Origin of the sequence: Arthrobacter sp. NPDC080073 (genome assembly GCF_040686575.1) — a bacterium.
Classification (GTDB): domain Bacteria; phylum Actinomycetota; class Actinomycetes; order Actinomycetales; family Micrococcaceae; genus Arthrobacter.
On record NZ_JBFBKR010000009.1, the window covers coordinates 114,136 to 171,471 of the forward strand.

53 protein-coding genes, 2 tRNA genes and 1 riboswitch (2 of these 56 cut by a window edge) are annotated in these 57,336 nt (G+C 64.4%); of the genes, 10 read left to right on the forward strand and 45 right to left on the reverse strand.

Translation table 11 applies throughout. From position 1 onward, the window contains the following. From lepB (AB0O52_RS12455) to AB0O52_RS12500, 10 genes are all read right to left on the reverse strand, one after another. Window positions 1-287, reverse strand: partial view of a signal peptidase I gene (gene lepB, locus AB0O52_RS12455; protein WP_364537960.1) — the beginning only. 661 nt of this gene lie to the left of the window's left edge; only the first 287 of its 948 coding nucleotides appear in the window; it begins with the start codon at window positions 285-287; its stop codon lies off the left edge, out of view. After that, window positions 288-965, reverse strand: coding sequence for a signal peptidase I (gene lepB / locus AB0O52_RS12460; RefSeq protein WP_364537962.1), 678 nt, complete (start codon window positions 963-965; stop codon window positions 288-290). A gap of 78 nt (window positions 966-1,043) precedes the next feature. Next, window positions 1,044-1,403, reverse strand: coding sequence for a 50S ribosomal protein L19 (gene rplS / locus AB0O52_RS12465; RefSeq protein ID WP_284984571.1), 360 nt, complete (start codon window positions 1,401-1,403; stop codon window positions 1,044-1,046). A gap of 287 nt (window positions 1,404-1,690) precedes the next feature. After that, entirely contained in the window at window positions 1,691-2,521 is an 831-nt protein-coding gene (gene trmD, locus AB0O52_RS12470; protein ID WP_364537964.1) for a tRNA (guanosine(37)-N1)-methyltransferase TrmD, read from the reverse strand. Between the two features lies 1 nt (window position 2,522). Further along, window positions 2,523-3,086 (reverse strand): ribosome maturation factor RimM, encoded by a 564-nt coding sequence (gene rimM / locus AB0O52_RS12475; RefSeq protein WP_364537966.1) that lies wholly within the window; start codon window positions 3,084-3,086, stop codon window positions 2,523-2,525. 127 nt (window positions 3,087-3,213) lie between these two features. Then, window positions 3,214-3,456 (reverse strand): RNA-binding protein, encoded by a 243-nt coding sequence (locus AB0O52_RS12480; protein ID WP_028267532.1) that lies wholly within the window; start codon window positions 3,454-3,456, stop codon window positions 3,214-3,216. Window position 3,457: 1 nt separating this feature from the next. Then, complete coding sequence (rpsP, locus tag AB0O52_RS12485) at window positions 3,458-3,880, reverse strand: 30S ribosomal protein S16 (RefSeq protein ID WP_234752296.1); 423 nt, start codon at window positions 3,878-3,880, stop codon at window positions 3,458-3,460. A 195-nt stretch (window positions 3,881-4,075) separates the two neighbouring features. Continuing rightward, window positions 4,076-4,519: a hypothetical protein gene (locus tag AB0O52_RS12490; RefSeq protein ID WP_364537969.1), complete on the reverse strand. Its 444-nt coding sequence runs from the start codon at window positions 4,517-4,519 to the stop codon at window positions 4,076-4,078. A 70-nt stretch (window positions 4,520-4,589) separates the two neighbouring features. After that, window positions 4,590-5,468: a VOC family protein gene (locus AB0O52_RS12495; RefSeq protein WP_364537971.1), complete on the reverse strand. Its 879-nt coding sequence runs from the start codon at window positions 5,466-5,468 to the stop codon at window positions 4,590-4,592. A 50-nt stretch (window positions 5,469-5,518) separates the two neighbouring features. Next, complete coding sequence (locus AB0O52_RS12500; protein WP_364537973.1) at window positions 5,519-6,640, reverse strand: amidohydrolase family protein; 1,122 nt, start codon at window positions 6,638-6,640, stop codon at window positions 5,519-5,521. A gap of 93 nt (window positions 6,641-6,733) precedes the next feature. Then, window positions 6,734-6,841, forward strand: a riboswitch (TPP riboswitch). Between AB0O52_RS12500 and thiC the strand changes: the two genes are divergently transcribed. After that, window positions 6,837-8,666, forward strand: a complete 1,830-nt coding sequence (gene thiC, locus AB0O52_RS12505) for a phosphomethylpyrimidine synthase ThiC (protein ID WP_364537975.1) — start codon at window positions 6,837-6,839, stop codon at window positions 8,664-8,666. It overlaps the preceding riboswitch by 5 nt. Here the strand turns inward: thiC and AB0O52_RS12510 are convergent, their stop codons facing one another. Next, window positions 8,667-9,416, reverse strand: coding sequence for an alpha/beta hydrolase (locus AB0O52_RS12510; protein WP_364537977.1), 750 nt, complete (start codon window positions 9,414-9,416; stop codon window positions 8,667-8,669). 103 nt (window positions 9,417-9,519) lie between these two features. Further along, window positions 9,520-11,091, reverse strand: coding sequence for a signal recognition particle protein (ffh, locus tag AB0O52_RS12515; protein ID WP_364537978.1), 1,572 nt, complete (start codon window positions 11,089-11,091; stop codon window positions 9,520-9,522). Window positions 11,092-11,242: 151 nt separating this feature from the next. Here ffh and AB0O52_RS12520 point away from each other — a divergent pair, with 151 nt between their 5' ends. Next, window positions 11,243-12,643, forward strand: coding sequence for a glucose-6-phosphate dehydrogenase (locus AB0O52_RS12520; RefSeq protein ID WP_364537980.1), 1,401 nt, complete (start codon window positions 11,243-11,245; stop codon window positions 12,641-12,643). A gap of 85 nt (window positions 12,644-12,728) precedes the next feature. On the opposite strand, the gene AB0O52_RS12525 is transcribed toward AB0O52_RS12520, so the two are convergent. Together AB0O52_RS12525 and AB0O52_RS12530 are read right to left on the reverse strand one after the other, a co-directional pair. Then, a complete protein-coding gene (locus tag AB0O52_RS12525; RefSeq protein WP_028264639.1) occupies window positions 12,729-13,067 on the reverse strand; it encodes a P-II family nitrogen regulator in 339 nt (112 codons plus the stop codon). Next, the gene (locus AB0O52_RS12530) at window positions 13,064-14,398 is read right to left on the reverse strand and encodes an ammonium transporter (protein WP_364537982.1); all 1,335 of its coding nucleotides are present in this window, start codon (window positions 14,396-14,398) and stop codon (window positions 13,064-13,066) included. Before AB0O52_RS12530 ends, AB0O52_RS12525 begins: the two co-directional genes overlap by 4 nt. A 226-nt stretch (window positions 14,399-14,624) precedes the next feature. On the opposite strand from AB0O52_RS12530, the gene AB0O52_RS12535 reads away from it, so the two are divergent. Then, on the forward strand, window positions 14,625-15,869 hold the full coding sequence (locus AB0O52_RS12535; RefSeq protein ID WP_364537984.1) for an MFS transporter: 1,245 nt from the start codon (window positions 14,625-14,627) through the stop codon (window positions 15,867-15,869). Window positions 15,870-15,935: 66 nt separating this feature from the next. Here AB0O52_RS12535 and ftsY read toward each other — a convergent pair whose 3' ends face one another. The 9 genes from ftsY to coaD all read right to left on the reverse strand — a co-directional run bounded on the left by ftsY (window position 15,936) and on the right by coaD (window position 26,564). Further along, a complete protein-coding gene (ftsY, locus tag AB0O52_RS12540; RefSeq protein WP_364537986.1) occupies window positions 15,936-17,159 on the reverse strand; it encodes a signal recognition particle-docking protein FtsY in 1,224 nt (407 codons plus the stop codon). Window positions 17,160-17,179: 20 nt separating this feature from the next. Beyond that, a complete protein-coding gene (gene smc, locus AB0O52_RS12545) occupies window positions 17,180-20,773 on the reverse strand; it encodes a chromosome segregation protein SMC (RefSeq protein ID WP_364537988.1) in 3,594 nt (1,197 codons plus the stop codon). 98 nt (window positions 20,774-20,871) lie between these two features. Next, on the reverse strand, window positions 20,872-21,888 hold the full coding sequence (locus AB0O52_RS12550; protein ID WP_364537989.1) for a hypothetical protein: 1,017 nt from the start codon (window positions 21,886-21,888) through the stop codon (window positions 20,872-20,874). Between the two features lie 92 nt (window positions 21,889-21,980). Then, entirely contained in the window at window positions 21,981-23,261 is a 1,281-nt protein-coding gene (locus AB0O52_RS12555; RefSeq protein ID WP_364537991.1) for an MFS transporter, read from the reverse strand. A gap of 147 nt (window positions 23,262-23,408) precedes the next feature. Continuing rightward, entirely contained in the window at window positions 23,409-24,389 is a 981-nt protein-coding gene (gene mutM / locus AB0O52_RS12560) for a bifunctional DNA-formamidopyrimidine glycosylase/DNA-(apurinic or apyrimidinic site) lyase (protein WP_364537992.1), read from the reverse strand. A gap of 6 nt (window positions 24,390-24,395) precedes the next feature. Beyond that, a complete protein-coding gene (gene rnc, locus AB0O52_RS12565) occupies window positions 24,396-25,145 on the reverse strand; it encodes a ribonuclease III (RefSeq protein WP_364537994.1) in 750 nt (249 codons plus the stop codon). Window positions 25,146-25,168: 23 nt separating this feature from the next. Next, a complete protein-coding gene (gene rpmF, locus AB0O52_RS12570; protein ID WP_028264646.1) occupies window positions 25,169-25,372 on the reverse strand; it encodes a 50S ribosomal protein L32 in 204 nt (67 codons plus the stop codon). A gap of 32 nt (window positions 25,373-25,404) precedes the next feature. Continuing rightward, window positions 25,405-25,932, reverse strand: coding sequence for a DUF177 domain-containing protein (locus AB0O52_RS12575; protein ID WP_364537996.1), 528 nt, complete (start codon window positions 25,930-25,932; stop codon window positions 25,405-25,407). 131 nt (window positions 25,933-26,063) lie between these two features. Further along, window positions 26,064-26,564 carry a pantetheine-phosphate adenylyltransferase gene (coaD, locus tag AB0O52_RS12580; RefSeq protein WP_364537998.1) on the reverse strand — a complete coding sequence of 167 codons (501 nt, stop codon included), beginning with the start codon at window positions 26,562-26,564 and terminating at the stop codon, window positions 26,064-26,066. A 46-nt stretch (window positions 26,565-26,610) separates the two neighbouring features. Here coaD and AB0O52_RS12585 point away from each other — a divergent pair, with 46 nt between their 5' ends. After that, window positions 26,611-27,900, forward strand: coding sequence for an aminotransferase class I/II-fold pyridoxal phosphate-dependent enzyme (locus AB0O52_RS12585; protein WP_364538000.1), 1,290 nt, complete (start codon window positions 26,611-26,613; stop codon window positions 27,898-27,900). A 2-nt stretch (window positions 27,901-27,902) separates the two neighbouring features. Then, the gene (locus AB0O52_RS12590; RefSeq protein ID WP_364538002.1) at window positions 27,903-28,691 is read left to right on the forward strand and encodes a fused MFS/spermidine synthase; all 789 of its coding nucleotides are present in this window, start codon (window positions 27,903-27,905) and stop codon (window positions 28,689-28,691) included. Window positions 28,692-28,733: 42 nt separating this feature from the next. Here AB0O52_RS12590 and rsmD read toward each other — a convergent pair whose 3' ends face one another. The 4 genes from rsmD to thiL are packed head-to-tail and all read right to left on the reverse strand — an operon-like array spanning window position 28,734 to window position 33,736. Then, window positions 28,734-29,300: a 16S rRNA (guanine(966)-N(2))-methyltransferase RsmD gene (gene rsmD / locus AB0O52_RS12595; protein WP_364538004.1), complete on the reverse strand. Its 567-nt coding sequence runs from the start codon at window positions 29,298-29,300 to the stop codon at window positions 28,734-28,736. Window positions 29,301-29,351: 51 nt separating this feature from the next. Beyond that, on the reverse strand, window positions 29,352-31,631 hold the full coding sequence (locus AB0O52_RS12600; protein ID WP_364538006.1) for an ATP-dependent DNA helicase RecG: 2,280 nt from the start codon (window positions 31,629-31,631) through the stop codon (window positions 29,352-29,354). Further along, window positions 31,621-32,700 carry a DAK2 domain-containing protein gene (locus AB0O52_RS12605; protein ID WP_364538056.1) on the reverse strand — a complete coding sequence of 360 codons (1,080 nt, stop codon included), beginning with the start codon at window positions 32,698-32,700 and terminating at the stop codon, window positions 31,621-31,623. Before AB0O52_RS12605 ends, AB0O52_RS12600 begins: the two co-directional genes overlap by 11 nt. 22 nt (window positions 32,701-32,722) lie before the next feature. Further along, window positions 32,723-33,736: a thiamine-phosphate kinase gene (thiL, locus tag AB0O52_RS12610; protein WP_364538008.1), complete on the reverse strand. Its 1,014-nt coding sequence runs from the start codon at window positions 33,734-33,736 to the stop codon at window positions 32,723-32,725. 84 nt (window positions 33,737-33,820) lie between these two features. Between thiL and AB0O52_RS12615 the strand changes: the two genes are divergently transcribed. Further along, a complete protein-coding gene (locus AB0O52_RS12615) occupies window positions 33,821-34,339 on the forward strand; it encodes a DUF3515 family protein (RefSeq protein WP_364538010.1) in 519 nt (172 codons plus the stop codon). Window positions 34,340-34,401: 62 nt separating this feature from the next. On the opposite strand, the gene AB0O52_RS12620 is transcribed toward AB0O52_RS12615, so the two are convergent. The 6 genes from AB0O52_RS12620 to leuC all read right to left on the reverse strand — a co-directional run bounded on the left by AB0O52_RS12620 (window position 34,402) and on the right by leuC (window position 41,144). Further along, window positions 34,402-35,592, reverse strand: coding sequence for a D-alanine--D-alanine ligase family protein (locus AB0O52_RS12620; RefSeq protein ID WP_364538012.1), 1,191 nt, complete (start codon window positions 35,590-35,592; stop codon window positions 34,402-34,404). A 2-nt stretch (window positions 35,593-35,594) separates the two neighbouring features. Further along, window positions 35,595-36,647, reverse strand: a complete 1,053-nt coding sequence (locus tag AB0O52_RS12625; RefSeq protein ID WP_364538014.1) for an NAD(P)H-dependent glycerol-3-phosphate dehydrogenase — start codon at window positions 36,645-36,647, stop codon at window positions 35,595-35,597. After that, window positions 36,644-37,420: a lysophospholipid acyltransferase family protein gene (locus AB0O52_RS12630; RefSeq protein WP_364538015.1), complete on the reverse strand. Its 777-nt coding sequence runs from the start codon at window positions 37,418-37,420 to the stop codon at window positions 36,644-36,646. Before AB0O52_RS12630 ends, AB0O52_RS12625 begins: the two co-directional genes overlap by 4 nt. Window positions 37,421-37,431: 11 nt before the next feature. Continuing rightward, entirely contained in the window at window positions 37,432-38,757 is a 1,326-nt protein-coding gene (gene murA, locus AB0O52_RS12635) for a UDP-N-acetylglucosamine 1-carboxyvinyltransferase (RefSeq protein ID WP_364538016.1), read from the reverse strand. Between the two features lie 319 nt (window positions 38,758-39,076). Further along, window positions 39,077-39,679 carry a 3-isopropylmalate dehydratase small subunit gene (gene leuD / locus AB0O52_RS12640; protein WP_364538017.1) on the reverse strand — a complete coding sequence of 201 codons (603 nt, stop codon included), beginning with the start codon at window positions 39,677-39,679 and terminating at the stop codon, window positions 39,077-39,079. Window positions 39,680-39,689: 10 nt separating this feature from the next. Further along, complete coding sequence (gene leuC / locus AB0O52_RS12645) at window positions 39,690-41,144, reverse strand: 3-isopropylmalate dehydratase large subunit (RefSeq protein WP_364538018.1); 1,455 nt, start codon at window positions 41,142-41,144, stop codon at window positions 39,690-39,692. A gap of 112 nt (window positions 41,145-41,256) precedes the next feature. On the opposite strand from leuC, the gene AB0O52_RS12650 reads away from it, so the two are divergent. Both AB0O52_RS12650 and AB0O52_RS12655 read left to right on the forward strand, forming a co-directional pair. Then, window positions 41,257-41,976: an IclR family transcriptional regulator gene (locus AB0O52_RS12650; RefSeq protein ID WP_028264661.1), complete on the forward strand. Its 720-nt coding sequence runs from the start codon at window positions 41,257-41,259 to the stop codon at window positions 41,974-41,976. 62 nt (window positions 41,977-42,038) lie between these two features. After that, on the forward strand, window positions 42,039-42,605 hold the full coding sequence (locus AB0O52_RS12655) for a DUF1697 domain-containing protein (RefSeq protein ID WP_364538019.1): 567 nt from the start codon (window positions 42,039-42,041) through the stop codon (window positions 42,603-42,605). A 531-nt stretch (window positions 42,606-43,136) separates the two neighbouring features. Here the strand turns inward: AB0O52_RS12655 and AB0O52_RS12660 are convergent. Continuing rightward, window positions 43,137-43,209: transfer RNA gene (locus tag AB0O52_RS12660), tRNA-Glu, on the reverse strand. Window positions 43,210-43,369: 160 nt separating this feature from the next. Further along, window positions 43,370-43,441: transfer RNA gene (locus tag AB0O52_RS12665), tRNA-Gln, on the reverse strand. Window positions 43,442-43,781: 340 nt separating this feature from the next. Here AB0O52_RS12665 and AB0O52_RS12670 point away from each other — a divergent pair. Next, window positions 43,782-45,245, forward strand: a complete 1,464-nt coding sequence (locus AB0O52_RS12670) for a hypothetical protein (RefSeq protein ID WP_364538020.1) — start codon at window positions 43,782-43,784, stop codon at window positions 45,243-45,245. An 11-nt stretch (window positions 45,246-45,256) separates the two neighbouring features. Here AB0O52_RS12670 and AB0O52_RS12675 read toward each other — a convergent pair whose 3' ends face one another. From AB0O52_RS12675 to AB0O52_RS12690, 4 genes are all read right to left on the reverse strand, one after another. Beyond that, window positions 45,257-45,970 carry an HAD family hydrolase gene (locus AB0O52_RS12675; protein WP_364538021.1) on the reverse strand — a complete coding sequence of 238 codons (714 nt, stop codon included), beginning with the start codon at window positions 45,968-45,970 and terminating at the stop codon, window positions 45,257-45,259. Window positions 45,971-45,982: 12 nt separating this feature from the next. Continuing rightward, entirely contained in the window at window positions 45,983-47,497 is a 1,515-nt protein-coding gene (gene gltX / locus AB0O52_RS12680; RefSeq protein WP_364538022.1) for a glutamate--tRNA ligase, read from the reverse strand. A gap of 86 nt (window positions 47,498-47,583) precedes the next feature. Next, on the reverse strand, window positions 47,584-48,360 hold the full coding sequence (locus AB0O52_RS12685) for a fumarylacetoacetate hydrolase family protein (protein WP_241707477.1): 777 nt from the start codon (window positions 48,358-48,360) through the stop codon (window positions 47,584-47,586). A 55-nt stretch (window positions 48,361-48,415) separates the two neighbouring features. Then, window positions 48,416-49,198, reverse strand: coding sequence for an MBL fold metallo-hydrolase (locus tag AB0O52_RS12690; protein ID WP_364538023.1), 783 nt, complete (start codon window positions 49,196-49,198; stop codon window positions 48,416-48,418). 151 nt (window positions 49,199-49,349) lie between these two features. Here AB0O52_RS12690 and AB0O52_RS12695 point away from each other — a divergent pair, with 151 nt between their 5' ends. Continuing rightward, a complete protein-coding gene (locus AB0O52_RS12695; RefSeq protein WP_364538024.1) occupies window positions 49,350-50,081 on the forward strand; it encodes an SGNH/GDSL hydrolase family protein in 732 nt (243 codons plus the stop codon). Window positions 50,082-50,140: 59 nt separating this feature from the next. On the opposite strand, the gene AB0O52_RS12700 is transcribed toward AB0O52_RS12695, so the two are convergent. The 6 genes from AB0O52_RS12700 to AB0O52_RS12725 all read right to left on the reverse strand — a co-directional run. After that, on the reverse strand, window positions 50,141-51,253 hold the full coding sequence (locus AB0O52_RS12700; protein WP_364538026.1) for a branched-chain amino acid aminotransferase: 1,113 nt from the start codon (window positions 51,251-51,253) through the stop codon (window positions 50,141-50,143). A 135-nt stretch (window positions 51,254-51,388) separates the two neighbouring features. Then, the gene (locus AB0O52_RS12705) at window positions 51,389-52,480 is read right to left on the reverse strand and encodes a 3-isopropylmalate dehydrogenase (RefSeq protein ID WP_364538058.1); all 1,092 of its coding nucleotides are present in this window, start codon (window positions 52,478-52,480) and stop codon (window positions 51,389-51,391) included. Between the two features lie 71 nt (window positions 52,481-52,551). Beyond that, the gene (locus AB0O52_RS12710) at window positions 52,552-52,977 is read right to left on the reverse strand and encodes a class F sortase (RefSeq protein WP_364538028.1); all 426 of its coding nucleotides are present in this window, start codon (window positions 52,975-52,977) and stop codon (window positions 52,552-52,554) included. A gap of 351 nt (window positions 52,978-53,328) precedes the next feature. After that, a complete protein-coding gene (locus AB0O52_RS12715) occupies window positions 53,329-54,072 on the reverse strand; it encodes a hypothetical protein (RefSeq protein ID WP_364538030.1) in 744 nt (247 codons plus the stop codon). Window positions 54,073-54,951: 879 nt separating this feature from the next. Then, entirely contained in the window at window positions 54,952-56,511 is a 1,560-nt protein-coding gene (gene metG, locus AB0O52_RS12720; protein WP_364538032.1) for a methionine--tRNA ligase, read from the reverse strand. Between the two features lie 77 nt (window positions 56,512-56,588). After that, window positions 56,589-57,336: the 3' portion of an ATP-binding cassette domain-containing protein gene (locus AB0O52_RS12725; RefSeq protein WP_364538034.1), read on the reverse strand. It continues 8 nt past the right edge of the window; the window shows 748 of its 756 coding nt (coding positions 9-756); its start codon lies beyond the right edge, outside the window; it ends in the stop codon at window positions 56,589-56,591.

Here is a 57,336-nt window from a genome sequence, read left to right on the forward strand (position 1 = left end):
ACCACCACGGTGCCGATTTCCCGGAGCCAGCCGAGGAACGGACTGCCGTGGGTTTTGCCGGCAGTTCCGGAGCGGTCGCTTTCGCCCGGTTCCGGCCCCGAACCCCGCCGTGCGGCGCGGCGCGGAGACCCATGCTCCCCGGGCTGGGGTGTTGTCGAACCTGCCTCGCTCTCCGGAGCCCGATCGGCGTCGTCCGCCGCAAGATCCATGGCGGGAGCGGACGGTGCGTCCAGGAGCCGGGCGTCGTCGTCGTGCCGTTCCGGCTTCCCGGGAGTTGTCTCGGGCATCTATTGTCCGTTCTTCGAGGTTGTACCGGCCTGCGCAGGGCGAGGTAGTTCTGCAAATCTATCAAGCGGCCAGATAATCCGGACCGGACGCCCGATGACACGCTCGAGCGGCACCATTCCTCCGCCGGGCGCGCCGAGAAGGCTGCGCGAATCGGCCGATCGTGAACGGTGGTCCCCCATGAGCCACAATCGGTCACCGGGAACGACGACGTCGAACTTCTGTTCGCTCGGCCTGTCGCCCGGATACAGATAGGGTTCCTCAAGCGGCTGACCGTTCACTGTGAGTTTGCCATCGGTGCCACAACAAACGACGTGGTCTCCGGGAAGCCCGATGACACGTTTGACGTATGTGGTGTCGCTTCCCGTCAGCCCCAGCCAATGGCCTGTGGCAGCCACGGCGTCGGCAAACGGTCCTTTGCCGCTGTTCAGCGGAGCAAAGGTTCCCCTGCCGTCGAAGACGACGATGTCTCCACGGCGAATAGGCTCTGCGGCGAAATCAGTCCGGGACACGAGGATGCGGTCTCCGGTGCCCAGGATCGGCTCCATTGATTCGGAGGGGATGAAGTAGACATCGAGCCACAAGGACCGAACGAGCCCGCTGATAGCGACGGCGAGGACAAACGCGAGCAAAACAAAACGCCAGCCCTGTTTCCGGGGCTGGCGTTTTGCGTGGTCCATGATTCGTTTCTTGTTGCGTTGCGGATTTCTCCGGCGCAGGCCGGACACGAATCCAGGAACCGCTGCTGGTCGAAAGACCTACTTGCCGGTGGCGAAGTCGCGCTTTTCCTTGATCTTCGCAGCCTTGCCGCGCAGTGCGCGCATGTAGTAGAGCTTGGCGCGGCGGACGTCACCCTTGGTGACGACCTCGATCTTGTCGATGATCGGGGAGTGCACCGGGAAGGTACGCTCTACGCCGACACCGAAGGAGACCTTGCGGACCGTGAAGGTTTCACGAACGCCGTCGCCCTGGCGGCCCAGGACGAAGCCCTGGAAGACCTGGACACGGGAGTTCTTGCCTTCGATGATGTTCACGTGAACCTTGATGGTGTCACCCGCGCGGAACTCGGGAACATCGTTACGCAGCGAAGCTGCATCTACGCTATCGAGGATATGCATTAATCCACTCCTGGTGAACGCCACAGGTCATCCACTTTGGGTCACGGCGGGCAAGCCCGGGGCGCAAGGCCGTCCGGAAATTACCGCCGAAGATTTTCTTCTCCAGTACCGCCACTGATTGGTGGTTCCGGATTGTCAGGCTGTTGGTTACGCTCCCCCTGTGGCAGGCGCGAACCCAGTAGACACAAGGGTTAATTCTGCCATACCCCGCCAGTTCCGGCCAATCCCGGGAATGCGGGGCGGTTCTTGCGGTCAGGTGGAGGATGAAGCTGCCCGACGGCGCAGGTTCAGTCCGGGAGGTCGCTGTCCGGGCGGCGCCGCAAGCGGCCGTCGACGACGTCGTACCCGAGTTCACCGAAAGCCGTCCGGTCCGCACGCGTCAGGTGGCCGGCGTCGAACTCTTCGAGCAAGTCCGGGCGGCGTTCCGCCGTGCGTCGGAACTGTTCGTGCCGCCGCCACTGGGCGATTTTGCCGTGGTTGCCGCTCAAAAGGACAGCGGGCACGTCACGATCGCGCCATGACGAGGGCTTCGTGTAGACCGGGTACTCCAGCAAGCCGTCCGAATGGGATTCCTCCACCAACGATTCCGGATTTCCGACGACGCCCGGAAGCAACCGCCCGATGGCTTCGACCATGGCCAGGACTGCAACCTCACCGCCGTTGAGGACGTAGTCGCCCAAACTGACCGGGCGGACCGTGAAGTGTTCTGCAGCCCACTCCATGACGCGCTCGTCGATGCCTTCATAGCGGCCGCAGGCGAAAACGAGCTGCTCTTCCTCGGCGAGCTCATAGGCAAGGGCCTGGTTGAAGCGCTCCCCCGCGGGCGACGGGACAATCAGGACCGGCTTCGTCGTCGGTCCGTCCGATGAACCCTCAGTTACGCCAGCCCGTGCATTGGCGATGGATTCCAAGGCCTGGGCCCAGGGCTCCGGTTTCATGACCATGCCCGCACCGCCACCGTACGGAGTGTCATCCACCGTGCGGTGCTTGTCCGTGGTGAAGGTCCTCAAGTCATGGACATTCAGCTCCAGAAGCCCGTCCTGACGGGCCTTGCCGATGAGGGAAAGCTCGAGCGGCGCCAGGTACTCGGGAAAGATACTGACGACGTCGATGCGCATTTTAGGCGTCATCCTGTGTCTCAGCGTCGTCCTCTTCCGTATCGGAAGCCGAAGCGTCGGTGTTCAGTTCGAAGAGGCCCGGCGGAGGGGTGAGCAGCACATAGCCGTCCTCGACGTTGACTTCGGGCACGATCTCTTCGACGAAAGGCACCAGGATTTCCTTGCCGTCCGTGTCTTCAATGACCAGCAGGTCCTGGACCGGCATGGTGTTGAGTGCGGTCACCTTGCCAACGGTCTGAGAGCCGACACGGACCTCAAGGCCTACGAGCTCATGCTCGTACCAGCCTTCGTCGTCGTCCTCTTCCAGCTCTTCCGTCTCGATGAACAGCTTCGCGCCGCGGATCTCCTCGGCTTGGTTGCGCGTGGAGATCTCTTCGAAACCGAGCAACAGGATGTCCTTGTTCCACCGGGCGCTGGTGATGGTCAAGGGACCGGCCTTCGCCGGCTCCACCACGAATTCGGTGCCCGGGACAAAGCGATCGCCGGGGGCGTCGGTGAGCACCTGGACAGTGACTTCGCCGCGGATTCCGTGGGGCTTGCCGATTCGGGCAACCTGGAGCTGCATGGGGTTCCTCTGATTTCTTGGCTGGGCCGGCTTAGGACCAGGCTGGGGTTTGCTCGTAAAACAATCCGGCCCCTCCACCATAATCTGGTGAAGGGGCCGGATCTAAGACAAGTATTGCTGAGCGCGTTTACCGGCGACGGTCGGTGTCGACGACGTCGACCCTGACCTGCTCGCCGCCCGCCAATGCCGCAATCACAGTGCGCAAAGCGCGTGCGGTGCGACCCTGGCGACCGATCACCCGTCCGAGGTCGTCCTGGTGAACGCGCACCTCGAGGGATTCCCCGCGGCGGTTGTTCTTGGCACTGACCTTGACGTCCTCAGGGCTGTCAACGATCCCACGGACCAAGTGCTCGAGCGCTTCTGCCAGCAACTTACTCAGCCTCGGTGGTCTCTGCTTCAGCGTCAGCGGGAGCTTCAGTTGCTTCCGACTGCTTGGCCTTCTTGGTGATGGCTTCCGGGATGATGACGGAACCCTTCTCCGGTGCAACGAAAGCAGGCTTGGCGACCTTGGTCTTCAGCGTGCCTTCCTGGCCCGGGAGACCCTTGAACTTCTGCCAGTCACCGGTGATCTTGAGGATCGCGGCAACCTGCTCGGTCGGCTGGGCGCCGACGGACAGCCAGTACTGTGCACGCTCGGAGGCAACCTCGATGTACGAGGGCTCTTCGGTGGGGTGGTACTTGCCGATTTCTTCAATCGCACGGCCATCGCGCTTGGCGCGGGAGTCCATGACGACGATGCGGTAGTACGGTGCGCGCATCTTACCGAAGCGCTTAAGGCGAATCTTTACGGCCACTTTTGTGGTCACTCCTGTTTCTGAAACGGGGTTGAGCCCGTCGTTCTGCACCCGTGGGGCGGGCCATACTTGAGGGTTCCAAGGACAAGATGCACACACGGAGAGAGGGGCCGCGCGGATCGAGTACCTGTCTATTGTGCCAGATGGCGGACGGTATTTCGAACGCGCGGCCCGTGCGGCGGGTTTACTGTGTGGTTACTGGTCTGCGGACCAGACATAGAGGCCGGCCCGCTCGGCCTTTTCGACGTCGCTTGCGAGCGCCGCCAACTGCTGGACATACAGGCGGGACTGTTGGGCATCAAAGGGCATGTCCTCTTGGGCCGCCCAGCGTTCGGCGACGTCGTCGAGGATGCTTCCTTCGCCCTCGGTCTCATAGCTGAGAAGCTCGGACAGGGCGCGCACCATGGCTTCGGGGACGCCCAGCAAGGCGTCGCTGGTGACGTCCACCAAAGCGAGCTCATAGTCGGCCCCGGCGGCGTGCACGGCCGTGCCGGCGAGGTCGCCGAGTTGTTCTACTTCAAAATCGCTGATCCCCGGGATCCGTACAGCGGCGCCGGATACGTCACTGCCCTTCTCCAGGGCAGCGGCCCTCTTGAGTGCTTCATCGTGGGTGGCAACAAAGATTTCAGCAAAGCCCATGGAAAGTACTCTCATTCATTCGTGGCAACGGAGCTGCGGCGCGGCGGCCGAAATGCGCCACGCCGTCGGATCAAGCGTAGCGGACGGCGACCCGCAGCCGGTTGCGCCACGGGTCCTCGAAGCGCAACTCCCGGCCGGTGTGGTGGGAGCCGATGCCGGCAACCTTGAGGCGGTCGGCGAGCGCGCCGACGTCGTCACCTGACGGCACCTCGATGACCACCTCGCCGAGACCGAGCGTGTCCTTACGGGGACCTGCACCGCGGCTGTTCCAGACATTCATGGCCATGTGGTGGTGGTAGCCGCCTGCGGAGACGAACAGGGCCTGCCCGTGCCACCCTGCGGTCTGTTCGAAGCCCAGGGTGTCGACATAGAAGTCATGGGCCGTCTGCACATCGCCCACCTGGAGGTGGACATGCCCGACGCCGGCGCCGGCCTCATGCTGGCCCGTAACCGCCGCTTCGCTCAGGTATTGCTGGAGGTAGCGCTGGGGCGGGAGCGGCAGGCTGTCCATGACGACCGAACTGCCGTTCCACTCCCAACCTTCGCGGGGCTTGTCGTAGTAGAGCTCGATGCCGTTGCCCTCGGGGTCGGTGAAGTAGAAGGCCTCGCTGACCAAGTGGTCCGCACTGCCGACAAAGGCGTGGGGTTCGTACTGCGCGGCGGAGGCAACAGTTGCGGCGAGCGAGGATTGGTCTTCGAAGAGCAAGGCTGTGTGGAAGAGCCCAGCCTCCCCGCGACCCGGGATCTGGAGCCCGGAGGCCGGCGCGAGGTGCACCAACGGCTTGCCGAGCCTGCCGAAGTAGAGTCCGCCATCCTGTTCGGCGACGACATCCAGCCCCAGTGCCCGCTGGTAGTAGTCGCCCATGAGCTTCATGTCCCCCACCTTGAGCATGACGGTACCCATGGTGAGTTCGGCAGGAAGAAGATCCTGGCTGGATGTGATGGTCATGTGAAACTCCCGGTTTATTGTGGCGCCGCCCTTCGGCAACCTCTATACATCTAAATTACTTGAAGCTTCAATTTATTCCTAATGCCCGCCACTTCCTGAAATATGCCCCTCAGCACGGTGCATCGCGGATTCAGCACCACCTCAAGGGACGCCCGGGGATCCTCCGGGTAGAGCACGACGTCGGCACTGGCACCTTCGCTGATGCCGTCGGCACCCAGCCACTCGCGGGCGGACCAGCAGGCGGCATCAAGGGCAGCGCCTGTCGGAAGGCCTGCACGGTGCAGTTCCAGGATTTCCTCGCCGATCCGGCCGTGCTTGATGACGCTTCCGGCGTCGGTTCCGGCGTACACCCGCACTCCGGCGTCGAATGCCTCGCCGACGCGTTCATGCCTGCGTTCCCACAGCCTGGTCATGTGGGCGGCGTAACGCGGGAACTTCGCTTCCGCCTGCTTCGCAATGTCCGGAAAAGTCGCAATGTTGATGAGGGTGGGGACGATCGGCACACCCTGGTCCAGGAGCCTGGGAATGTGATGCGGCAACAGGCCGGTGGCGTGCTCGATGCAGTCGATGCCGGCGTCGAGCATGTCGTCAATGGTCCCTTCGGCGAAGCAATGGGCAGTCACCCTGGCTCCCTCGGCATGTGCTGCCGAGATCGCGTCCTTGACGATGGCGGCCGGAAAAGACGGGCCGAGATCCCCGGCGGAACGGTCGATCCAGTCCCCTACGATCTTGACCCAGCCGTCTCCGAACCGCGCCTGTTTGCGCACCGCCTCCACCAGGTCCTCCGGCTCGACTTCTTCGGCCAGTCCGGGGATGTACCGGCGTTGCCTGGCAATGTGCCTGCCCGCGCGGATGATCCTGGGCATGTCCGTCCGGCGCTGCAGCCAGCGCGTGTCGCTTGCGGATCCGGCGTCGCGGATCAAGAGGGTCCCGGCGTTCCGGTCGGCCGCCGCCTGCAGTCGGGCAGTCTCATCGTCCACCGCTCCGCCCTTGCCCAGACCCACATGGCAATGCGCATCCACCAGGCCGGGCAACACCCATCCGTCCAGGACGACGTCGGGCGCAGCGGCGGGCGGCAAAAAGGTCAACCGTCCGTCGACCGACCAGAGACCGCGCCGTTCTTCTTTCGGTCCCGTGAGGACAGCGCCGCTGAACTCGATGATTTCCGCCATGATTCCACCTTAAACTCCGACGCCGTTCCCGGCTCGGTCACATTCGTCCTCGGTCACATCTCTCCCGGTTACCAACAGCTGTGGTAGCTTCGTCTACGACCACACGGGGGCCCTTGCAAGGGCTGAGATCGGGCTGACGCAGCCTGCGACCGTTGAACCTGTCCGGGTAATGCCGGCGAAGGAAGTGAGTAATCCTTTGAGCACCAAAGAAACACAGCTGAGCCCTACCCAAAACGGATCGGCGCAAGAGGTGACCCAATCCCTCAAGTCGCATTCCCTCGCGTTCCTGGAAGACACGAAGACGGGAATCCGGGTCCCCGTCACGGAAATCGCCCTGGAACCATCCCCCAACGGCCAGGCCAACGGGCCTTTCCAGGTGTACCGCACCGCAGGGCCGGGAAGTGATCCGGTGGTGGGCCTCGAGCCGTTCCGCAGCGAGTGGATCGAGGCCCGCGGCGACACCGAGGCATACAGCGGCCGCGAACGGAACCTGCTCGACGACGGCAAGTCGGCCGTGCGCCGCGGCGCCGCCTCCGCTGAGTGGAAGGGCGCACAGCCGGTGCCCCGCCGCGCCGTCGACGGCAAGACCGTGACGCAGATGCACTATGCCAAGCAGGGGATCGTGACGCCCGAAATGCAGTTCGTGGCACTTCGCGAGAACTGCGATGTTGAACTGGTCCGCAGCGAAGTGGCCGCCGGCCGGGCCATCATTCCCAACAACATCAACCACCCCGAATCCGAACCGATGATCATTGGCAAGGCCTTCCTCGTGAAGATCAACGCCAACATCGGAAACTCCGCGGTCACCAGCTCCATCGCCGAAGAAGTGGACAAGCTGCAGTGGGCCACGCAATGGGGCGCGGACACCGTGATGGACCTGTCCACGGGTGACGACATCCACACCACCCGCGAATGGATCATCCGCAACTCCCCTGTGCCGATCGGCACCGTGCCCATTTACCAGGCCCTTGAGAAGGTCAACGGTGAAGCCAACAAGCTCAACTGGGAGATCTTCCGCGACACCGTCATTGAACAGTGCGAGCAGGGTGTGGACTACATGACCATCCACGCCGGCGTGTTGCTTCGCTACGTGCCGCTCACCGCCAACCGCGTGACGGGCATTGTCTCCCGCGGCGGCTCCATCATGGCGGGCTGGTGCCTGGCGCACCACGAAGAAAACTTCCTGTACACCCACTTCGACGAGCTCTGCGAAATCTTCGCCAAGTACGACGTCGCGTTCTCCCTCGGCGACGGCTTGCGCCCGGGAGCGACGGCGGACGCCAACGACGCCGCGCAGTTCGCCGAGCTCGACACGCTCGCGGAGCTCACGAAGCGGGCGTGGAAGTACGACGTGCAGGTCATGGTCGAGGGCCCCGGGCACATCCCGTTCCACCTCGTCCGCGAGAACGTCGAGCGCCAGCAGGAGCTGTGCGACGGCGCCCCGTTCTACACACTCGGCCCGCTCGTGACCGACATTGCTCCGGGCTACGACCACATCACCTCCGCCATTGGCGCCACGGAGATCGCACGCCACGGAACCGCGATGCTCTGCTACGTCACCCCGAAGGAACACCTGGGCCTGCCGAACAAGGACGACGTCAAGACCGGCGTAATCACGTACAAAATCGCCGCCCACGCCGCTGACCTTGCCAAGGGACACCCCGGCGCCCACGAACGCGACGATGCCCTGTCCAAGGCCCGCTTCGAGTTCCGCTGGCGTGACCAGTTCGCGCTGTCATTGGATCCGGTCACCGCGGAATCGTTCCACGATGAGACGCTCCCCGCAGAACCGGCCAAAACGGCGCATTTCTGTTCCATGTGCGGACCGAAATTCTGCTCCATGCGCATCAGCCAGGACATCCGCGACGAGTACGGCTCCGCGGATTCCCAGGCCGCCATTGCGCAAATGTACAGCGGAATGCGCGAAAAGAGCGAGGAGTTCCTGGCATCGGGCGGCAAGGTCTACTTGCCCGAGCTCGAGGTTCCCGCAGGAAAGCCCGGAACGACGTCAGGAAGCCTGAACTGATCAGGAAGCCTGGACTGATCCGGCGCGGCTGACGTCCGCGATGAAGGAACGGATGATCCGGTCTCCTTCGACTGAGTCATGAGGCCGGTGTCCTCCAGCCGCAACGCGGTGGAGGGCGCCGGTTTCCTGCAAGTAGCCGGCGATCTCTTCGTAAAGGGGTTCCCAACCACCGGTCAGGACAAGCGTGGGTACCCCCGGCACAATATGCAGCGGCGCTTCCCACGGCGGAGCCTGGAGCCGCAGGCGCCGAGCGGTACGCCGGGCCTCCGGGGTGCTGAGGACGGCCGCCTCCGAGGAAAACGCCCTGCGGACGAATTCGCGTTGGTAATCGTCATCGCTGAGTTCGTGCCGGATCCGGTACAGCGGCTCCATGAGTGCCCGGTAAGCCGCGGTGGCGGGCAACTCGGCCGTCAATGAAAGACAAGCAGGTTCCACCAGCACGAGGGACCGGACCAGGTCCGGCCGCTCCACCGCGGCCAACATGGCTGAAATCGCGCCTTGGGAGTGCGCTACGACATGGCCTCCACGCGCGGGGCCGGAGGATGACGCAGGCTCCCGTCCCCCAAGGCACTCCAGGATAATGTCCACATCGGCGGCAACGTCGGATTCCAGGGGCTCGGCCTGCGCATCAAAACCGTGGCGTTTCAGGAACAGCGCGTCGTACTTCAACGCCATGCCGTGTTGTTTCGGCCAAGCGGCAGCGCCGAATGTACCGGCTCCGTGGACGAACACAACCCGCTGTTTTTGCATTCACCCAGCCTATGGCACGCGGCTGACAACCCAACTAACTAGCAATACATGCCGTTCTGAGCCCTCAAAATGACATGTATTGCCAGTCAGTTGGGTGGGACGGTTACTTGCCGCCGAGGAACTTCTCGAAGCCCTTGGGCAGGTTCAGCTTTGAGGGGTCGAAGTCGCCGGCACCCTGGCCGAATGCCGCGCCCGTGGGGACGGCTTTCGCACGCTTGTTCTCGGCGTCGCGCAGTTCCTGGGCCGCTTTGGCGGGGTTTCCGGAACGGGCCTTCTTCTTGGGCGCGTTCTTGCTTCCCTTCCGGGAACCGCCGCCACCGAGGCCGGGAATGCCAGGCATCCCGGGCATGCCGCCGCCCTGGGCCAGCTTCTTCATCATCTTCTGGGCCTGCGCGAAACGCTCCAGGAGGCCGTTGACCTCGGAGACGTGGACACCGGAACCACGGGCGATGCGGGCGCGACGGGAACCGTTGATGATCTTCGGAGCCAAACGCTCGTGCGGGGTCATGGAGCGGACAATCGCCTCCACACGGTCGATTTCGCGCTCGTCGAACTGCTCCAGTTGCTGGCGGATGTTCTGCGCACCCGGCATCATCATGAGCATCTTCTTCATGGAGCCCATGTTGCGGATCTGCTGCATCTGGGCGAGGAAGTCGTCCAGGGTGAAGTCTTCCTGGTCGGCGAACTTCTTCGCCATCCGGGCGGCTTCATCCTTGTCCCAGTTCTTCTCGGCCTGCTCGATCAGGGTGAGAACGTCACCCATATCGAGGATGCGGGAAGCCATGCGGTCGGGGTGGAACAGTTCGAAGTCGTCGAGGCCTTCGCCGGTGGAGGCGAACATGACCGGCTTCCCGGTGACCGACGCTACCGAGAGGGCGGCACCACCGCGGGCGTCGCCGTCGAGCTTTGACAACACGACGCCGGTGAAGTTGACGCCTTCATCGAAGGCAACCGCCGTGTTGACGGCGTCCTGGCCGATCATGGAGTCGATCACGAACAGCACTTCGTTCGGGATGATCGCCTGGCGGATGCGGCGAGCCTGGTCCATCATTTCGGCGTCGACGCCGAGGCGGCCCGCGGTGTCCACGATCACGACGTCGTGCAGCTTCTGGCGGGCTTCCTCGACGCCGGCGCGTGCGACGGCGACAGGGTCGCCCGTGGGAACGTCCAGATCCGAGGTGGTGCCCGGGTGCGGCGCGAAGACGGGAACGCCGGCGCGTTCGCCGACAATCTGGAGCTGCGTCACGGCGTTGGGACGCTGGAGGTCGGCGGCAACCAGCACGGGGCTGTGGCCCTGGGCCTTGAGCCACTTGGCAAGCTTGCCCGCGAGGGTGGTCTTACCCGCACCCTGCAGGCCGGCGAGCATGATGATGGTTGGGCCGGTCTTCGCCAAGCGGATGCGTCGGGTCTCGCCGCCGAGGATCTCCTGGAGTTCCTCGTTGACGATCTTGACGATCTGCTGGCTCGGGTTCAGGGCCGCGGAAACCTCGGCGCCCAGGGCACGTTCACGGATGCGGCCGGTGAACTCGCGGACCACGGGAACGGCAACGTCGGCGTCCAGAAGGGCGCGCCGGATCTCGCGGACGGTGGCGTCGACGTCGGCCTCCGTGAGGCGGCCCTTGCCACGGAGATTCTTGAAGGTTGCTGTCAACCGGTCAGAGAGTGAATTGAACACGCGCCGTGCACTTCTTTCAATGGTCTACGGATGGCGGCCGTTCCGACGCACCACTATCTTGACGATTCCTGCCTCAAACAAATCTGACTCAACTGAGGGACTCGACTATCTAGGGTACCAAGACGCGCCTGCAAGATGGCATGCTGGCACAGTGACCAGCAAAACAACAGTAAATACGTTGCTCATCCTAGGCGCCTCCGGAGATCTGACGGGCCGATTGCTGTTGCCGGGCCTGGCCAGGCTCGTGGCCAACGGCCTCGCGGACGGCCTGAAGCTTGTCGGAGCAGGCTCCGACCCGTGGACGCCCCAGCAGTGGACAAAACGCGTCCGGGGCGCCTTCGAGGCGGCCGCCAAAGATGCAGGTGCCGCGGGCCGGAAAGCAATCGCGGCCTTGGAGAAAAGCACCGAATATCATCAAGTGGATGTCACGGCGGACGGCCAGCTCGCCACGCTCCTGGCCGGGCTCGAAGCGCCGATCGCCGTTTATTTCGCTTTGCCCCCGCACATCAGCCAGAAGGCCTGCGAGGTCCTCACCGCCGGGCAACTTCCTCCCGGAACAAGCCTGGTGATGGAGAAACCCTTCGGATCCAGTGCCGAATCCGCCCGCGAACTCAACAAGACCCTCGCCGCGTTGGTCCCGGAAGACCACATCCACCGCGTGGACCACTTCCTTGGCAAGGCCACCGTGTTCAACATCCTGGGCCTGCGCTTCGCCAACAGCTTCCTCGAGCCGGTGTGGAACCGGGACCACATCGAGAAGGTCGAGATCATCTTCGACGAAGACCTCGCACTCGAGGGGCGTGCGCGCTACTACGACGGCGCCGGCGCCCTCAAGGACATGATCCAGAGCCATTTGCTCCACATCATGGCGCTGCTGGCCATCGATCCGCCCGCCAGCATCGGCGAGCGCGATCTCCGCGACGCGATTTCAACGGTGCTGCGTGCGAGCAGCATCAGCGCACCCTACAAGAAGTCCACCCGACGGGCGCGGTACACAGCGGGCCGGATCGGCAACCGGGACGTGCCGGACTATGTCGCGGAAGCGGGCGTGGACCCTGCCCGGGAAACGGAAACACTCGCGGAAGTCGAAGTGGGAATCGACACTTGGCGCTGGAAAGGCGTCCCCTTCATCCTGCGTTCGGGAAAGGCATTGGGTGCCGCGCGGAAAGAGGCCATTGTCACCTTCCGGCCCGTTCCACACCTGCCGACCGGGTTCGAGGGCGTGGACTCCCCCAACCAACTGCGCATCGGGTTCGGTCCCGACACCCTGCAGCTCGACGTCGACGTCAACGGTCCCGGAAACATCTTCACGCTCAATCGCGTGACACTCAACGCGGAGTTGAATGCTTCCGATCTGCTGCCCTACGGAGAAGTGTTGGAAGGCATCATTACCGGCGATCCCCTGCTCTCAGTCCGCGGTGACACCGCCGTCGAATGCTGGCGGATCATCGAGCCCGTGATCAAGGCCTGGGCCAAGGATTCCGTACCGCTCGAAGAGTACGACGCCGGCGGGCCCGGTCCCGCGGACTGGCCCACCGCCGTCGGGGGCTAGCCGGCGCGCCCCACTCCTTCGGAAACGCGCACGCAAGAGGGGCCGGGTACCTTTCCAGGTACCCGGCCCCTCTTGCGCGTTGGTGTTAGATGGCTGCTGCGCCCCGCTCGCCCGTGCGCACACGGACGGCTTCGTAGACGTCCACAGTCCAGACCTTGCCGTCACCGGCACGGCCGGTATTGGAGGAAGCAATCAGGACATCGAGGATGTCGTCTGCCTGCTCGTCCGTGGCCAGGACCTCCACGCGGATCTTGGGAAGCAGGTCCACGTTGTACTCGGCCCCGCGGTACACCTCGGTGTAACCGCGCTGCCGGCCGTAGCCGCTGGCCGCGCTGACCGTCAGTCCCTGTACTCCGTATGCTTCGAGCCCCTCGCGGATAGCGTCGAGCTTCTCCGGGCGGACGATCGCCGTGATGAGTTTCATGCCTGGACACTCTCCTTGCCTGATACGGATGCTTCGTCAGCTGCTTCGGACGGTACCTTGCCCGTGATGAGGTCGTGAAGGGGCTGGAAGCTTCCGCCGTGGCCGCCGACGCCGAACTCGTATGCCGTTTCGGCGTGCAGGCTGAGGTCTGCACCGGCGATCTCCTGGCGTTCGGAGATCCGGAAGCCCATGAGCTTGTGGATCGGGTAGGCGATGATGAAGGTCATGACGCCGGTGAAGACGATCGAGCAAAGCGCCGCAAGGGACTGTGCAACCAGCTGGGTAGTACCGCCGCCGTAGAACAGGCCGGCTGCACCCTGGGTCGGGGTGGCGAGGAAGCCGATGGCCACCGTGCCGATGATGCCGGACACGAGGTGGACGCCGACGACATCCAGGGAGTCGTCGTAGCCGAGCTTGAACTTCAGGCCGACGGCGAGGGCCGAGGCAACGCCGGCTGCAACACCGAGGGCGATGGCGCCGAGCGGGGAAACGTTGGCACAAGCCGGGGTGATGGCAACCAGACCGGCGACGACACCCGAAGCAGCTCCGAGCGACGTGGGGTGGCCGTCACGGATGCGCTCCACGATAAGCCAGCCGAGCATGGCCGCTGCCGGAGCGGTCAGGGTGTTGATCCAGATGAGGCCCGCCTGCTCCACGGTTGCTGCTGCGCCGGCGTTGAAGCCGAACCAGCCGAACCAGAGGATTGCCGCACCGAGCATGACCAGAGGCACGTTGTGCGGGCGGTGGTTCGGGTCTTTGCCGAAGCCCTTGCGGTTGCCGATGATCAGGACGAGGATCAGGCCGGCCACACCGGCGTTGATGTGCACCACGGTGCCACCGGCAAAGTCGATGACGGGGGCGAACGTCTGGCCGAACCAGCCGTCCTTGGAGAAGAGGCCGCCGCCCCACACCATGTAAGCCATGGGGGCGTAGACCAGGGTGGCCCAGATCGGGGTGAAGAGCGTCCAGGCGGAGAACTTGGCACGGTCTGCGATAGCACCGGAGATCAGGGCCACGGTGATGATCGCGAAGGTGGCCGCGTAGCCTACCTTCAGGAGGTCAGCGGGATCCGTGAAGTTGTGCAGACCGAAGTGGCTGAACGGGTTTGCGAAGAGCTGGAAGAAGTTGTCCGTGTTGCTCGTGGACATCGATGCGCCCCACAAGACCCAGACGATGGTCACTGTGCCGATGGCGATGAAACTCATCATCATCATGTTCAGGGCGGCCTTGGCACGGGTCATGCCGCCATAGAAGAATGCCAGGCCCGGGGTCATGAACAGCACGAAGGCTGACGCGACCAGGAGCCAAACGAGACCGGCGCTGAATTCCATGGTCTACGTCCTCTCTGCTCTTTGTTGCGGACTTTGCCGCCTGTCCCAACGCATTTGCGTTCTAGATAAGAGTTTTGCGGGGCAGTGTTTCACCTGCGAAGGTTTTAGATTGCGGGGTTGTTACAAGAACTTCTCGAACGTAAATGGTGCATATCACCCTTGTTACGGATATGTTTCGTCAGTTCCACTTTCCCCGCGTTCCCACTACCCAGAGGACCCCGACACCATGACCGCAAGCCCCGAAACCCCCGCCAATCAAGGAGCGAGGGCCGCGAAGGCTGCAATGCCACGGGACATCAAGGTGATGTTGGCGGCGGCGTTCCTGATTGCATTGGGATTTGGGCTCGTCGCGCCCGTGCTCCCCCAGTTCGCCACGACTTTCGACGTCGGAGCAACGGCAGCCGCGGTGATCGTGAGCATTTTCGCCTTCATGCGCCTGGTGTTCGCTCCTGCCGGTGGTGCCCTGATGGGCCGCTTCGGCGAGCGTCCGGTCTACATTGCAGGTTTGCTGATTGTGGCGGCGTCGACGGCGGCCTGCGCTTTCGCCCAGAACTATTGGCAACTGCTGGTCTTCCGGGGCCTTGGCGGAGCCGGTTCCGTGATGTTCACTGTTGCGGCGATGGGCCTGTTGATCAGGCTCGCCCCTCCGGAAAGCCGTGGACGGGTCTCCGGCGCGTACGCCTCCGCCTTCCTGGTGGGCAGTGTCCTGGGGCCCGTGGTGGGAGGGCTGCTGGCCGGCTTCGGCCTGCGCGTCCCGTTCCTCGCCTACGCGGGCGCACTGGTCCTGGCAGCGTTGGTGGTGCGCACGCAGCTCACGGGCAGTTCAAACACAGCGAAGAAAGGCGGCGCAGCGGCGCCGGCAATGCGCATGAAGGAGGCCCTGGGCGACTCTGCCTACAGGGCGGCCCTGTTCTCCAGTTTCAGCAACGGCTGGGCGACCTTCGGCGTGCGCATGGCTACCGTGCCCTTGTTCGCGGTGGCTGTGCTGGCGGGCGGATCGGCCTCGGCGGGTTGGGCGCTGGCCGTGTTTGCAGGGGGAAACGCGCTGGCGCTGACCTTCTCGGGCCGGATGGCTGACAGTTTCGGCCGCAAGCCCATGATGCTGTTGGGACTGCTCGTCACCGGCGCGGCCACCGCCAGCATCGGGTTGACCGGCAATCTTCCCGCGTTTTTCGCGGCGTCTGCCGCGGCAGGCTTCGGCTCCGGCCTGCTGAACCCGGCCCAGCAGGCCGCCGTCGGGGACATCATCGGTCGTGGCCGCTCCGGCGGCAAGGTGCTGGCAGTTTTCCAGATGGCCTCCGACGCCGGAGCCATCGTCGGCCCCGTCCTGGTCGGCCTGCTGGCCGACGGACTTGGCTACGGCTGGGCATTCGGCGCAACCGGAGGCATCCTCCTGCTCGCCGCCGTTGGCTGGTCCGCGGCGCGCGAACCGATGCAGCCCGGCCCCGAACGCATCGACACACCCAACTGACTCGCAGTTCATGTCGTTTTCAGGGCCGAAAACGACATGAACTGCTAGCTACTTGGGAGGATGGGGCTAGTTCAGCAGGGCGTCGACGAAGGCTTCGGCTTCGAACGGCGCGAGGTCGTCCGCGCCTTCGCCGAGGCCAACGAGCTTGACCGGCACACCGAGGGCCTTTTGGATCGCGACGACGATCCCGCCCTTCGCGGTGCCGTCGAGCTTCGTGAGCACGATTCCCGTGATATTGACTACTTCGGAGAAGACCTTGGCCTGGTTGAGGCCGTTCTGGCCGGTGGTCGCGTCGAGTACCAGCAGGACTTCATCCACCTCGGCCAGTTTCTCGATGACGCGCTTGACCTTGCTCAGCTCGTCCATGAGGCCGACCTTGTTTTGCAGGCGGCCCGCGGTGTCGATCATCACGACATCCACTTCCTGCTCAATGCCGGCCTTGACTGCTTCATAGGCGACAGAAGCCGGGTCTGCGCCGACGACGTGCGACCGGACGGTTGCGACGCCGACACGCTGGCCCCACGTGGCAAGCTGCTCCGCAGCCGCTGCACGGAAGGTGTCCGCTGCGCCCAACAGGACGTCCTTGTCTTCGGCAACTAGAACGCGCGCCAGCTTGCCGACCGTGGTGGTCTTGCCAACCCCGTTGACGCCGACGACAATCATGATTGCCGGGTGGGCTCCCTTGCGGTCCACGTTCAGGCTGCGGTCCATCGTGGGGTCCACGAGCTTGATGAGTTCCTCGCGCAGGAGTGCCTTGACGTCCTCCGGGCTCCGGGTGCCCTGGACCTTGACGCGTGCACGCAAAGCATCGACCAACTGCATGGTGGGCTCGGTGCCGAGGTCGGCAAGGAGGAGTGTTTCTTCGACTTCGTCCCAGACGTTTTCGTCGATCTTGTCGCTCGAAAGCAGGGCCAGGAGTCCCTTGCCGAGAATGCTGTTGGACTTGACCAATCGCGCCCGAAGCCGGTTGAGGCGGCCCTCGACAGGCGCGGGTGTCTCCACCTGGATGACTTCCAGGCCCGCGGCGTCGTCCTGAACGTCGGTCTCCGGTACGGCAAGGTCGGAGGGTTCGACGACGGGTCCGGGCGACGTGCGGTCCGGTGCGGTCCCGGGGGCCTCGTCGACGATCGTTCCGCCGCCTGCCGTCGCGCTGTCGACGGGATCGTTGGCGTCGCGCGTTCCAGCGTAAGTCGAGGAGGACTTCCGCGCCTTGAGCAGGACAGGAATCAGCCCTCCGACCACCACGATGGCAGCGACAATGGACAAAATAATGGGGAGGAGATCGTTCACTCCCCTAGCTTCTCACAAAGCTAGACCTCGGCACCGAGCCTCTGGCTGATGACAGTGGACACGCCGTCGCCCCGCATTGTCACTCCGTAGAGGGCGTCGGCAACTTCCATGGTCCGCTTCTGGTGCGTAATGACAATCAGCTGGCTGGACTCGCGCAGCTCTTCGAAAATCGTGATGAGCCTGCCCAGGTTCGTGTCGTCCAGCGCAGCTTCCACTTCATCCATGACATAGAACGGCGAAGGCCGCGCCTTGAAAATCGCCACGAGCAACGCGACAGCCGTCAGCGACCGTTCGCCACCGGAAAGCAAGGACAACCGCTTGATCTTCTTGCCGGCAGGCCTCGCTTCCACTTCGATGCCGGTGGTCAGCATGTCATCGGGATCTGTCAGCACCAATTTGCCCTCCCCGCCGGGGAAGAGCCGCGCAAAGACGTGGTCGAACTGCTTGGAGGTATCCGCGAAGGCCTCGGCAAAGACCTGCTGGACGCGGTTGTCCACCTCCTTGATGATGTCCAAAAGGTCCTTGCGGCTGGACTTGAGGTCTTCCAGTTGCGTGCTCAGGAATTGGTGGCGTTCCTCAAGTGCGGCAAATTCCTCGAGCGCCAGGGGGTTCACTTTGCCAAGGGCTGCGAGGTCCCGTTCGGCTTTGCGGAGCCGTTTCTCCTGCTCGGCGCGGACAAAGGGAACACCCTCGACAATGGTGTTTCCGTCCTCGTCCACCGGTGCGCGGAGTTCAGCCCATTTGTCCACGGTAGCGGCCGGCACGGGAACGGGCTGCTCCGGTCCGAAGTCGGCCACGAGTTGTTCCGCTGACAGGCCGAGCTCCTCGATGGCGCGGGTTTCCAACGCTTCGATCCTGAGCCTTTGCTGGGCCCGGGCAAGTTCGTCGCGGTGGACGGAATCCGTCAGTCCCGCCAGCTCCAGGGCCAATGCCTCGTTACTGCTCCGGACCTCGCCGAGTTCCTTTTCGCGCTGCTCCCGGACGGCTTCGGCAAGGTCACGGGCGCGGGCGGCCAGGTCCACTGACACGTCAACGAAACGCACAGCCTGTTCGACGGCGGAAGCGACGGCGGAGGCCCGCTCGGCTTGGGCTTTGCGGCGCAGGGCCCGGCGCGCCGCTTCCTCGCGTGCCCGCCGTTCGCTCGCGGCAGCCCGTTCGAGCGATGCCGCCCGGTTGGTCGTTGCGGCGAGTTGTTCCTCGGCACTGCGCAAGCCCAGCCTGGCCTCCATCTCACGGGACCGGGCTTCGCTGGCGGCCCTGGCCAAGGCATCGCGGTGCTCCGTGGAAGGCTCTTCTTCCTGGGGGGCTTCTTCTGCGGCGGCCAGCCGTTCCGCCGCAAGCTCAAGGGATTCCTGTGCCACGGCGATGTTCAGTTCGGCCTTGGCCAGGGACTCCGCCATTCGATCGCGTTCGGCGACGGCGCTGCGCAACTGCGAATTCAGGTGGCCAAGCCTTTCCGCGACGGCAGCCAGGCGGGCATCCGAGTCGTGGAGGTTGTCCAGCGCCGCGTTCGCCCGTTCCTGGGCATCGGCCCGCCGCGCTTCGGCTGCAGCCAACGCAAACTTTCCCCGCTCAAGACTGGCGGTGAGTGCCTGGAGCCGGGCGTCGGCGTCGTCCACTGCCGCTTGGACCTCAAGGAGCGACGGTGCCGTGGCCGATCCACCGTCCACCGTCAGGGCCCTGAAGACGTCGCCCTCGCGCGTCACTGCCGTGAGCGTCGGGTTGCCGGCAATGAGGCTCGCCGCGGCGTGCAAGTCCTCGACGACGGCGGTGGACGCCAGGATTGCCTTTGCGCCGCTCGCTTCGGGGGCGTCAGCCGCCACCAGCTCGGCAGCCCAGCGCGCGCCGTCGGGCAGCGTCGGCAATTCCTGCGGGCCAAGCTCCGGACCCGCTGAGGATACCGCGCCTGCCACCAAAAGCGAGGCGCGTCCGGCGTCGGCGTCCTTCAACAGTTGCATCGCGGCGACGGCCCCGGCACTGTCCGCCACCACGACGGCGTCGGAGGCACTCCCAAGTGCCGCGGCCACGGCAGTCTCATACCCGGGCTCCACCGTCAGGAAGGAAGCCAGCGAACCGAGCACTCCGGGGTGGTCCGAGGACAGAAGCCGCGACGAACCATCCTTGCGGTTGAGTCCAAGCTGCAAGGCGTCGCGGCGGGCGGTAAGTGCATCGCGTTCGCGGACTTCATCGCGTTCGGCAGCTTTCAGCGCTTCGATTTCGGCGTTGATCCCGTCAAGAAGGGCACAGGCGTCCTCGTATTCGGCGTCGAGGCTTTCTTCGCCGTCTTCGACGCCGGCCACTTGTGACTCAAGGGCCGTAAACTCGCTTTGTGCGTGCCGACGGCGCTCCTCGCCAGCGGTCAGCGATTCCCTGAGCCTGTCCCGCTCAGCCTCGGCCGCCTCGGCCCGGGAGCGTGCGGCAGCCAATTGACCTACGAGTTTCGCGAGGCCCTCACGGCGATCGGCTGCCGCCCGCAACACGGCCGTCAGGCGTTTGTCCTCGGCCGCGGCCAGGTTCTCGGCTTCCTGTCTGGCCGCCGTGGACTCCAGTAGCGCGGCTTGCTTCGCCAGGACGTCGTGCTCAAGCTCCGTCTGTTCCTGCCGGACCCGCGCGGCCTGCCGGTCCAGGTGGTCCGGGTCCCGGCCTGAATCCGGGGCTGCATCCGAGGCGCCGAGGAGGCGGCGGCGTTCGGTGGCGAGCGATCCCAGGGCGCGCAGCCGGTCCCTGGTGGCCGACAGCTGGTACCAGTTGTCCCTGGCCGCATTGAGCCTGGGTGTTGCCTCGGCGGCGAGTTGCTCAAGACGGATCTGCCGTTGGCGGCCTGCGCCGAGCTCCGCTTCAACTACCTCGCGACGCTCTTTCAACGCGGCCTCGTCGGCGACGTCCTTCTGCAAAGCTCTGGTGAGCTGGACGAGATCATCGGCCAACAGCCTGGACTTGGCGTCACGGACGTCGAACTGCACGGTCTGGGCGCGACGGGCCACTTCGGCCTGTTTGCCCAGCGGCGTGAGTTGACGGCGGATTTCCGCCGTCAGGTCGCCAAGGCGTTGCAGGTTCGCCTGCATGGCTTCCAGCTTGCGGACGGTCTTTTCCTTGCGGCGCCGGTGCTTGAGGATGCCTGCCGCTTCTTCAATGAATCCCCTGCGGTCTTCGGGGGTCGCATGCAGGACACGGTCCAACTGCCCCTGCCCCACGATCACATGCATCTCCCGGCCAAGGCCTGAATCCGAGAGCAGCTCCTGGATGTCCAGGAGGCGGCATGGCGAGCCGTTGATGGCATACTCGGATCCGCCGGTCCGGAAAAGCGTGCGGGAAATGGTGACTTCGCTGTATTCAATCGGCAGGGCGCCGTCGGCGTTGTCGATGGTCAAGGCAACGTGGGCGCGGCCCAGAGGGGGCCGCCCCGATGTGCCGGCGAAGATGACGTCTTCCATTTTGCCGCCGCGCAGGGTCTTTGCACCTTGTTCGCCCATGACCCAGGCGAGCGCGTCAACCACATTGGACTTGCCCGAACCGTTGGGGCCGACAACTGCGGTGACGCCCGGCTCGAAGTCGAACGTCGTGGCCGACGCGAACGACTTGAATCCCCGGACAGTCAAACTTTTCAGATGCAAGGTGTTTCGGTTCTCTTTCAATGGCGGCAGCGGCTGCTTTACGGCCTAAATCTACCGTTCTCCCGCCGAATGGCCCGGATTGGCTGCGGCCGGGCGCACTACCGGACAACTGAAGGAGACCATGCATGCTCAATGAAGAGGGCAGGCGGCGCCGACGGGTCGGTCCTGATCGACCAGATGTCGCTGTCGGCTTCAGAACCGTTACGCGGCAGACCGTACAGGAGGGTGGAGTTATCCAGCCACTCAATCTGGTCATCGATGCTCTGCTGCTCGGACAGCACGGTCTCCTTGCCGCTTGCGAGGTCCAGGACGGCGATATGGCGGTGGCCGGTCAGGGACCCGTTGTCACTCTTCTTATAGGCGATGCGGGTGCCGTCCGGGGATACGGAGGGGCATTCGATCCCCGAGCGGACCACAGTGAGCGTCCGCCCGGCGATGCTCCCCTTTACCAGCCAGATTTTGCCCTGGGAGGAGGCCGTTGCATAGAAAACATCGGGCTGCCCCGGAACGAAGGTGACGCCCCAGATGTTCCTGTCGGTGGCCTTGATCCTGTTTCCGTCCAGGATCAGGGCGAAGCCTTCGAGGTTTCCGCTGACCGGCCCGGACCGGTCCCGGATGACGGTTTCCGTTGAGAATCCGGCTGCCGAGTATGAGTGGCCGGACACGAAAACGGTGGAGGCCAGCAGCGAACCGTCGGCATTGGTCCGTGCCCTGCTGGGGATGCCTGGAAGAGGCCAGCTGGCCGTCTGCTTCCAGCGGCTGCCGTACACCGTGGCCTGGAAGTTTGTAGCCAGCTCGTGTTTCGTCTGGAGGCAGAACGCCATCTCGGCCGTGCCGTAGACCCGGTCACAGGCTATTCCGCTCAGTGCCCGCGGGCCACCCGGATCCGTCAACGGTACTGTCGCGGCCTCGCCGAAGCCCTGGCCCGGGGCGGTGTTGCGGAAGAGAACGAATGGTGCCAACGGCAAAGCCCCGGACGTGGTGACTTCGACAGGCGGCGGCGCGGCTTGGCTCTCCTTGGCACCCTGGAATTCCAGCGCCGCATATATTCCAGCCGCCGCGATGGCCGTCACCGTGATGACAAGCAGCGTTATGAGGCGCTGCTTGCTGATCATCAACCGTTGCCCGCTTGGTTCGCCGGTCCGTTCATGAGTGGCGGGCGGCATTGCCGCTGGCCGCGTTGCAGCCGTCTTCCGGCTGCGCGACGTCATGCGCGGGCCGCCGGTTTCGGTGACGTGCCCATGAGCATGGCCGTGGCTGCCAGCACCGCAGCCAACACGACGGCGGCTGTCAGCATGGCAGCCGACGCTCCGATGGCGTACCAGAGGATCCCGAATCCCGCTGAGGCCGCCATCCGGCATAGAGCGACGACGGTCTGGGCGGCGCCGATGCTTGTGGCCACCTTCTCCGGCCTGACCAAGCGGCTGGCGAGCGCTGCAAGCACGCCATCGGTGGCGGCGTAGAACAGCCCCAACAGCATCAGGCAAGCCGCCGTGGCACCGATCCCTCCAAAGGGGGCCGCAGCCAGCACGTAGCAGGCCAGCAGGGCAAGGTGGCCGCCGAGGAACACCCGGACCCGGCCCCAGCGATCTGCAAGCCGCCCCATCGGAACGGCCAGGAGGAGGTAGAAGATATTCGTTCCCACATAGAGGAGCGGGAACCATTGCACGGCGAACGAGTCCCGGTCCTGCAGGACCAGGTAGATAAAGCCGTCCCCGACAGTCAGCAGGGCCAACAGCCCGGCCGTCACAAGCAGCCTCGTGAGTCCGGGTTCCTTCAGCTGGCTCCATCCAAAGGCAGGACGCGCGCCTGTCCGCGCCTCTGCCGCGCGCGGCATCCTGCGGTCCGGCACCACCAAGACCAACATGGCTACGCCGATCACGGCGAACGCCAGTGACACCACGAAGACCGTGCCGAACCCGTTCGGGATCAGCAGGAGGACCAGGAACGCCAGCAACGGCCCCGTTGCAGCGCCGATGGTGTCCAGCATCCGGTGCACGCCGAAAGATCTGGCCAGATGTTCCGGCTGGGCTTCCGCCGAGATCAGGGCATCACGCGGCGCGGTGCGGATGCCCTTGCCGATGCGGTCACCGGCGACGACCCCGATGAGCGACCAAAATCCGCCGGCGAACAGGAGCCCGACCCGTGCCAGCATGGACAGCCCATAGCCGGCCACGGCCACCCGCTTCGGGTGCCCGGTACGGTCGGATGCCCAGCCGGCAGCAATTCGCACAATGGCGCTGGCGCCCTGGTTGAGCGCGTCAATGAACCCGTAAGCGATGGTGGACAGGCCTAGGAAACCCGTGACATACAGCGGGAGGATGGCCGAGACGGACTCGGAGGAAATATCCGTGGCCATGCTGACGATTCCGAGCCAGAGGATGACAGGCGACAACCGGAAAGCGACCCCCGGACCGGCCGGCAGTTCCGCGCCTACTGTGGAGGGGGCCGTTTTGCCGCCGGTGCGGTCAGCCATCGAGATGTACACAGGCGGCCCGTTCCCTCGTCTCCTAACCCGTGGCGTCCGGCGATCCCGTCAGCCGTGGCTTCCATGGCGGCAGTCTGTCACCGGGCGGGAGGACTTGAGTAGCGTAGTACTACCTGTTTTACGTGCCCGTCCGGGGTTTCCGGGCTGCTACCAGCGGCCGTTGCGCGGCTTCGGCTGGCAGATGGGGCAACTGTACGAGGAGCGGTTCATGAATTGCTCGCGTTTGATCACACCCGGAAGTCCAACAGCGGAACAACGCCTGCACGGCTCGCCCGCCCGGCCATAGGCATCCAAGGACCGGGCAAAGTACCCCGAAGCTCCGTTGACATTGACGTAAAGCGAATCAAAGCTCGTCCCGCCGGCGGCGAGGGCGTCGGTCATGACTTCCTTCGCTGCGTCGATCACCCTTAGCGCATCGGCCCGCTTTAGGGTGTCTGTCGGCCTGGCATAGTGGAGCCTGGCCCGCCAGAGGGCTTCATCGGCGTAGATGTTGCCGATCCCGGAGATGACACCCTGATCCAACAGGGCACGCTTGAGCCCTGTTTTCCGGGCTTTGACCCTGCGGTAGAAGTCGTCAAAGGAAAAGTGCGGATCCAGCGGATCGCGGGCGATGTGCGAGGCTTCCACGGCAATTTCCGGAAGGGGCGTCTCGCCCTGGCCGCCCGGACCGCCGTCGAACGTCGGTACGAGGGACGTCACAAACAGTCCGCCGAAGATCCGTTGGTCAACAAACCGCAACTCCCCGGGCATGCCGTCGGAACTGCTGAGGCGGAGACGGACTTTGAGGTGCTTCTCATCGGGAACCCAGGGCTCCTGCATAAGGAGCTGCCCACTCATGCCCAGGTGAGCCATCAGGGCGACGGCGGGCATCGCCTCGCCGATGCGGCCCGGGTCGGTGCCGCCCGGCCCGCGGGGTTCCTCGGTCCGCAGGGGCATCCACAAGAACTTACCCCGGCGGACGACATCCAGAACCGTGGAGTTCTCAAGGTTGCCGATGAAATCTTCCGCGCCCAACGCGTGGCGGCGGATGGAACGGGGGTCAAGGACTTCCACGGACATAATGGTCCGGCCGCGCACCCAACGTGCCAGGCCGCGACGGACCACTTCGACTTCGGGCAGTTCGGGCATGTGGAGTCAGGCGCTGTGCGCAGGATCAGCCGGGGAGTCGGCCCTGCTGTTCAGTGTGACCTTGCTGTTCAGTGTGACTTTGCTGTTAAGGGTGCGCCACGCATCCGCGGCGGCTTCCTGCTCGGCTTCCTTTTTGGAGTGGCCCGTACCTTTGCCGTAAGCAGTGCCCCCGATCTGGAGCACTGCCTCAAAGCTGCGCGCGTGGTCCGGACCGGAGCCTTCGACAGCGTAGTAGATGGACCCGAGCTGCCGGCTCGCGGCAAGCTCCTGCATGCTGGTCTTCCAGTCGGTGCCGGCCCCGAGGGCTGCGGCGTCCTTCAGCAAGGGACCAACGAGCCGCATGACGAGCTGCCGCGCGGTCTCAATGTCGTTGGAAAGATACGTGGCACCGATGAGCGCTTCCATGGTGTCCGCAAGAATTGAAGACTTGTTCTTACCGTCGGTGAGCCTTTCGCCCTGCCCGAGGTAGATGAATTCGCCGATGCCCAGGTCCCTGCCGATACCCGCCAAGGCGCGGGTGCTGACGACGGCGGAGCGTCGCTTCGCGAGTTCGCCCTCCGGCAGTTCCGGGTTGTCGCGGTAGAGCGAATCGGTCACCGAGAATCCCAGGATGGAGTCGCCCAGGAATTCGAGGCGCTCATTGGTGGGAATCCCGCCATTTTCATACGCGTATGAACGATGTGTCAGAGCAAGACGAAGCGTCTCGGCGTCAATGGAGACACCGAGACGCTTCAGAAGCTCTTCAGTTGAAGACATCCTTTGTCAGCCTTGTGGCGGATTTAGACGTCAGCGACCTTGCGGCCCTTGTATTCAAGGAACAGCGCAGTCCCGGCAGAGTCAGTGACGACCTTTGCCTGGTGCGGAAGGCTGTAAACAACCTGTCCGTTTTCGATGGTCTTGACCAAGTTGGGGGCAGTTGCCTTCCACTGGGCACGGCGGGCGCGTGTATTTGCGCGAGACATTTTCCGCTTGGGAACAGCCACGGCTATCTCATTTCTCTTTTAGTCAACACTTACTAATCAGTTTGCCGGTCGGTCTTAGCCAGTTCAGCTAGGGCAGCCCAGCGAGGATCCAGGTCCTCGTGGTGGTGCCCCGGCTCGCCTTCCAGACGCACTCCGCATATTGAGCAAAGGCCCTGGCAGTCTTCCCGGCACACCGGCTGGAACGGCAGCGTGGTTACAACCGCGTCCCGCAACACCGGTTCAAGATCGATTAGATCGTGCTCGACTCGACGTTGCTCTTCATCGTCTTCTTCGTCCGAAAGCTCGACGCCCTCATAGAAGAAAAGTTCTTGCACATTGACCTCAAGGTCATACGCAAGGGGATCCAGGCATCGTCCGCATTCGCCCTTGACTTCAGCGAACACGGTTCCAGATACCAGAATTCCTTCGTGTACGGCCTCAAGCCTCAGGTCGAGCTCGATATCCGAGCCTTCCTGAACGCCAATGAGTGCCACGCCAAGGTCACTTGGCGCGGGTACATGTTCCGTGAGCGTCCGCATGCTGCCTGGACTACGTCCGAGGTCCTTGACGTCCAGCGTCAAAGGCGAACTTGCATCTCGCTTAATGAGAACTCCTGTAGAACATATGACCGACGTACCATCTTAGCCTGAACGCGCGAGCTGACTCAAACCGGGTCAATTACAACGCGTTCTGCCCGAGGTACCGATCCAGCTTACCCGTTGCGGGACTGCTCCGCCGCCGACCCGCCAGCGAGGAGCCTCTTGAGCACCGATTTAGGCACGAAATCGGAGACATCGCCGCCCAGGAGGAAGATTTCCTTGATGAGCGTGGAGGACAAATGCAGGTAATGGGCCTCCGCCGGAAGAAAGACGGTCTCGACGCCGGACAATTGGCGGTTCATGGTGGCCATCGGAAGTTCGTAGTCAAAATCCGAGGACGAGCGCAGGCCCTTGACGATCGCCGAAATTCCCCGGTGCCTGCAGTATTCGGCCAGCAGTCCCTCGCCCATGGGCTCCACGATGATGCCCCGCAAGGAAGCAAGGGTCTGCCGGGCCATGTCCATGCGTTCTTCGAGGCTGAAGCGGTACTTCTTCGCGTAGTTGGTGGACACCGCGACGACGACTTCATCGAACAGGCCGGCGGCCCTGGCGATGACTTCCAGATGTCCGTTGTGGATAGGGTCGAAGGAGCCAGGGCACACTGCGCGTCTCATGGTTCGAACCTACCGCATCCCGGGCGGCAGGCACTATGGCGTTACCATGGCTGAAACGGCGGGCCGGACGAGCCGGAAGCCAGCACCCCAGGAAGGCAGCCCCACAGTGACGAGCCCGGCCTCTCTCAGCGAGAACACGTCCGTTGCCCCTTGGCAACGAGCCGCCAGCGGAGCAAACCTGCTTTCGGCCGACGGCAGCCTCGGAGTGACCATCTTCGAAGAGATGACCACCTTGGCAATATCCACCGGCGCGATCAATCTGGGCCAGGGATTTCCGGACGAGGACGGGCCGGCAGAAATCAAGGCAGCCGCGCAGGCAGCCATTACGGCGGGAGCCAACCAGTACGCGCCGGGCAAAGGCATCCCTGAACTCCGCGAAGCCATTGCCACACACCAGGAACGCTTCTACGGACTGACCCCGGACCCGCAGACCGAGGTCATTGTGACCACCGGGGCCACTGAAGCCATCGCGGCCTCATTGCTCGCATTCATCGAACCCGGCGACGAGGTGCTGACCTTCGAGCCCTTCTATGACTCCTACGGAGCCATCATCGGACTTGCCGGCGCCAAGCATGTGACCGCTCCCCTGTTGGCACCGGACTTCCTCCCTGACGTGGATGCCATGGAGTCGGCATTCAGTGAGCGCACCAAGGTTGTGCTCCTCAACAACCCGCACAATCCCACGGGCGCGGTCTTCCCGCGCGAGGTGCTCGAACGCGTCGTCGAGCTCGCCCGGAAATACGATGCCGTGATCCTCAGCGATGAAGTCTACGAGCACCTCACCTTCGGTGTGCAGCACGTTCCGGTCGCCAGCATCCCCGGAGCGGCCGAACGAACCGTCTCGATTTCCTCGGCCGGCAAGACGTTCTCGTTTACGGGCTGGAAGATCGGCTGGCTCAGTGGACCGGCCCACCTTGTGGCGGCGATCCGCACCGTCAAACAATTCCTCAGCTACAGTTCCGGCACTCCATTCCAAAGTGCGATCACTGTAGGCCTTGCCCTGCCTGATGAGTTCTACACCGGCATTGCGTCCACTCTCCAGCACAAACGGGACATCCTGGCCGAGGGACTGCGGGCCGCCGGCTTCGGCGTTTACACGCCGCAGGGAACATACTTCATCAACGTCGACACGGCGCCCCTCGGCATCAGCGATTCCGTGGACTTGGCGCGAAGGCTGCCGGGGCTCGTTGGAGTGGCCGCCATCCCTGTTCCCGTGTTTTGCCACCCGGAGGGCGCGGAGAGGACGCGGAGCCTTCTCCGATTCGCGTTTTGCAAAAAGACCGAAGTACTGGAGGAAGCCGCCGCCAGGCTGGCCACCTTGAGGGACAAGCTCTGACTGTGTCAACCGGGCAGAATCACGAGGGTCGGCGTTTCCTTCGGACCACCGGCCAACATGCCGCGATCGAAGCCGACACGCTGATTGACGGCGCCTACATCATGCGCATTGGCGACGCCGAGCAATCCCACGTCAATCTCGCGCATCCCGCGGAAATCTTCTACGAGTACCTGCGCAGGATCGGCAACGTGGTGGATCTGCTAGCGCCAGGCGGGCAAGCCATCACTGCCCTGCATCTCGGCGCGGGGGCCTTGACCCTGGCCCGCTACATCGAGGCGACGAGGCCCGGTTCGGAACAGCACGCCGTCGAACTCGAACGTGAATTGCTCGACTTCGTGCTGCAGAAGTTGCCCATGCCGGACGGCACCCGCTTGGAGACGCATATCGGCGATGCACGCGAAACCCTCGCCGGGCTGCCGGCGGAACTCACGTTCGACGTCGTGATCCTGGACATCTTCTCCGGTCCCGAGGCTCCGGCCCATATTGCCTGCCAGGAGTTCTACGAAGAGGCCGCGGCGCGGCTCCGGCCCGACGGGGTGCTCATCGTCAATGTCGGAGACGAGGCCGCCCTGACCTTGGTGCGCAGCCAGGCCGCGGCGATGCGTCGGGCGATGCCCGACGTCGCGGCCTTCGCCGAGGCCGGCATGTTCGCCGGCCGGTACCCCGGCAACATCATCCTGGTGGGGACGCGGCGGCCGTGGCCGGCCGAGTGGACGGCGGAACTCCTCGCCCGCGGGCCGCACCCCGCGGCGGTCCTGAGCGGAGTGGAGCTGGACCGGCTATCGGGCTAGCGCCGGCTATCTGCTAGCGCCGGATCTCCGGCGAGGGATCCGTTAGACGGGTTCGGCGAACCAGAGCTTGGTTTCGCCGTACTTCTTGTCGGCAAACCGTTCGAGGGTGTCCGGCCAGTCCGGTTCCGGGGACCGTGAGGAACGCTCGACGACGACCACCGCGCCTTCATCCAGGTGGAAGGCGAGCTTGGCGAGGACAGCCTTGAGGGAAGACTCATCCAAAGGATAGGGCGGATCCAGGAACACCAGGTCCCAGAGGACGTCATCCGCCGCGCGTTCCAGGAAGGACTCCACTTTCGAACGGCGGACGGAGACAATCCTGCGTCCCAGCACCTCGTTGGCCATGTCCGCGTTTCGCTGGCAGACCTCGGAGGCGCGTGCGTCGGATTCGACGAGTTCGGCCGAGCTTGCGCCCCGGCTGGCACTTTCGATGCCGAGCGATCCCGAACCCGCATAAAGATCCAAGACCCGGGCATCGTCGATCGCGTCGAGGGCCTCAAGGCGCGAGAACAACGCCTCCTTGACGCGGTCCGTCGTGGGCCTCGTTGCGATTCCCGGGACGCTGACCAGCGGATTGCCGCCGACCACGCCGGCAATGACCCGGCTCACCGGCCACCTCCCGGGGCGGCACACACACGCCTGCCAACACGTGCGGATTCCTTAGCCGCGTTCAAGGAACGCCTCCTTTTCGGGGTTTAGGTATTCGTCAATCGCGGCGGCCAGGGCCTGTTGGCCCGCCAACCCGGGATCGTCCGCGACGAGCCTCTGGGCGTCGGTGCGGGCGCGGGCGATCACGTCCTCATGCTCCAGGACCCGCAACAGCTTAAGCGTCGAACGCCCACCGGATTGCGAGGCGCCCAGGATATCGCCTTCGCGGCGCAGCTTGAGGTCTTCCTGTGAAAGTTCGAACCCGTCCGTAGTGGACGCAACAGCATCGAGGCGCCTGCGGCTTGGATGGCCGGGCTCGAGCGTCGTGACCAGCAGGCATGTGCCCGGAAGACCGCCGCGGCCCACCCTCCCGCGCAACTGGTGGAGCTGCGAAATGCCGAAGCGGTCGGCATCAAGGATCACCATCAGCGTGGCGTTATGGACGTCCACCCCCACCTCGATGACCGTGGTGGACACCAGCAACTGGGTCTGGTTGGCGGTGAACGAGGCCATGGTTTCGGACTTGAGTGCCGGATCCTGCCGTCCGTGGAGCGGCTCCACCCGCACGCCGCGGAGGGCCGGCTCCTGGCTGAGCGATTCGACGACGGCGGTCACCGAAGCAAGCTCCCTCGCGGGGCCCTCCTCCGAAAGTTCCGCGTCGCTTGGTTCCGCTTCGCCCGGGCTGAAGTCGCCGTCGTCGTCGTCTCCGATCTTGGGACATACCACGTACACCTGGTGGCCTGCGTCGATCTCTTCCCGCGAGCGTTTCCAGATCCGGCCCGCCCAGCCCGGGTTTTCCGCGAGCCCGACGACGTGGGTGGAGATGGGCGCCCGGCCGGCAGGGAGTTCGTCCAGCACCGACGTTTCCAGGTCGCCGAAGACTGTCATGGCAACGGTGCGCGGAATCGGGGTGGCGGTCATCACCAGCAGGTGGGGCGGCCGGTTGGCTTTGGCACGCAGGGCGTCGCGCTGTTCCACCCCAAAGCGATGCTGCTCGTCCACCACGATCAGGCCGAGGTCCTGGAACGAGGTCTTGTCACTGAGCAGCGCGTGGGTGCCGATCACAATGCCTGCGTTGCCAGAGGCCGCGTCCAGCATGGCTTGCTTGCGGGCAGCCGTCGGCATGGAGCCTGTCAGCAAGGCGACCTGGACCGAACCGGGGCCGCCCCGGGGGTCACTGTCCAATAATCCGCCCCCGCCCAGCATCCCGGCGCCTCCGAACAAACCGTCGCGGGCAAGCGGGCCCAGGGTCCTCCGGATGGAATCGAAGTGCTGTGCCGCGAGAACCTCCGTGGGGGCAAGCAGTGCCGCCTGTCCGCCGGCATCCACTACTTGCAGCATGGCCCGCAGGGCCACAATCGTTTTTCCGGAACCAACTTCGCCCTGCAGCAGGCGGTTCATCGGCGAGTCCTGTGCCAGCTCGTGGGAGAGCGTCTTTCCAACCGCGGCCTGGCCGGCCGTCAGCGTGAACGGCAACTGCCGGTCGAAGGCGGCAAGGAGGCCACCGGGCACTGGCCGGCGAGCGGTGGCCTCTTCGGCAGCCAGCTGGGCCCGGCGGCGCGCCAGCGCGGTCTGCAGAACCAGTGCTTCCTGGTAGCGGAACCGGTCGCGGGCGCGCTGCCAGTCTGCCGCCGTTTCCGGTGAATGGATCAGCCGGTACGCTTCCCCCACCCCCAGGAAGTTCTCCCGGGACGCGATTTCGGCAGGGAGCGGATCCTCGATGTTGTCCACATCGATGGTGTCCAGGAGCGTGGTGATGACCTTGTGGATGGACCAACTGGTGAGCTTGGCCGTGGCCGGATACACGGGAATGGGCATGGCCGCCAGCTTTTCCGGATCGACGGAACCGGCCAGTTCCGGGTCTTCGTCGAGCAGCATGAAGTCCGGGTTGGTCATGCCCAAGGATCCACCGTAGCGGCTGACCTTGCCGGAGAACATCACGCGGCGCCCGGGCTGAAGCTCAGCGCGGGCACGGAAGCCGTTGAAGAAGCTGATTTTAAGGGTTCCGGGGATCTGCTCGCCGCTGGCCTCGTCCGTGACGACGACGTCCGTCAGCGATCCCCGCCTTGCACGCATTTGCCGGGTTGAATTGGACAGGACCCGGGCGATGAGGGTGGCCTCTTCATCCAACGGCAGTTTGCTGATGGGCGTCAGCTCCCCGCGGCTCAGGTAACGGCGGGGAAAATAGTTCAGGAGCTCCCCGACAGTGTCCAGGCCAAGGTGCTTCCCGATGACGGACGCGGAGCGTTTGCCGATCCTCCGCTCGAGGGGAAGGTGGAGCTCAGTATTCATGCAAGTGCTGGCCTGCCGGAAGGCCTGGGTCGCGCGGCATCGAGAGCTGGCTGACGGAGATGTCGGTGGGGTCACCGAGTGAGCGGATCACGGCGACGGCAGGTTCAGCTTCCGGAACGTGGACATGCACGCGCCAGCGGTAGCTGGCTTCCGCGGCGTCGTCATCGTCATCGTCATCGTCGTCCCGCGCGTCGGTGCCTCCCGACGCGCCTCCCGACGCGCTGCCCACCTGGCTCGCGCTGCCCACCGGGCTCGCGCTGCCCACCTGGCTCATGATGACGGAGTCGCCGAGTTCGTCCAGGCGCTGGCGGAGCGTGGCCGCGGCGAGCGGTGAAAGGCTGATAGTGCACATGACCTCGACGCCGTCGTCGTCGGGCATTCCGGCGTGGATGTGCGGATCCTGCAAATCGTAGCCGTGCAGCCCGTCCAGGAGCTCATTCTGGAGTTCTTCGCCGAGAACAGCCGAACGAAGGCAGTCCAGGATCAACAACATGCCCACCCCGCCCGCGTCCACCACATGGGCGGCGTGTAGCGGAGCGAGTTGGTCCTCGGTTCGCACTACTGCATCCAGCGCGGCATTGACGGCGGCATCAAGGGCCAGCCCCAGCGCCTGGTTGCTGTCATCGCCGTTGTGCGCAGTATCGCAATCGCCCGCTGCCCTGGCTGCGGCTTCGAGAACGGAAAGCATGGTGCCCGGTACCGGCTCGCTTAAGGCCGACCAAGCCCGGATCTGGGCCCGGTTGAGGGCGGCGGCGAGCAAGGGCGCACTGAGGCGCGTGTGCCCGCCCAATGGCTCAGCCAATGCGCACAAGAAGACAGCGAAGAGTGTTCCGGAGTTACCCCGGGCCTGCTCCATGGCCGCCCGTCCTGCCGAGGCCAGAACGGCGCCGACGTCGTTTACCGGCTCATCCGCGGCCGAACGATCGGCGAACGTTGCCGCAGCGGCGCGGACGGTGAGGTAGAGGTTGGTGCCGGTGTCGCCATCTGCCACCGGGAAGATGTTGATGGCGTTGAGACGGTCGCTGTGGTTCCCGAGCGTCGTCTCCGCTTTGCCCAGCCACCGCTTCATGGCGTGCGTATTGGCGGCAATCTTAGTCTGCAAAGTGATCCCATCCCACGGTGTCAGCGGGCATTCCCGCTATCCGGACGCCGCTGTGCTGTCCTTCGGCAACGGCCTGAATCGAGCCTATCGCAGTGAAGCCGGAAGGTAGCTGAACATTTGCTGGAAATGTCGCCAGCAGGCCATGGTCCTCTCCGCCCCCCAGTATCCAGTCCATCGGATCAAGGCCAAGAGGAGCCGAGGCGGCTTCCAAGGGAACGGCGAGGGCCTTGAGCGCCACGGGGTCGAGGTCGAGTGCGACGCCACTGGCTTCGGCGAGGCGGACGCCGTCGCGCAAGAGACCGTCGGAGACGTCCATCATGGCGGTTGCTCCTGCCTTGGCACCCTGCGGTCCTGCGGCGAGGGGCGGCTGCGGCCGGCACTGGCTGTCCATGAGTGCGCGCTGGGCAGCGCTCAGCTTGCCTACGGGTATGGTGCTTTCGAGCAGGGCCAGGCCGGCTGCCGCGCGTCCGACAGTTCCGGCGAGGGCCAGGATGTCTCCCGGACGGGCCCCGGAGCGCAAGACAGCGGGGAGTCCGTGCATTGTCCCGACGACGGCGACGGTCACCGCGATTTCACGGCCACGGCCGAGGTCTCCCCCGGCAACCGAACACTCGGCAGCCCCCAAACCGACGATGCCGGCCGTCAGGCCATCCGCGAAGTCCTCAACCCACTGCACCGCAGTGCCGGGCGGCATGGTCAAGCTGACCACGAGTGACACTGCGGTACCACCCATCGCGTTGATGTCGCTGAGATTCTGCGCGGCCGATTTCCAGCCGACGTCGTAGCCCGTAGTCCGGTATCCGTTGTTCCAGTCCAGGCGGAAGTCCTGGTCCTGGGTCTGGGTGTCGATGGAAATAAGGGTCCGTCCATCCGGAGCGGCGACGACGGCGGCGTCGTCCCCCGGCCCGAGCAGCACACTGCTGCTGTGGTTCAGGCGCGGAAAGATGCGCGCGAGGAGCTCGCCCTCGGAGAGCTCGCCGACAGTCAGTTGTTCTATGGACACAGCTCTACGCTATCGCGAACCGCCGACAGCAAAGGGCTGTCCCTTGGCGCCAGGGGCTTGCCGCAGCCGCGATAGGCTTGATCAATGCAACAAACGAAAGCCGCTGTGTACGTCCGCGTCCTCTGTTCCTTGACAGCCGCGGCGGTTTCGGTCCTTGCCCTTGCAGCCTGCTCTCCCGTCGTCGACGTCAAGCCCGCGGCTGATGCCGCTAATGCTGCTTGTGCACCCATGATGGTGTCGCTCCCGGACACCATCGGAGACGCCGCCCTGCGGAAGACCAACAGCCAGGCCACGGCGGCATGGGGCGACCCGTCGGTGTTGATCCTGCGTTGCGGCGTCAACGTGCCCGGACCCACCACGGACCGTTGCGTCACCGTCAACGACGTCGACTGGGTCATCAAGGAAGGCAACCCGGTATGGACCCTGACCACGTACGGGCGCGAGCCCGCCACTGAAATCCTGATGGATCCGAACAAGATCAGCTCCGCCACGGTCCTTGCGGATCTGGCCCCTGCCGCGGCGAAAATCAAGGCCGTTCGCAAGTGCATCGGTCAGCCGGAGCTCCTGCAGAACCTGCCCACGGGCACCCCGCCGGGCAAGTAGCAAACCCAGCAGCCAGGCCGGTTGTCAGCCCAGTCTGTATCAGCGCAGGCTGGTATCAGCTCTCAGCGCAGGCCGGTTTTCCGGTTGAGCGCCAGGTAGATGAGTTCGTCGATCAACTCGGCATAGCCCAAGCCTGAAGCCGCCCACATTTGCGGGTACATGCTCTTCGGGGTGAACCCGGGCATGGTGTTGATCTCGTTGATGATGAGTTCGCCGTCCGGAGTGTAGAAAAAGTCCACGCGGCTGAGGCCTTCGGCGCCCACGGCATCGAACGCAGCCGCAGCGAGCTCGCGGACGCGGGCAATGGCCTCATCCGGAATATCGGCCGGGCAGCTAAGGGCTGCCGCGCCGTCCTCCACATATTTGGCATTGAAGTCGTAGAACTCGTGATCGCCCGGAGCGACGGCGATTTCCCCCGGCATGGAGGTCCGCGGGGCCGCAGTACCCCGTCCTTCGAGGACGGCGCACTCGATTTCGCGGCCAACAATCCCGGCCTCGATCACCAGCTTGAGGTCGTGCCGCCGTGCTTCTTCGATGGCGGCGTCCAAATCATCCATCGAGTCCACTTTGGAAATTCCCATCGAGGAACCGGCGCGGGCCGGCTTCACGAAGACCGGGAACCCGAGGCGGTCCACGCGCTTGCGCACGGCTTCGGCGTCGTTGATCCATTCACGGTCAGTGACGGCGATATACGGTCCCACCGTAAGTCCGGCGGCCTCGAAAACGACCTTCATGAAATGCTTGTCCATGCCGACGGCGGATGCGAGGACTCCGGCTCCGACGTAGCGGGTGTCGGACAGCTCCAAGAGACCCTGGATAGTGCCGTCTTCGCCCCAAGGGCCGTGGAGGAGCGGAAACACGACATCCACGGAGCCCAGTTCCTCGGGCACCGCATTCGGTGCCGTGACGATCAATTGGTGGGCTCCGCCCACTTCAGCGAGGGTTACGGTCTTTCCCGAAGGCAGGACCTCAGGCAAGGCCGAGGCGCTCAGCGACCACTGGCTGATGTCAGCGGAGGGAATCACCCACTGCCCCGACTTGGCTATCCCGATGGGGACGACGTCGTACTTGCTCTTGTCGATGGCGCCCATGACGCCGGCCGCAGTCACACAGCTGACGGCGTGCTCGCTCGACCGGCCGCCGAAGAGCACGGCGACGCGGGGCCGCCGATGTTCGGCCGGCTTCGCGGACTCGGCAGTTCCGGCAGGTCCAGGGGACTCGGCAGTTCCGGCAGACAGGGGTTCTTCGGTCACAGTCAGTAATCGCCTTCGGACTTCAGGGAGCGGGCCAGGAGCCTGGGCCCAAGTTCATCAACGGACAGTTTGCCTTCGAGGACGGCTACAACCGCCGCGGTAATCGGCATGTCGACACCGAGTTTTCCGGCCAGTTCGTAGACAGCGTACCCGGATTTGATGCCTTCCGCCGTCTGCGTCATGCGCTCGGTGACCTGATCCAGGGTCAAACCTTCGCCGAGCAATCGCCCCGCCGTGTGGTTCCGGGACAAGGGCGAAGAGCAGGTAGCCACGAGGTCCCCCAGTCCGGCAAGACCCGCCATCGTGCGCGCTTCGCCACCCAGGGCAAGGGCCAGCCGGGAGGTTTCGGCGAGCCCGCGCGTGATCACCGAGGCCTTGGTGTTGTCGCCCATTTGCTTGCCTTCGCAGATGCCGACGGCAAGGGCGATCACGTTTTTCACGATCCCCCCGATTTCGACGCCGACCACGTCGTTGCTCGTGTAGGGGCGGAAGTACGGTGCCGTGCAGTAGAGCGCAAAAGATGCAGCCGTAGCTTCGTCGCTGCAGGCCACCACGGACGCCGTCGGTTCCTGGCGCGCGATCTCCATTGCCAGGTTGGGGCCCGAAACAACGGCGACCCGTTCCTGCGGAATGTCGAGTTCCTCGGAAATGACCTGGCTCATGCGGGAATCCGTACCGAGTTCAAGGCCCTTCATGAGGGAAACGACCACGGCGCCAGGGGCCACCAGTGGCTTCCATTTGCGTAGCTGAAGCCGAAGCGACTGCGCCGGCACGGCCAGAATGACGATTCCGGCGCCCGAAAGGACTTCGGCCACATCTGTTGAGGCCGTGATGGAATCGGGCAGCGCTATGTCCTTCAAGTACTGGGCATTACGGTGCTCGGCATTGATCTGGGCAACCACTTCGTCCCGCCGGCCCCAAATGCGGATGATGCGCTCCGCATCGGTGGCAATTGCAGCATCAGCCAGGACCTTTGCGAATGTCGTCCCCCAAGATCCAGCGCCAAGCACGGCGACAACACCTGTGTCAGCTATGAGTTCTTCCCCTGAGGTCACTTCTGTCCGTCCGTGCCATCGGTGCCCGGCGTTCCTTCAGTCGCTTGGAAGCGACCGTGCTTCGACTGGTTGTGGGCGGCTGGGTCCCAGCGTTCCTCGGGCGGTTCTTCCCCGCGCAAGGTAGCAAGTAGCTCCGTGATTGCGCCCATGATGATGTCCGTAGCCTCGACCAAGGTGGCCCGGTCCAGTGGCCGGCCCTGGAAGGCGCTGAGGTCCACGGGCTCGCCTACCAGGATGCGGGATGTCTTACGGGGGAAGACATGCAGGCGTTTGGCGTAGCGGGGGAACACCTCGTGGGCACCCCAATGGGCAATGGGAACCACGGGGGCCCCGGTCTGGATTGCCAGGCGTGCGGCGCCGGTGTGGCCCTTCATCGGCCACAAATCCGGATCGCGCGTCAGGGTGCCCTCCGGATAGATGATGATGGCGCCGCCGGCATCCACCACTTCCTGGGCGGCTTGCAACGAGCGGTTCGCCCCCGTCGTCGAGCGCTCCACGGGAATCTGGTTAGTGGCGCGCAACAGGCTTCCCAGGACGGGGGCCTTGAAGAGGCCCGCTTTCGCGAGGAAATGCGGTGGACGCTTCATGTTGTAGAGCATGTGCCCCACGACGATGGGGTCGATCTCGGTGCAGTGGTTCGGGGCGGCGATGAAGCCACCCGCGGGGAGCCTTTCGGTCCCTTCCCACTTCTTTGCCATGAGGATGTTCATGAGCGGTCGCGCAACTCCCGCAAGAACAGCGAACATGGCACGGCTCTGGGCCGATTCCTTCAAGGTGTCCCCCGTTACTTGGATTCGGTGAGGTCGAAATCGGCGCCCAGCCCGGCGAGCTTTTCAGTGAAGCGCTCGTAGCCGCGGTTGATGATGTCAATCCCGGTCACCCTGGACGTGCCGGTCGCGGCGAGCGCCGCAATAAGGTGGCTGAATCCACCACGGAGGTCGGGAATGTCGATGTCGGTGCCTCTCAGCGGAGTGGGTCCTGAGACGACGGCGGAATGCAGGAAATTGCGCTGGCCGAAGCGGCATGGCACACTCCCAAGGCATTCGCGGTGGACCTGGATGGTTGCGCCCATGCGGGTCAGGGCATCGGTGAAGCCGAAGCGGTTTTCGTATACGGTTTCGTGCACAATCGATACGCCTTCAGCCTGGGTCAAGGCGACCACAAGGGGCTGTTGCCAATCGGTCATGAAGCCCGGGTGCACATCCGTTTCAAGGACGAGCGGGCTCAGCTTTCCGCCTGGGTGGTAGAAACGGATGCCGTCCTCGCGGATATCCATGCCGCCGCCCACTTTGCGGTAGGTGTTGAGGAAAGTCATCATGTCCCGCTGGGAAGCACCCTCCACGAAGATGTCTCCGCGGGTCACCAGGGCAGCGGACGCCCACGACGCCGACTCATTGCGGTCTGCCAGTGCGCGGTGGTCGTAGCCACCCAGGTCACGAACACCTTCGATCCGGATGGTTCGATCGGTCTGAACGCTGATGATGGCACCCATCTTCTGCAGCACAGCGATGAGGTCGATGATTTCCGGTTCAGTGGCGGCGCCGCTGAGTTCGGTGATGCCCTCGGCGCGCGTGGCGCTCAGCAGGACTTGTTCCGTTGCTCCAACCGACGGGTACGGGAGTGAGATCTTGGCGCCGTGGAGACCCTTGGGGGCGGAAATGTGGATGCCGCCCGGGCGCTTTTCGACGACGGCGCCAAACTGGCGGAGCACGTTCAAGTGGTAATCGATTGGCCGGTCGCCGATCTTGCAGCCGCCGAGATCGGGGATGAATGCTTCGCCGATGGCATGGATCAACGGGCCACACAGCAGGATCGGGATGCGGGAGTCCCCGGCATGGGCGTCGATTGCGGTACTGGACGCCGTCTTCGCGTTCTTGGGGTTCAGGGTGAGATCACCCGTGACGGGATCCTTCTGAACAGTCACGCCGTGGAGCTGCAACAGGCTGGTGACGACCTCCACGTCCTTGATTTCCGGGACGTTCCTCAGCACCGAAGGTTCGTTGCCGAGGAGGGAAGCCACCATGGCCTTGGGAACAAGGTTCTTGGCACCTCTGACGGTGACGCGGCCGGTCAAAGGGACGCCGCCGCGGATTGTCAGAACACTACTCATCTATACCGGTTTCCTCACGAGTTGACGCCCCCACACTTACGAAGGCTCCAGCTAAGCATAAAAGCTGACGTTACCGATTCGAAATGGCGGGGCGTGGCGAAGGCTGGTTTGCTGGTGCTGAAGGGGACGACGAGGGCTGGCTGGCCTTTCCGCGACGCGGGGTCACTTACGGCCCATGTTGCCGCCCGGCATGGGCCGTAAGTGACCCCGCGTTCGTGCCCGGCGAACCGGAGAGTCACGCACACGAAAAGGACCGGCGCACCCGTTCCTTCGGGTGCGCCGGTCCTTTCAAGGTGCCGAAGCCAGGCAGGCCGCCGCTCTACTGGGTGCGCGCCGGCAGGGTTTTCGGCTTGAAGGAAGGCCTCGTGGCCTCGTAGGCCGTGATGTCGTCCTCGTGCTGGAGCGTCAGCCCGATGTCATCCAGGCCCTCGAGGAGGCGCCACCGGGTGTAGTCATCGATTTCGAAAGGTGCCACGACGTTTCCGCACTCGACGGTCTTGGACACGAGGTCCACCTTGACTTCGGTGCCGGGCGCGTTTTCGAGCACTTTCCAGATGAGCTCGATGTCATCCTGGGCAAGCTCGGCCGCCAGGAGCCCTTGCTTTCCCGAGTTGCCGCGGAAAATATCCGCGAACCGGGACGAGAGCACGGCTTTGAACCCATAGTCCTTCAGTGCCCAGACTGCGTGCTCGCGGGATGAACCGGTGCCGAAATCGGGTCCCGCCACAAGCACGGAGCCGGCGTTGAAGGGTTCCTGGTTCAGGATGAAGGACGGGTCCTTGCGCCACGCGGAGAACAGGGCGTCTTCGAAACCGGTACGGGTGATCCGCTTCAGGTAGACCGCCGGGATGATCTGGTCCGTGTCCACATTGCTCTGGCGCAGCGGGACACCGATGCCGGTGTGGGTGGTGAACTTTTCCATGGGGATCCTCCTAGGCAGCGTCGGTGGTGGTGGATGCGGACACCGAGGCGGGCTCGAGGTCCGACGGCGAGCTCAGCGTCCCGCGTACTGCCGTGGCTGCAGCTACCACCGGCGAAACCAAGTGCGTGCGGCCGCCCTTGCCCTGGCGGCCCTCGAAGTTGCGGTTCGAGGTGGATGCGCAGCGCTCCCCCGGTTCCAGCTGGTCCGGATTCATGCCCAGGCACATGGAGCAGCCGGCAAAGCGCCATTCAGCGCCGAATTCCTTGAACACCTTGTCCAGGCCCTCTGCTTCGGCCTCAAGGCGGACGCGTGCCGAGCCGGGAACCACGAGCATCCGGACCTTCGGGTCCTTTTCCCGACCGCGGATGACATCGGCGGCGGCCCGGAGGTCCTCGATGCGGGAGTTGGTGCAGGATCCGAGGAAGACCGTGTCCACCCGGATGTCCTTCATGGGCGTGCCGGCTTCGAGGCCCATGTACTGCAGCGCGCGCTCGGCCGCCAGCTTGGCGTTCTCGTCGCCGAAGTCGCCGGGGAACGGCACGGCCTCGTTGAGCGAAACGCCCTGTCCCGGGTTGGTCCCCCAGGTCACGAACGGCTCCAAGGTATCGGCGTCGAGGTCCACCTCGACATCGAAAGCGGCGTCGTCGTCGGTGTGCAGCGTGTTCCAGTATTCGACGGCGGCATCCCACTCCTCGCCCTGCGGGGCGTGCGGGCGGCCGTACATGTAGTCGTAGGTCGTCTGGTCCGGAGCTACCAAGCCAGCGCGGGCTCCAGCTTCGATGGACATGTTGCAGATGGTCATGCGGGCATCCATGGAGAGCGCCCGGATGGCCGAGCCACGGTACTCGAGCACGTAGCCCTGGCCGCCGCCTGTGCCGATCTTGGCGATGACTGCGAGGATGATGTCCTTCGCCGAGACGCCGGGGCGCAGGGTGCCTTCAACGTTGATGGCCATGGTCTTGAATGGCTTGAGGGACAATGTCTGGGTGGCCATGACATGTTCCACCTCGGAGGTGCCGATGCCCATGGCGAGCGCCCCGAAGGCGCCGTGGGTCGAGGTGTGGGAATCGCCGCAGACTACCGTCATGCCGGGCTGGGTGAGGCCCAGCTGCGGGCCGACGACGTGCACAATGCCTTGTTCGGCGTCGCCGAGCGAGTGCAGGCGGACTCCGAACTCCTTGCAGTTGTTGCGCAGGGTCTGGATCTGCGTGCGGCTGGTCAGATCCGCGATCGGCTTGTCGATGTCCAGGGTCGGCGTGTTGTGGTCTTCCGTGGCGATGGTGAGGTCGGGGCGGCGCAGGGTGCGTCCGGCCAGGCGCAAACCCTCAAAGGCCTGCGGTGAGGTCACCTCATGCACGAGGTGCAGGTCGATGAACAGAAGATCGGGCTGGGCGTTGGCTCCTTCGCCTTCGCCCTTGCGCACCACGTGCGCATCCCAAACTTTCTCGGCCAGTGTTTTTCCCACGGCCTGCTCCCTTCACTGCGGTTGGCTTGATTACTTCCACTGAACATCAGCGATCCGAACTTCGCCAGCGAAACAACTTGCATCTCAGATATTGAGACGGCAATATCATTACATGGACAATTCTAGTGGAGTCGGCGTCATCGATAAAGCGGCCCAGGTGCTCGACGCGCTTGAGGCGGGGCCAACCACCTTGGCCCAACTTGTGGCAGCAACAGGGCTGGCCCGCCCCACCGTGCACCGGCTGGCGCTGGCGCTCGTCCACCACCGCCTTGTGAGCCGTGACATCCAAGGCCGTTTTGTCCTCGGCAGCCGCCTCGTGGAGCTTGCTTCGGCGGCCGGCGAAGACCGGCTCATCGCTTCTGCAGGCCCGGTCTTGATCCAGTTGCGCGACGCCACCGGAGAGAGCGCTCAAATCTTCCGGCGCCAGGGCGACTGGCGTGTCTGCGTCGCCTCGGCTGAACGCCCCATCGGCCTGCGCGACACCATTCCCGTGGGCACCCAGCTTTCCATGAAGGCCGGCTCCGCCGCCCAGATCCTGCTGGCTTGGGAAGACCACGACCGCCTCCTGGACGGACTCCAGAACGCCCGGTTCACGCCGACCGTCCTGGCAGGAGTACGACGCCGGGGCTGGGCCCAGAGCCTCGGCGAACGCGAGCCCGGGGTTGCCTCGGTTTCCGCACCCGTGCGCGGGCCTTCAGGTCGGGTCATTGCTGCGGTGTCCATCTCTGGCCCAATCGAGCGCCTGACCCGCCAGCCGGGACGCCTCCACGCCGAAGTCGTCTGCAACGCCGCCCGGGTACTGACCGAAGCGCTGCGCAAAAACAACGACTAAGCGCTTCTCCCCTCTATGCCCATGGGCGCCTTCCTATTGATGGGCGCAGGTAGGGTAGGCGCATGAACAGCTTTGCCGTGTTCCTGCGCGGGATCAACGTGGGCGGGATCAACATCAAGATGGCCGACCTCAAAGCAGCCCTCAAGGCGTACCCCTTCACTGACGTCAAGACCCTGCTGGCCAGTGGCAACGTGGTGCTCCGGAGCGAGCTCGACGCGGCGGGAGTCAAGGAGCAGTGCGAAAAGTGCTTGAGGGAAGCATTTGGCTATGACGCCTGGGTGGTGGTGCTGAGCGCGGAGCGGGTTGCCCAACTGGTAGAAGCTTGCCCTTATCCGGCCGATGACAAAACCACGCACAGCTACATCACCCTCGCCTCCGACACGGCCATGTTGGACGAACTGTTCGACGCCGGCACGGCCCTCGGCGCCCCGGGGCACGGCGGCGTCGAGCAAGTCCGGCTTGCCCCCGAGGCCTCTGCGTGGCTCGCCCCGGCGGGAGGCACCTTGGACAGCCCCTTCAGCAAGCTCTCCGCAAAGGCCCGCTACAAGGCGAGCACAACCACCCGGAACCTGCGCACGCTCATCAAAGTCAGGGACGCCACAGAGGCCCTTCAGAAAGACAGCGCCTAGCGGCTTCCCGTACCGTTCTCCCCTCTTTTGGAATGGGAAAGCGCTTGCGACACGGCGAGTCCCGACATTTGGGGGCTTTCGGGCGGCAAACATGGGGAGAAAGGTACGGCCCCAAGCGACCTAGACCTCCCTGGAGGGCGCCATCACGGCGTGGAGGCGCGGGGCCGTTCTCCTGAGCGGCCGGAGCGCTGTCCTGACCTTCTTTGGAATGGGAAAGCGCTTGCGACACGGCGAGTCCCGTCATTCCCGGGCTTTTGTGCGGGAAACAAGGTCAGGACGGCGGCCCAAGCGACCCAGACCCCTGGAGGCCGTCACGGCGTGGAGGCGCGTGGCTGTTCTCCCGGGAGGCTTCCCATACCGTTCTCCCCGCTTTTGAGAAGGGAAAGCGCTTGCGACACGGCGAGTCCCGACATTTGGGGGCTTTCGGGCGGCAAACATGGGGAGAAAGGTACGGCAAACAAGGGTTCCGGGCCCGTACCCGAGGCAAAGAAAAATCCCCCGGAACCTGTTGGTTCCGGAGGATTCATTTTGTGACCCCAGCGGGATTCGAACCCGCGTTACCGCCGTGAGAGGGCGGCGTACTAGGCCGCTATACGATGGGGCCTTGCACTTTATCGAACTAGTTGTACTTCTATTTACCACACTTTTGAATACCGCTTCCGGCATTCAAGCTGAATGAGTATTTCATACATTCAACATTGTTTCAAACCGGCGAACCGTTTTGAAACTCCGAATTCCCGCATAAGTCTGCGGATTATTCAGAGCTGGGATACCAGGACTCGAACCTAGAATGACGGTACCAGAAACCGTAGTGTTGCCAATTACACCATATCCCATTGGCACTTTTAGGCTGGATTCGATGGCGTAAACCTTCGCTCCGCGCCCCTCAGCACGAGTAATTACTTTACCCGAGACTTTCGATGCACACAAATCGAGCGGCAGGCCCTCGCCCGCCCGGCGCGCACCCTCGGCGGTCCGCCAACGTCGATCCCGGCACGAAAAACCCTTGCAATCAACCGGATCTTAAGTTTACTCTCGGTAAGTTACCAATCGGTAACCAATGCCATGCACTTGTTTCGTGGCGTAGCTGCAGCTCGATTCGCCTGTTAGCTGCGTCACATGGGGGGATCCCTGACAGCAGCGCCGCTGTCAGGAAGTCATCGAGAGGAATTGCCCATGACACCGCACCCTGCAATTGCCACCAGAACACGAAGCCGTGCCCAGATAATCGCTATTGCCGTGCTCGCCCTCCTGCTCATCGCGCTCTTCGCCTTCTACACCTTGGTCATCGGGAAGATCGCGGCAGGATCGGCGCAGCTCAATGACGGCGCAGGTCAAGCATCCGCCGGCGCCGGCCAGCTCAAGGACGGCGCGGCCCGGCTCGCGGGCGGAGCTGCGGAGGCCGGAACCGGCGCGGCCAAGCTCGCGGATGGCGCGTCAAAAGTCCAAAACGGAATCCAAGGCAAGCTGGCTCCGGGAGCCCAGCAGTTGAAGGATGGAGCCGACAAGCTCGCTACCGGGGCCGCGAAAATCCAGAATGACGTCAACGCCAAGCTTGCGCCGGGAGTCTACAAGGTGGACGACGGCGCACAGAAGCTCGCGGCCGGTGCCGTGCAGCTTTCCGCGGCGCTGACTCCGACGCCGGGCGGCAACGCCGAAAACAATCTCGGCGACGGCGCCACTCAACTCAACAACGGTGCGAACCAGCTCAACAACGGAGCCGCCCAGCTCGACGCCGGTGCTGCCCAACTCGACGCGGGCGCGGCCAGGCTCGCGGCGGGCACAGATCAGCTCAAAGGGTACCCGGGAGCCGGAGACGATCCCACCAAGGGAACAGGCTCGGCCGCATTGGCCCAAGGCCTCCAGCAACTCGCCGACGCCGCCAACGGGATCCAGGGCGTGGTGCCCCTGGCCGCTCTGAAAGCGCAGATCAATGCGCTCAACGATGGCGCGCATCGCCTTGACGCCGGAGCCTCGCAATTGCGGGCCGGAGCGGGCCAGCTTTCGGCCGGAGCGGTGCAACTGCACGACGGCACCGGACGGCTCGCCGACGGCACCGGGAAGCTCGCTGCGGGGACCGGCAAGCTGACGGCGGGTTTCGCCACTCTCGCCCAGAAGCTCAACAGCCAGGATCCAGCGTCCCCGGGCGTGGTTCTGGGAACCCAAATGCTCGCCGATGGAACCGCAAAGATCCGCGTGGGAATGGATGGCGTCCCCGGCGACCCTGAGCATCCGGGGCTCCTCAAGGCGACGGCCAGCATGACGGACGGGACGTCCCGTCTGGCTGCGGGCACGGATTCGTTGATGACGGGAATCAAGGGGAGCCCTGCTGATCCGGCCTCCCCCGGTCTCCTGGACGGTTCCACCGCGTTGGCAGCGGGCGCCTCCAAGTTGTCCGATGGAAATGCCAAACTGGCCGCGGGCTCGGCCCAATTGTCCACCGGTGCCGACAAACTCGCGGACGGAAATGCGCGAATCGCGGCGGGCACAGCGGAACTGCATCAGGGAGCTGCGGCGGTATCGCCGTCGAGCATGGCCGAAAAGTCTGACACCGGCACGGCGCTCGGACTGGTGGGCGTCCTGGGAGCAGGTTCGGTCGGAACGTTCGTCTTCCTGCGGAAGTTCCGGCTGGGCGCGTAGCTGCGGAAGCCTCAGGCGAGCAGCCGGGTCAAGGAGTCTATTTCCCGGCCGGAAAAGTCGGAGGCGGGCTCGCCGGTGCGGTTCAGCCAGATGCCCAGCAATCCGGCGGCCGTGGCGCCGTCGGCGTCGAGAAGGCGGTTGTCTCCTACAAAAAGGGTCTCGGCCGGGGTGGTGCCCAAGCGACGGACCCCTTCCAGGTAAATGGCGGGGTCCGGCTTGGGCACGCCTACAGTGTCAGTTCCAACCAGGACGGAGACCCGGGCGAGTCCCGCACTGTCGAGCTTGACCCGCTGGTAGTCATGGACGTTGTTGCTTACGGCGCCATAGGGGATGCCCGCGGCGTCCAGTGCATCGAGGACGGGCAGGACATCGCTGAAGGCCCTGACATAACTGGGCTGCAGGCGCGAGTAGTCATTGAGCCACGTGTGGGAGTCCTCGCCTCCCAGTTCCACGCCGAAATGCCCCAGGGCCGCGCGGCCGCGCAGGAGGCGCTGTTCGTTGAACGTCAATTCACCGGCGAGGTACCGGTCATAGAAATGCGTGGTTTCGTGCGTGAAGATCCGTCCGAACTTCTCCCACCCGGCCTGGTCCAGGCCGGGCAGGAGGTGTTCGCTCACGTCACGCAGGGCCGTGGTCATGGCGTACTCAAGGTCCACCAGGGTGTCGTCGATGTCGAACAGGACACCCCGGACCGTGCCGAATGACTCATGAAGCGCGTTGATCACGGAGTGCCTGAACTAGCCGCGAAATGCGCGCAAGCGGGTGAGCGAGGAATCCTTGCCCAGGATGACCATGGATTCGAACAGCGGCGGCGAGATGCGGCGCCCCGAGATTGCCGTGCGCACGGGGCCGAACGCGAGGCGCGGCTTGATGCCTAGGTCCTCCACCAAGGCCTGCTTGAGCGCTGCCTGGATGCTTTCTGCTGTCCAGTCGGCGAGGGGTTCCAATGCAGCCAACGCGGCGTCCAGCACCTCGCCCAGGTTCTCGGGGAGACCCTTGCGGGCGTCGTCGGCGACGTCGATCGCATCGTCGTTCTTGAACAGGAAGGCGAGCATCTCGGGAGCCTCGCCCAGCAGGGTGATCCGTTCCTGGATCAGGGGTGCTGCCTCGGCAAGGATCTCTTCCTGGCGGGGAGTCAGGATCTCCCCCACAAAGCCGGCGGCACGCAGGTACGGCACGAGCCGCTCGCGGAAGTCTTCGGGAGCAAGCATGCGCACATGCGTTCCGTTGATGGCTTCGGCCTTCTTGATATCGAAGCGCGCCGGGTTGCCCAGGACGTCGTGGATGTCGAAGTTGGCCACGAGCTGCTCCACGGTGAAGATGTCCTCGTCGGCGCTCAGGGACCAGCCCAGAAGGGACAGGTAGTTGAGCAACCCTTCGCGGATGAAGCCCCGTTCACGGTGCAGGAAGAGGCTGGATTCCGGATCACGCTTGGAAAGCTTCTTGTTGCCCTGGCCCATGACGTAGGGAAGGTGGCCGAACTCGGGCATGTACTCGGCCACGCCGATGGCGTAGAGCGCACGGTACAGGGCGATCTGCCGCGGAGTGGAGCTGAGCAGGTCTTCGCCACGCAGGACGTGAGTTATACCCATGAGTGCGTCATCAACAGGGTTCACCAGCGTGTACAGCGGGGCTCCGTTGGCACGAACCACTGCAAAGTCGGGCACGGAGCCCGCCTTGAACGTGATCTCCCCGCGCACCAGGTCGTTGAAGGTCAGGTCTTCGTCCGGCATGCGCAGGCGCAACACGGCATTGCGGCCCTCGGCCTTGTACTGGGCGAGCTGCTCCTCGGTAACGTGGCGGTCAAAGCCGTCGTAACCGAGCTTCGGATCGCGGCCGGCGGCGCGGTGCCGAGATTCGATCTCCTCGGGGGTGGAGTACGACTCGTAGATGTGCCCCCCGGCCTTGAGCTTGGCGATGACGTCCTGGTACATGTCGCTGCGCTGCGACTGACGGTACGGTTCGTGCGGGCCGCCCACTTCAACGCCCTCGTCCCAGTCGATGCCGAGCCACTTCAACGCGTCAAGCAGTTGGTGGTAGCTTTCCTCGCTGTCGCGGGCCGAGTCGGTGTCCTCGATCCGGAAAATCAGCTTGCCGCCGGTGTGCCGCGCGTAGGCCCAGTTGAAGAGGGCCGTACGGATCAACCCGACGTGCGGAGTTCCCGTGGGTGAGGGGCAGAACCGGACGCGGACCGGGGTTTCGGCGTTCACGGCAGGAATGGCGGCAAAGTTCGACGCAGCAACAGTAGTCATAATGGTTCCAACTTTACCCCGTGCCGCCCGGCGGAAAGCCCAGGGCCGCCGGGCAGAAAGCCGCTCGCGGGCGGACCGCCAAACCTCTATCGGCGGACTACCGGGTTGGACAAGCGGCCGATGCCTTCGATCTCGATCTCGTAGCGGTCGCCCTCCTGGACCAGGCCAACGCCGGCAGGAGTCCCGGTCATGATGACATCACCCGGAAGCAAGGTGAAAGCCTGCGAAACGATCGACACGAGTTCCCGCACGCTGCGGATCATCTGGTTCGTGCTGCCGTCCTGGCGGAGTTCACCGTTGAGCCAGCCCTTGATGGCCAGGTCCTCGGGGTCGAGTTCGGTCTCGATCCACGGGCCAAGCGGCGCGGAGGTGTCGAAGCCTTTGGCCCGTGCCCATTGCAGGTCCGTCTTCTGAACGTCACGGGCCGTGAGGTCGTTTCCGCAGGTGTAGCCGAAAATGACGTCGTCCACCCGGTCTTCGGGCACATCCTTGCAAATGCGGCCAATGACAACGCAGAGTTCCGCCTCGAAGGAGACTTCCTCCGAGAACTCGGGCAACACGATGGGATCGTTGGGGCCGACGACCGCGGTGTTCGGCTTCAGGAACAGCAGCGGGTGCTGCGGGACCTCATTGCCGAGTTCCCGGGCATGCTCGGCAAAGTTCCGTCCTACGCCGATGACCTTGCTGCGCGGAATGATCGGTGCCAGCAGGCGCACGTCTTCCAGCTTGTGGCGGACCGAGGTCCGCTCGACGCCGTTGAAGAAGGGGTCGCCGTGGATGACAGTGATGACTTCACTGCCGGGCTCACCTTCGACGACGCCGTAGACGGGATCAGAATCAACAACAAACCGGGCGATACGCATGGGTTCTAGCGTACCGTCCGCAGACGGCGACAACGCGCGCTGCGGGAGGTGTCCGCTAGCCGCGCAGATAGTCCAATTGCGCCGCCACCGAGGTTTCAGCTGCCCACCGCACGGAAGGATCGACGTCGGGATACACCGCATCGGTGACGGCCTGGACCTCTGCTTGGGCACCGAGCCGCCCCAGCGCTTCGCGGATCTGGTCCAGCCGCATCTCCCTGTGGGCCCGGTACTCGCGGCACACGGCGTCGACGGCCGGCAGAACTGGTCCATGCGCGGGCAATAGCGTTGCAGGACCAAGGCTTTCGAGGGTGTCGAGGCTGGAAAGGTAGTCCCCCAGCCTTCCGTCGGGATAGTCCAGGACGGTCGTTCCGCGTCCGAGGATGGTATCGCCCGTCAGTACCGATCCTTCCGGTCCGTCACCTGGAAGGTGGAAGCAGACCGAATCCGACGTATGGCCCGGCGTGGCGAGCACCCGGATCTGAACGCCTGCAGCCTCGATGACCTCGCCGCCCCGCAACGGTTCGCCGCCGTGGCAGTGCGCAGGATCCGCTGCACGGACGGGCGCGCCGGTGAGTTCGTGGAAGCGCGCGGAGGCCTCCGTATGGTCCTTGTGGCGATGGGTGATGAGAACAAGCTCCACAGTTCCCGTGGCGGCCAAGGCCGCGAGGTGCGATTCGTCGAGCGGCCCGGGATCGACGACGACAACCCCGGCAGCATCCGGGGCGGCGATGACGTACGAGTTGGTGCCTTCGAGGCTCATCGGACCCGGATTGGGCGCGAGCAGCGAACGGGTGAGCGGGCTGCTGGTCTGGAAAGAGGCGTCTTTGACCGGATTCACTTCTCCATCTTGGCACAAGCCAAGCGGCCGGAGCCGGGAAGCCCTGTTCGAAGAGGCAGGAGCCAAGAGGCAGGCACGGCACACGACGTACCATGGAGCCAAAGCACTGGGACGGATACAGGCGGACAGTTGCGAAGGAGGAGTTGAATTGTTGCGGAGTCACACACGACGACGGGAACTTCTGCGGACGACGACGGCGATCGCCACCGTCTGCTTTTCGGTCCTCGCATTCCTCAGCGCTTGTTCCTCCGACACTGGGCCCCGGTCGGCGGCGGCCCAGGCCACCGTGGTGATCATCGGAGACTCCCTCAGCACGGGCCACGGGACCTCCCCTGCCGAGGCCTGGCCCAATCTGGTGGAGAACGATCCCGGTTTTCAACAGTTCCAAGCGACCATCGTCAATGCCGCGCATGACGGCAGCGGCTATGTCAGCGTTGGCGGGAACGGGTCGACCTTCGGTTCCCAAGTGGACACGGCGGTAACCGACGAGACCCGCTTGGTGTTGTTCTTTGGTTCGGAAAACGACATGGGCACCGCCCCGGGAGAAACCGAGGCTGCGGCCGCCCGGGCGTTCGCCTCAGTCAAGTCCCGCGCTCCCCAAGCCGACATCCTGGTGGTCGGGCCGCCGTCGTACACGAGCACGCCCGAAGCGGAAAGGCTCGATATCCGCGACCAGGACAAAGCCGCTGCCCTGAACGCCGGCGCCGACTTCGTTGATCCGATCGACCTCGGCTGGATCATGGACGATGCCGCAGACCTCATTGGTCCCGACGGCGATCACCCGTCCGCGGCGGGCCAGCAGTATTTGCAGGCCAAGATGGAAGCCCTCATCGGAGCGCGGATCCAGCAAGCCGGCCCCGGTCACACCCCGCTCGCTGGTTAAACGGCGACGGCGACCCGCCCACCAAAGTGGGAGGCCGCCGTCGGGCGCTCTGCTGAACCTTATGCCAGGCGGGTGAGCCAGCCGTGCTTGTCCTCGACTGTTCCGGTCTGGATGCCGAGCAACTGCCGGCGGATGGCCATGGTGGTTTCGCCCGCCTTGGCGTCCTCGGAGCCGATGAACTCGGTCTTGTCCTTGAGCACGCCGATCGGGGTGATGACGGCCGCGGTTCCGCAAGCGAAGACCTCGGCGATGTCGCCGGAAGCCACACCCTCGCGCCATTCTGCGAGCGTGATCGTGCGCTCGGAAACCTCGCGGCCCATGTCCTTCGCCACCTGGATGACGGAAGAACGGGTCACGCCTTCAAGGATGGTTCCGGTGAGTGCGGGAGTGGCGAGTGAGCCGTCCTTCATGACGAAGAAGACGTTCATGCCCCCGAGTTCCTCGACGGCGTCGTCGTTGAAGTGGTCCAGGAAGAGGACCTGCTTGCAGCCGTTCTCCTCGGCTTCCATCTGGGCAATCAGCGAAGCGGCGTAGTTTCCACCGCACTTGGCCGCACCGGTTCCGCCACGCCCTGCGCGCGCGTACTCACGGGAGATCCAGATCGACACCGGCTTGAGTTCGCCGCCGAAGTAGTTCCCGGCCGGAGAGGCGATGACCCGGAAGGAGACCTCGCGGGCGGCGCGGACACCCAGGAATGCCTCAGTCGCGATCATGAACGGGCGCAAGTACAGGGCTTCGCCGTCGCCGGACGGAACCCATTCCTTGTCCGCCTGCACGAGTTCGCGGATGGCGCCGAGGAAGTATTCCTCGGGCAGTTCCGGGAGGGCCAGGCGGCGGGCCGACTTGTTCAGGCGCGCGGCGTTGGCCTCGGGACGGAACGTCCACACTGAGCCGTCAGCGTGGCGGTATGCCTTCAGGCCTTCGAAGATCTCCTGGCCGTAGTGCAGCACTGCCGCCGAAGGATCCAGTGAAATCGGTCCGTAGGCCTCGACGCGGGCGCTGTGCCAGCCGCCCTTGCCCTCTGCGTCAACGCTGTAGTCGACAATGACGGTGTTGTCGGTGAAGTAGTCGCCAAATCCCGGGTTTGCCAGGATAGCTGCACGCTCCTCAGCAGACTTCGGGGTCACCGAAAGCTGCTGGCTGAATTCGACGCCGTGGGCAGTCTGAGTCATGTTTCCTCCAGTCGGCTACCAGGCAGAGCGAACCATCTCTTGGAGGATATGGTTCAGCGACGGACCACGGCAGCAGGTAAATAATTCAAGTAAAGCTTACGCCCGGGCACAGACCCTGAAGTGCCAGTGCAGGCCCTAAAGCGCGGCCGCGATCGCGTCGCCGATGGCCGCGGTGCTGCGGCCATCGCCGTTGCGGCTTTCGATGTCGGCGACGACGGCGGCTTCGATCCTGCGGGCAGCGATCGTGTAGCCGAGGTGGTCCAGCAACAAGGCCGCGGACAGGATGGCAGCGGTGGGATCCGCTTTCTGCTGTCCGGCGATGTCCGGGGCGGAACCGTGGACGGGTTCGAACATGGAGGGCGCGGTGCGGTCCATGTTGATGTTTCCCGAGGCTGCCAGCCCGATGCCGCCTGTGATGGCCGCGGCGAGATCGGTGATGATGTCTCCGAAGAGGTTGTCGGTGACGATCACGTCGAAGCGGGAGGGATCGGTCACCATGAAGATCGTCGCGGCGTCGATGTGCAGGTAGTCGTGGGTGACCTCGGGGAATTCCTTGGCCACGGCCTCAACAGTGCGCTTCCACAAGTGGCCGGCGAAGACCAGGACGTTGTGCTTGTGGACGAGGGTGACGTGCTTGCGGGGACGCTCGCTCGCGCGGCGGAAGGCGTCCCGGACAACGCGCTCGACGCCGTGGGCCGTATTGAGCGACACTTCGGTGGCAACCTCATGCGGAGTCCCGCCGCGCAGCGTGCCGCCATTGCCGACGTACGGGCCTTCGGTGCCTTCTCGGACCACGATGAAATCGATGTTGCCCGGGTTGGCCAGCGGGCTGCCCACCGTGCCATAGAGCCGCGAGGGGCGCAGGTTCACAAAGTGGTCCAGGCTGAAGCGGAGCTTGAGCAGCATCTCGCGTTCGATGATTCCGGAAGGGATGCGGGTGTCCCCCGGGGCGGCACCGACGGCGCCGAACAGGATGGCATCGCGGGTGCGCAGATCGGCCAGGACCTCATCCGGGAGGGTTTCGCCGGTTTCGAGCCAGTGCTGGGCTCCAAGCTTGTATTCGGTCTGCTCCAAGGTGACGCCTTCTTCGGCGACGACCTTTTCCAGGACCTTGAGGGCTTCGGCAATGACTTCGGGGCCAATGCCGTCGCCGGGAATGACAGCCAGGTTGATCGTTGCGGCAGGTTGCGTTGCGCTCATGTTTTCAGACTGCCAATGCATCCACATGTTGGTCAAAATCGTCTCACCATTTGAGCGTCCGGCGGTCTTGTGGCACCCTCAGCGAGGAGCTACTGGCCCTATTGGCCGGGAACAAGTGAAGCGACCACTGCGACATTCTTGCCCCAGAGATCCTGCGTGTAGCAGCTGATCAGAACGAGGCGGTTGGGCACGGCCATCCAGACGGGACTGTCTTTCAAAGTGGATTTTGCGTATGTCGTGACGGATTCGACTTTGTACGTCAATGTTCCCGTCGCAGTGGCGACTTTGAGCTCATCCCCGGGAGCTGCTGCATTGCTGAGATGGTTGAACGGCGCGTCGAGGCCTTCCCAACTGTGCCCGATCACGTAAGTGGTATTCGTCGAGCCGGCTCCAGGGGTTCCGAACGGACTGAGCCAGTATCCATCCATGGTCTCCGGCGGCTCAATGTTCTGCCCGCCAGCCGGGTCCGGCCGCAGCGGGTGAACCACCACGTTGAGGCCAACCGCAGGGTAGGTAACCTGCAATGGGGCCGATGCCGCAGGCAGAGGCGTTCGGGGCCCGGTGGCACGAGCGCCCGCCGTCGCACGGCTCGGCCCGGGCGTGACCGCAGGAGCCGGCGACGAAAGCGCCGGCTGCCCTGAGTTGGACGCGGGCGGATTCGCTGAGCCCGATGCACCGTAAACGAGCCAGGACGCAAGCAGCCCCCCGAGGCAAAGCGCCAACAGGAGGAGATCCCTGGAACTGATGAGTAGTCCACCGATGCCGGCTAATCGGGGCTGCCGCGCGTAACGGTGACTTCCCATGATCCCTCCCGGAGACTGCTTAGAAGGTGGATGGGTGCCGCACACTCCATTGCGGCACCCATCGGGGTTTGGCTAGCGGTGGGCCTTCCGGGCCCGCACGCCGCTCCTCACTACGACAAACGCGGCCACTGCACTGAAGAGGGCAGTCAGGCTGGCGAGCCAACCCGGGATACCTGCTTCCGCCTTCCCGCCAACGGCCGTCTGGACGTTATAGCCCACGTTGGTTATCGAGGGGTCCGGCGCGGCTGCGGCACCGGCTCCGGCAGCCGCGGGGGTGGGGGCTGCGGGGGCAGCGACGGGTGGAACCACAGGCGTGACTGCCGGCGGCGCGACTGGCTCAAGCTGCTCCACAGGAACCCCCGGGCTCACGGGCGGGTTGACCACCGGATCCACCGGCGGGCTTGTCACAGGATCCACCGGCGGGCTTGTTACCGGCGGGCTTGTTACCGGCGGATCCACCGGCGGGCTGGTCACAGGCGGGCTCGTCACCGGCGGGCTGGTCACCGGATCCACCGGCGGGCTCGTTACCGGCGGGCTCGCGACGACGCAGCCGGCGTTAAGGATGGCGATGTTCTCCGGGGTCAGATTTTGACCGTTGGGCATGAAGTCGCCCGCGTTTGCGGGAACGATGTCGGCAGTGTCCGTGACATGCTCGGACAGCGCCGACAGGCTGATGGTCACTGCGACGTACGGGTTCGACGCCGAATGAGTGGCGTGACAGATGGTGATCTTGTCTGAGGGTGCAGCATTCGCCGACACTGTGGCGCCCAGCAATCCCAGGCCCACAACCCCCATGGTGGCAATAGTTCGTTTCATTTCGGTCCCTCCAACCACGTCAGGTTCGAGCTGACCAGACTTTGCGGGAGTAACCGTCTTCGAGACCCAGGAAAGACGAATACGGGAGACCTCAACCAGCGAGATGAATCTTGACAGTTACTCCCCAGAAAGTGTCATCAGTTCGCTTGCTTTTCAGGCTAGGTTTCCGGCAACTAATTAACGCGAGTGGCGGGTACGCGTTTACAGGTAGGCTCCGGACCGCCTTATCCGGGCCGCTACCTGCTCCGGCTGGATCTCCACTCGCTGGCGCGAAGGTACCACTTGGAAGTCCGGCCGCCCGTCGGATCCGCCGCAGGGCCCCGCCAATTCGGCACCGCGTCACGCCATGCACATTTTTGGCGCCAACACTGCTCCGAAACCCCGGAATCCCGGGCTCGCAGTCCGTTGAGCGCACCGAAAACGTGCTCGGCGTGACGCGGCGCGGAGGTGTCGAGGGGTGGTGGGCTACGCGATGAGCGATGTACGGGTGCAGGTCCCTGAAGAAGTTTTGGGCATGCGAGTTGGACAGCGCCGTATCCCCGCCCCGGAGCCGACCCCGGCCACGTGGACCACCACGTTCGGATGGTTCGAAAGTTCGATGGCCACAAGCAGCGAATTGGTCGCTGCCGCGCCACGAAAATCACTGGGGATTGTCCTCGCCACGCTAAGCGCGGTTGTTCGGACATTCAGGACTATGAACTGCACCGGCTCCAGCAACGAGGCAGGACATCGACCGGTCATGCGACCAGGAAAAAGAACACCCCCTCACCCGGTGGGGTGAGGGGGTGTCACGCGCAGCTTAAGTGAGCGGGCGTCCGCCCAAAAGACGGCTTAAGTGAGCGGGCGTCCGCCCAAAAGGCAGCATAAGTCAGCGGGCGTCTAGGACTCGGCGGGCTCCTCGTAACGCGGGAAGACCGGGGCCGGGGCCGGGAGCTCAGTGCCGGGGAGGATCGGCGTTGCGATGGCCGCGAACTGGCGGGCCTCGCCTTCCGGCTGTCCCAGCACCTCAAGCAGCTTGGCGGCCGACGTCGGCATGACCGGCTGGGTGAGGATCGCCACGATGCGGACAACCTCCAGCGTGACGTACAGGACCGTGTTCATGCGCTCGACGTCGGTCTTGCGCAGCACCCACGGGGCCTGCTCGGCGAAGTACGCATTGGTGTCGCCCAGCACGGCCCAGATTGCCTCGAGGGCCCGGCTGAATTCCTGCTTCTCGAAAGCGGCGCGGGCCGCGTCCAGCAGTCCCGCGGCCTGGGCCAGCAGCGCGGTGTCCTCTGCCGAGAAATCGCCGGGAACGGGAACCTTGCCTTCGCAGTTCTTGGCCACCATGGACAGCGAACGCTGGGCCAGGTTGCCGAAGTTGTTGGCGAGGTCTGCGTTCATGCGGCCCACGATCGCCTCGTGGTTGTAGCTGCCGTCGGCGCCGAAGGGTACTTCCCGAAGGAAGAAGAAGCGCACCTGGTCCAGCCCGTACTGGTCGACGAAGTCCTTCGGAGACACCACGTTGCCGAGGGACTTCGACATCTTGACCCCGTTGTTGGTCAGGAAGCCATGGATCATGACGCGCTTAGGCAACTCCAGGCCTGCGCTCATCAGGAAGGCGGGCCAGAAGATCGCATGGAACCGCGAGATGTCCTTGCCGATGACGTGGACGTCCGCGGGCCAGAACTTACGGAACGCCTCCGATTCGGCATCCGGGTAGCCGATGCCCGTCAGGTAATTGGTCAGGGCATCAACCCACACGTACATAACGTGCTTGTCGTTCCCCGGCACCGGGACACCCCAGTCGAAAGTCGTCCGGCTGATCGACAAGTCCTGCAGCCCCTGCTTGACGAAGCTGATGACCTCGTTGAAGCGGTACTGGGGAGCGCCGAATTCCGGCTGCTCCTCGTACAAGGCCAACAACTTGTCCTGGTAGGAGGACAAGCGGAAGAAGTAGCTCTCCTCGGCGGTCCACGTCACTTCGGTGTCGGTACCGCGCGAGTAGCGGACGCCGTCGTCCTTCAGTACGGTCTCGTCCTCGGTGTAATAAGCCTCGTCGCGGACCGAGTACCAGCCCTCGTACTTGGACAGGTAAATGTCCCCCTTGGCTTCCATCTTCTTCCAGATGGCTTGCGAAGCGGCGTAGTGATCGGCGTCCGTGGTTCGGATGAAGCGGTCGTAGGAGATGCCCAAGGCAGCGTGGGCGGCCTTGTAGATTTCGGCATTCCGGTCCACGAGTTCCTTCGGCGTGATGCCTTCCTTCTCCGCCGCCTGGGCAATCTTCATGCCGTGCTCGTCCGTACCGGTCAGGAACATCACGTCGTAGCCGTCGAGGCGCTTGAACCGGGCCATCGCATCGGTGGCGATGTACTCGTAGGCATGCCCGATATGCGGCTCGCCGTTCGGGTACGTAATGGCTGTGGTGATGTAGAACGGGGGTTTATCTGGAGACGTCACTCTACGAAGTTACCTTCTCTTGGAGATGGAAAGACCGGACCGGCCGCATATGACGGCCGGTCCGGAGGCATCGGCTGCTAGTTCAATTCAGTCAGCGTATCGCTGAGCCTGACAAGCTCGTGGTCGTGCGACGCCACGAGCACCGCAATCCCGTCCTTGGTGGTGTCCTTCAGGATGCTGATGATGCGGTTTGCGGAGGTACGGTCCAGGCTGGCCGTTGGTTCGTCGACCACCAGCACGCGGGTGCCCAGGATCAGGGCCCGGGCGATCGCAACACGCTGGCGTTCACCGCCGGACAGCTGCGCCGGACGATGCCGCATGCGCCGGCCCAGCCCCACAAGGTCCAGCAGGTCCTTGGCCATTTCGGTGCGCTGCTCCACCTCGCCGTCGGGAACGGCAGGCAGCAGCACATTCTCCAAAGCGCTCATGCCGTCGATCAAGGCGCCGCCCTGGTCCACGTACCCGATCAGCGCGCGGCGGCGGTCGGCGATTTCGTCGTCGCCCATCTTCTCGAGGGAGTCGCCCTCCCAGAGGACGCGGCCCGACGTCGGGAGCGTCAGTCCCGCTCCGACTGTCAGGATGCTGGTCTTGCCTGAGCCGCTTCGCCCGGCGACGCAGTGCATCTCACCGGCGTGCAGGGTCAGGTTGAAGTCCTCGACGACGGTGACCGGCTCCGCGCCACCCTTGTCACCGCCGTAGCGGATGGTGATGTTGCTCAACTGCAGGGGCATGCCGTGGTCCGAAGCCCGCACGATGGTGTTGGCGCGGGTCTGGAACGACTCGTCGGTGGATTCCGTGGTCGCAGTCAGATCGGGTTTGAGATTG

Bases quoted from the DNA above. Each gene is read 5' to 3' on its own strand.
- AB0O52_RS12605 (WP_364538056.1), bottom strand. From the start codon at position 32,700: ATGAAGCGGTGGCTGGGCAAAGCGGAGACGACGCTCGGGAACCACAGC.
- leuD (WP_364538017.1), bottom strand. From the start codon at position 39,679: ATGGAAAAGTTCACCACCCACACCGGCATCGGTGTCCCGCTGCGCCAG.
- coaD (WP_364537998.1), bottom strand. From the start codon at position 26,564: ATGAGACGCGCAGTGTGCCCTGGCTCCTTCGACCCTATCCACAACGGA.
- AB0O52_RS12525 (WP_028264639.1), bottom strand. From the start codon at position 13,067: ATGAAACTCATCACGGCGATCGTCCGCCCGGAGAAGCTCGACGCTATC.
- AB0O52_RS12550 (WP_364537989.1), bottom strand. From the start codon at position 21,888: ATGATCAGCAAGCAGCGCCTCATAACGCTGCTTGTCATCACGGTGACG.
- AB0O52_RS12495 (WP_364537971.1), bottom strand. From the start codon at position 5,468: ATGACCATCACATCCAGCCAGGATCTTCTTCCTGCCGAACTCACCATG.
- rplS (WP_284984571.1), bottom strand. From the start codon at position 1,403: ATGCATATCCTCGATAGCGTAGATGCAGCTTCGCTGCGTAACGATGTT.
- AB0O52_RS12600 (WP_364538006.1), bottom strand. From the start codon at position 31,631: ATGAATACTGAGCTCCACCTTCCCCTCGAGCGGAGGATCGGCAAACGC.
- lepB (WP_364537962.1), bottom strand. From the start codon at position 965: ATGGACCACGCAAAACGCCAGCCCCGGAAACAGGGCTGGCGTTTTGTT.
- AB0O52_RS12585 (WP_364538000.1), top strand. From the start codon at position 26,611: ATGGCTGAAACGGCGGGCCGGACGAGCCGGAAGCCAGCACCCCAGGAA.
- AB0O52_RS12535 (WP_364537984.1), top strand. From the start codon at position 14,625: ATGACCGCAAGCCCCGAAACCCCCGCCAATCAAGGAGCGAGGGCCGCG.
- mutM (WP_364537992.1), bottom strand. From the start codon at position 24,389: ATGCCCGAACTGCCCGAAGTCGAAGTGGTCCGTCGCGGCCTGGCACGT.
- gltX (WP_364538022.1), bottom strand. From the start codon at position 47,497: ATGACTACTGTTGCTGCGTCGAACTTTGCCGCCATTCCTGCCGTGAAC.
- AB0O52_RS12615 (WP_364538010.1), top strand. From the start codon at position 33,821: ATGCAACAAACGAAAGCCGCTGTGTACGTCCGCGTCCTCTGTTCCTTG.
- murA (WP_364538016.1), bottom strand. From the start codon at position 38,757: ATGAGTAGTGTTCTGACAATCCGCGGCGGCGTCCCTTTGACCGGCCGC.
- AB0O52_RS12700 (WP_364538026.1), bottom strand. From the start codon at position 51,253: ATGACTCAGACTGCCCACGGCGTCGAATTCAGCCAGCAGCTTTCGGTG.
- AB0O52_RS12490 (WP_364537969.1), bottom strand. From the start codon at position 4,519: ATGGGCTTTGCTGAAATCTTTGTTGCCACCCACGATGAAGCACTCAAG.
- AB0O52_RS12530 (WP_364537982.1), bottom strand. From the start codon at position 14,398: ATGGAATTCAGCGCCGGTCTCGTTTGGCTCCTGGTCGCGTCAGCCTTC.
- AB0O52_RS12670 (WP_364538020.1), top strand. From the start codon at position 43,782: ATGACACCGCACCCTGCAATTGCCACCAGAACACGAAGCCGTGCCCAG.
- AB0O52_RS12650 (WP_028264661.1), top strand. From the start codon at position 41,257: ATGGACAATTCTAGTGGAGTCGGCGTCATCGATAAAGCGGCCCAGGTG.
- AB0O52_RS12655 (WP_364538019.1), top strand. From the start codon at position 42,039: ATGAACAGCTTTGCCGTGTTCCTGCGCGGGATCAACGTGGGCGGGATC.
- AB0O52_RS12715 (WP_364538030.1), bottom strand. From the start codon at position 54,072: ATGAAACGAACTATTGCCACCATGGGGGTTGTGGGCCTGGGATTGCTG.
- trmD (WP_364537964.1), bottom strand. From the start codon at position 2,521: ATGCGCATCGACGTCGTCAGTATCTTTCCCGAGTACCTGGCGCCGCTC.
- AB0O52_RS12510 (WP_364537977.1), bottom strand. From the start codon at position 9,416: ATGCAAAAACAGCGGGTTGTGTTCGTCCACGGAGCCGGTACATTCGGC.
- AB0O52_RS12685 (WP_241707477.1), bottom strand. From the start codon at position 48,360: ATGCGTATCGCCCGGTTTGTTGTTGATTCTGATCCCGTCTACGGCGTC.
- AB0O52_RS12705 (WP_364538058.1), bottom strand. From the start codon at position 52,480: ATGTGGATGCATTGGCAGTCTGAAAACATGAGCGCAACGCAACCTGCC.
- rnc (WP_364537994.1), bottom strand. From the start codon at position 25,145: ATGTCTTCAACTGAAGAGCTTCTGAAGCGTCTCGGTGTCTCCATTGAC.
- rimM (WP_364537966.1), bottom strand. From the start codon at position 3,086: ATGCAGCTCCAGGTTGCCCGAATCGGCAAGCCCCACGGAATCCGCGGC.
- AB0O52_RS12500 (WP_364537973.1), bottom strand. From the start codon at position 6,640: ATGGCGGAAATCATCGAGTTCAGCGGCGCTGTCCTCACGGGACCGAAA.